The following is a 57,671-nucleotide window of genomic DNA, read 5'->3' on the forward strand; positions in this document are numbered from 1 at the left end:
AGCAGGTGTTCGTCGAGCAACGTCTCCAGCAGGTCGCCCGCCTCGTACGCGGTCAGCCCGGCGAGTGCGGCGGCCGAGTCGGCGGTGACGTCTTCACCGGGGTGGAGTCCGAGGAGGCGAAACAGACGCCTCTGGTTCTCCGGCAACGCCTGGTACGAGAGGTCGAACACGCCCCGGGTACCGAGACCGCCTCCCCGTTCGAGCCGGTCAACCAGGTCCCGCAGCGTCCACTGTGGACGGCGGGCCAGGCGTTTCGCGGCGAGCGCGACGGCGATCGGCAGGTGCCCGCACAGCTCCGCGATCCGTTCCGCGGCCTCGTGATCGGCCCGCACCCGGTCCTCACCGGCGATCCGGGAGAGCAGCGCGAGCGCCTCGCCGGGCGTGAAGACGTCGAGGAAGACCGACTTCACGCCGTCCAGCATCAGTAGCGTACGGCGGCTCGTGATCAGCACCATGCAGCTGGAACCGCCGGGCAGCAACGGCCGCACCTGGTCCTCGCCGGCGGCGTTGTCGAGCAGCACCAGGGCGCGCTTGTCCGTCAGCCGGTCGCGGTAGAGCGCCGCCCGGTCCTCCAGCGACTCCGGGATCTGCCCGCCGGGCACGCCCAGCAGCCGCAAGAAGCTCTCCAGCACGGCGGACGGGTCCGCGGGCAGCTCGTCGGCGTCGAAGCCGTGCAGGTCGGCCCACAGCTGCACGTCCGGATAACGTTCAACGAGCCGGTGGGCCGCGCGCACAGCGAGTTTCGTCTTGCCGACACCGGCCATGCCCTCGATCGCGGAGATCACGACGGTGGTCTGCGGCCCCGGCTCGCACAGCCGCTTCAGCTCGGACTCGCGCCCGGTGAACTCCGCGATGTCCATCGGCAGCTGCCGATGCGCGTTCAAAGCCGCGGGCGAGGGCACCCGGCTTTCGAGGACCACCTGCTGCAACTGGCGCAACCGCGCGCCGGGCTCGACGCCGACCTGTTCGATCACGTGCTTGCGGGCCGTTGCATAGGCCTCGAGCGCCTCACTGCGGCGGCCGGAGCGGTCCAGCGCCACCATCAGCAGCGCCCAGAGCTCCTCGCGCAACGGGTGCAGCGCCGTCTCCCGCCGCAACCGGTCGATCACGTCGTCGAACCGGCCGAGCTCCAGCGACGCCCTGGCGAACCGCTCGACGGCCGTGAGCCGGCGTTCCTGGATGCGGGTGAACTCCGCGCGCAGCAACGGTCCCGCGTTCAGCTCGGCGGTCGGGATGCCGTGCCACCTGGCCAGCGCCTGGCCGAACAGGTCGGCCGCGGCCGCCGTGTCGCCGTCCGCCAGCGCGTCCTCGCCTTCGCGCACCAGCCGGTCGAACGAGTCGAGGTCCAGCTCGCCGGGCTCGACCACGAGCTGGTAGCCGTGGCCGGCCCGGGTCATCAGCCGGTCACCGAGGACCTTGCGCAACCCGGCGACGTACGTGCGGAGGTTCGATTCGGGCGACACCGGCGGCGAGTCCCACACCGCCTCCGTCAGTTGTGCGACGCTGACGGCTTCGTTGGCGTGCAGCAGCAGCATGGTGAGCACCGCGCGCTGCCGGGGGCCGCCCAGCTCGAGCAACGTGCCCGTCCGCCGTACCGCCAGCGAGCCGAGCAGCAGGAACTCCACAGGTCGATCGCTCCTCGATGATCCAGGCGTTGGGGTGCACAGCCATCCTCGCGCACTTCCTGACGGTCTGTGCACGGCCTGGGCGAAATCTGTGCACGCCCCCTGTCATCTTTGTGTCCAGATCCGGTACCTGCGCCGCCGGGCCCGAGAACTCCCGGGAGTGGGGGTCGGCGCAGTTGCCGGGTCCGGTTCCCCCAGAACCCGGCCGGCGTGTGAAAGTCACCGCGCACGCCGGCCACCTACCGCAAGACCGGTGGCCCGGACGGGTCCCCCAGACTGAAACCGGGCCACCACCTTGCGTTCCGCTGTCAGCCCGCCCAGCGGGCTCGCAGGGTTCGGGTGAACTCCTCGAACTCCGCCGTCATCGACACCTCGTCCGGTTGGAGCAACCACTGCTGCTGCAACCCGTCGATCACCGCGATCGTCGTGCGCACCATCGAATCGACCGGGGCGCCGGCCGCGATCTCTCCTCGTTCCTGGCCTGTGCGCACGGCCTCGGTCAGCCATCGCCGCAGCCCGCTGTAGTGCTGACGCACCCACGTGTGCGCGGGATGGCCGGGTTCGGTCGCCTCGGCGGCCAGCCGTACGAATAGGCCGACCAGGTGCGGCCGCGCCGAGTTGCGCGCCACCAGGGCGGCCAGCGCGTCGAACGCCGCCCAGCCCAGCGGAGGCCCCTCGCTTCCGGCCAGGAAGTCGCCGTCCTGCCGGTCACGTTCCTCCAGCACGGCCGTCAGCAGGGCCGCCTTGCTCGGGAAGTGGTGCAGCAGGCCGGACTGCGAGAGCCCGGTCCTGGCCGCCACCGCCGCGACCGACGTTCCCTTGAAGCCCGTCAGCGCGAACAGTTCGGTCGCGACGGCCACGGCTTTGGCTCTGGACTCCTCGCCGGAGACGTCCACCCGCGACTTGGCTCGGTACCGGGGCGGGACCGACACGGCGTCACCTCACTCCTGATCAGCGGGCAGGGTAACGCGGACGTCGCCGAGCCCGCGGGCGATCAGCGCGTCGCCGCCGGTCAGAGGGTGCCAACCGGCCGCCCAGGTCCGTTGGGCCCGTGCGTCGCACGGCACCTCGACCCGCACGGTCTGCCCTGCCTCGACGTCCGCCACCGCGAACCCGACGAGACGGACCGTCTCGTCTCGCGGGCGGAGGTAGACCTGCACGACCTCGCGACCTGCCCGTTCGCCGGTGTTGGTGAGCTCCACCGAGACCGAGGCGAGCACGCCATCCACAGTGGACGCGCGCGCAGCCCCGTACTCCCAGGTCGTGTAGCCGAGACCGTGACCGAACCAGAACAACGGCTCGGCCGCGCCCCGGTAGCCGAACGCGGTGCCTTCGGAGTACACCAGCTCGCCATCGGACGGAATCAGCGGCAGGGCGTCGGCGTCGGAGCGGGGGAACGTCGTGACCAGGCGCCCGGCCGGTTCGATGTCGCCGAGCAACGCGGCCGCCACGGCGTCACCGGCCTCCTGGCCGGGTAGCCCGGCCCACAGCACGGCGTCGACCTGCGCGAGCCACGGCATGAGCACCGGCGTGGCGGCGTTCACCACGACGACCGTGCGTTGCGCGGCCGCCGCCACCGCTGCGACCAGCGCGTCCTGCTCGCCGGGCAACGCGAGCGTGGTCTTGTCGAAGCCCTCGGTCTCCTGCTCCTCGGTGAGGCCGACGACCACGACCGCCACGTCCGCCTCGCGCGCGGCCCGCACCGCGGCACCGATCGCGTCGGCGGGAGCGCGGGGGACCGGCTGGGTGATCAGGCCGACCAGCGCGCTGGCCTCGCGAACGTGGGCAGTGATCCGGTCGCCCGGCGCCAGCAGCACCTCGGCCGTCCAGTGCGGCGGCTTGAGCAGTGCTTCCTCGACGATGCCGTTCGCCCAGGCCAGGCGGGTGGCGTACGGCCGTCCGGCGACGTCGATCGTCCAGTCGCCGAAGCCGCGCACCCCGACCAGCAGCCGCGCCGGCTCGTCCAGCACGACCTCGCCGGACACCTCGATCGACGCGGCACCCTGCGCCCAGCCGCCATATGCCGCGAGCTCGGCGATCTCCATCTCGCGGGTGGCCAGCACCTGGCCGTCGGCGTCGTACGTCGTGGCACGGATGTCCTTCAGCACCCCGGCGCCGGGAGCGGCGTACCGGAGCCGGACCTCGACACCGTCCACAACGGACACCTGTTCTCCGAGTCGAGAGGTCAGGCCGTCCGCGATGCTGATGATGTGCGGCGGCCGCACGCCGGCGGAACCACCGCCCTGCGCGACGGTGTCGATCGCGTGGCGGCCGATCAGCGCGACGCGGGACTCCTTCAGTGGCAGCACACCGGAGTTCTTCAGCACGGTCATGCCGCCCGCCGCGAACCGCCGCAACTGCTCGCGGCGACCCGCACTGTCAGGCGCGGGCAGATCCTGAGGCCAGGAGCGCGGCTCGCCGAACGCCCCGGTCCGTGACGCCAGCAGCAGCAACCGGGCCAGGTGGTCGTCGATGACCGACTCCGCGACCTCGCCCGCCCGCACAGCCGCGACCAGCCTGTCCTCCCACGGACCGCCGGGGCCGGGCATGACCAGGTCGAGGCCGCCGTTCGCGCTCGCCGCGGTGGACTTCGTGGCGAACCAGTCCGACATGACCACGCCGTCGAACCCCCACTCGCCCTTCAGCACACCCTCGACGAGTTCGGTGTGCTCGGTCGCGGGGATGCCGTTGACGTTGTTGTAGGCCGCCATGACCGCCCACGGCGCGGAGTCCGCGACCACGATCTCGAACGGCATCAGGTAGACCTCGCGCAAGGTCTTCTCGTCCAGCACCATGCTCGCCGTACGCCGCTCGGTCTCGGACTCGTTGGCCACGTAGTGCTTCGGCGTCGCCGCGATACCCTTGTCCTGCAGGCCGCGCACGTAGGCGGCCGCGATGACGCCGGTGAGCAGCGGGTCCTCGCTGTAGGCCTCGAACAGCCGGCCGCCGAGCGCCGTGCGGTGCAGGTTGATCGTCGGGCCGAGCACGACGTGGACCTGTTGCGCCGCCGCCTCGTCCGCGAGCACCTCGCCGACCTCGCGCGCCAGCGCCACGTCCCAGTGCTGGGCGAGCAACGTCGCGTTCGGCAGCACGCACGCGATCGTGCCGCCCCTGAGTTCGGCGCCGCGGACACCCGTCGGGCCGTCGGACAGCTTCAGCGATGCCAGGCCGATCTCCGGCTCCGCGTGCAGCGCGAACAGGGCGGAACCGGTGAGCAGCCGGACTTTCCGTGGGAGGTCCAGGCCGGCGATCGCCTTCTTGATGTGCATGCGTTCGAGCTGACCAGACCTACCGACCGAGTGGTCGGTCGGTAGGTCTTGCCGTTACCAATCGGTTATCCCGCCGTGATGTGGTTCAGGGATGCGAACAACGGATCGGTGTGGTCCGTGATGCGAGCATGGTCTTGCGCGAGCTTCGCGTACACCGGCGCCGCGGCGGACGGTGTGAAGACATCGGCCGTGGTGACCATGGCCTTGACCGCGCTGTCCCAGTCCGGGTGCACGCCGCTGCCGACCGCCGCGCAGATCGCTGCACCCAGACCGGCGGCGTCGCTCATCCGCGTCCGCCGCACCGGCCGGCCGAACACGTCGGCGAAGATCTGCATCATCAGGTCGGACCGCGATCCGCCGCCGGACACGATCAGCTCCGGGAACTCACGTCCGAGAGCCTCCCCCATCAACGCGCTGTGGCGGCTCATGGTCAGCGCGATGCCCTCGAGGATCGACCGGTACACGTGGTAGCGGCCCTGCGTGCCATCGAACCCGAGCAGCGCGCCGCGCCGGTAGGGGTGGTCGCCGGGGGCCAGCCAGTCGAGGACGGTCATCAGCCCGCCGCAGCCCGGTTCGATGCCCGCCGCGCCGGCCTCCAGATCCCCGAGGTCGGAGCCGACCAGCTGGCGGTACCAGCTGACCGTCCACATGCCACGCCGGATCCCGTTGCTCTCGTACAGGTATTTTCCCGGTACAGAGCCGAAGTTCGACCAGAACCGCCCTTCGGGATCGACGGTGTGCCGGTCCCCGGTGGTCATCGCGGCGATGTAAGTGCCGAGCGACACGAGCAGTTCGTCCGAAAGCCCGCTGCCCAACGCCTCGACCGCCTTGTCGTTCGAGGTCGCGAACACCGGCAGACCAGCGGGCAGACCGGTGGCCCTGGCAGCCTCGCCGGTCACGTTTCCCAGCAACGCGCCGGGGTCGACGAGGTCGAACAGCTGCTCGCGGCGCATGCCGGTGTCCGCATAGGACGGTGACGAGGACGGCCAGCGCCACGTCTCGTGGTCGATCGGCCACATGCCCTCGTAGTTGCCGGCCGTGTCGCGCCGCTCACCGGTGAGGCGGAGCGTCACGTATCCCGAGGAGGCCGAGACGAGATTTCTCGTCCCGGCAGGCTGGGCGAGACGGTCGTCCATCCAGCTCAGCAACGGTTCGGTGAGCCGGCCGTCGGCGTCCATCACGGCCCGGCAGAACCGGATCGTGCACAGCCCGACGCCCGCGATCTCGCCCGGTGCGCCGGTGAACCGTTGCATCGCCTCGGTGCAGGCCTCGGCGATCGAGTCCCACACGTCGTCGTCCGGGTGCACGACCTGGCCGGGCTTCGGGTGTTCGTACGGCCGCAGCGGGCGCTGGGCCGAGGCGTGCACGCGGCCGACCTCGTCTACGATCGACACCTTCGTGCTCTGCGAGCCGTTGTCGATCGCGATCAGGTAGGTCATGACACCGGGAAGATCGTGCCGGCGTTCATGATGCCGTTCGGGTCGAAGCCGTGCTTGAGCACTTCGAGCATCCGGTAGGCGCTGCCGTGCTCATCGCGCGTCCACGGCGTGCGGTACTTGCCGATGCCGTGGTGGTGCACCATCGAACCGCCCAGCCGCAGCGACTCCTCGACGATGATCGCGTTGAGCGGGATGTGGTACTCGGTGATCTCCTGCTCCGGTGCGCAGGTGATGTCGTAGTCGTAGACGAAGTAGAGGTTCGTCCCGGTCTGGTAGCTGTGCGACGAGTGCGCGCCCAGCATCGTGAGGTCGGCGAAGCGCGGGAACTCACGGCGCACCCGGTTCATGATCGCGTCGTAGAGCGGCGTGACGTTCGACCAGTCGACGGAGACCTCGGTGGTGTAGCCGAGGTGCCGGGTCTCCAGCATCGCGCGCCTCTCCGCGTCGATCTTGTCCTGGCCCCAGTTGAGGTTGTCGAACCACTCGACGATCAGCTTCGGATCCACGGCTTCCGTGCCCGCGAACGTCTTCTCGATCGCCTCGGCGGTCGCCCGCGCGATGCCCTCGGGGCCTTCCGCGACGAGCACGACCACGTTCTTGTTGCCGGAGAAGTGGCTGAAGTGCTGGTTCGCGTCCTCGGGGGAGTAGACGCGGCACACGGACGGCCGGTAGCCGTCGGTGATCAGCGTGCGCAGCCGCTCGACGGCGTCACCGAAGTCGTCGGTCAGGAAGCCGAAGTAGTGGTTGTGCTCCGGCTGGTAGCGGAACAGCTTCACGGTGACCTCGGTGATCACGCACAGCGCGCCCTCGTTGCCGATCACGACGTGCCGGATGTCCGGACCGGCCGCGCGGCGCGGGACGTTCTTGATCCGGCTGACCGTGCCGTCCGGGAACACCGCCTCCAGGCCCACGACCATGTCCTCGATGCCGCCGTACAGCGTGGAGAACTGGCCGATCGAGCGGGTCGCGACCAGTCCGCCCATCTGCGCGAGCGGCTTGGACTGCGGCGAGTGGCCGGTCGTCAGGCCCTGCTCGCGCAACGCGTCCTCCAGCCGCTGCAACGGAACACCGCACTGCGCGGTCACCATCATGTTGACCGGGTCGATCTTCACGATCGCGTCCATTGTGGAGCCGTCGAGCACGACGGTGTTCTCCACCAGCGTCTCCAGCCCGCCCTCGGTCGCGGTCCGGCCGGTGCGCGGGACGACGTTGATCCGGTGCTCGTTCGCGAACGCCAGCACCTTGCCGACCTCTTCGGCAGACCCCGGCCTGACGATCGCGGCCGGGATCGGGCCGGTGAAGATGCCGTGCACCGAGGTGTACTTGCGGAACCTGTCGACGCTGGCTTCCTTGAGCTCTTGCTCGTCGGTGTCGACCTTCCCGGCGCCGAGCAGGTCGACCAGCCCGGCGACGATCTGCTCGCGGCTCAGGCCGGAGGCGGAGGGGACGGAGGGCGGCGGTGCAGGAAACATGGCTCTGCCTTCGAGAAGAGAGTCAGCGGACGAGATAACCGCCGTCGACCACCAGCGTGTGGCCGTTGACGTAGTCGGAGGCGCGGCAGGCGAGGAACACCAGTGCGCCCATGAGGTCGCTCGGGTCGCCCCAGCGACCGGCCGGGATGTGGTCGATCACGCGCTGGTTGGTCTCGGGATCGGCCCGGGTGGCCTCGGTGATCTTCGTGGCGAAGTAGCCCGGCGCCAGCGCGTTGACCTGGATGTTGTGCTGGGCCAGCTCGTCGCAGTAGGCCTTGGTGAACCCCGCGATGCCGTGCTTGGTCGCGGCGTAGGCGGGGGACTGGCGGCCACCGAGGAACGAGAACAGCGACGCGATGTTGATGATCTTCCCGGACCGCTGCGGGATCATGTACCTGGTCGCCTCGTGGGCCAGTTCGAACGCCGCGGTCAGGTTGACCGCGATCATCGGGTCCCACTTGGCGCGGTCGAAGCTCTCCACGTCGTCGAGCAGGCTGATGCCGGCCGAGTTGACGACGACGTCCACGGATCCGAGCTGCTCGAAGCACGCGTCCACAATGGACGCGCACGCGCCCGGTGCCGTGATGTCCGCCGTCATGCCGGCGAACCGCTGGCCTTGCGCTTCGACGAGTTTCTGTGTCTCACCGTCGTCGGAGACGAGGCTCGGCACGAACACGTCGGCCCCGGCGGCGGCCAGGCCGAGCGCGAACGCCTGGCCCAGCCCCGTGTTGCCCCCGGTGACGATCGCGTTCTTCCCCTTCAGGGAGAAGAGATCCAACCCGAAGTCCATCAGCTGCTCCCGAACGGGTCAGATACCGCGACATAAGTGGTTTCGAGGTACTCCTCGATGCCCTCGGCGCCGCCTTCACGGCCGATGCCCGAGTGCTTGACGCCACCGAACGGAGCGGCGGGGTTCGACACGATTCCCGTGTTGAGGCCGAGCATCCCGGTCTCCAGCGACTCTGCGAGCCGCAAACCCCGATTCAGATCACGGGTGTAGGCGAAGCACACCAGGCCGTACTCGGTGGCGTTGGCCAGCCGGACCGCTTCTTCCTCGGTCTCGAACGTGACGATTGGCGCCACCGGGCCGAAGATCTCCTCCGCCAGCATCCTGGCGTCGCCGGGCACGCCGGTGAGCACGGTCGCTTCGAAGAAGAAACCCTTGCCCTCCAACGCGGCGCCGCCCAAAGCGAGCTCGGCTCCACGATCGAGCGCGTCCTCGACGAGTTCGGTGACCTTCGCCCTGGTCCTGGCGTCGACCAACGGCCCGAGCGGGTAGTTCTTCATGCGCTCGGCCAGCTTCGCCGTGAACTCCTCCGCGACCGACGAGTGCACGAGGAACCGGTTGGCCGCCACGCAGGCTTCGCCGCCGTTGCGCAGCTTGGCGAGCACGGCACCGTCCGCGGCCGCGTCGACGTCCGCGTCCTCGAAGACGAGGAACGGCGCGTTGCCACCCAGTTCCATCGAGACCCGCAGCACCTGGTCGGCGGACTGCGCGATGAGCCTCTTGCCCACCGCCGTCGACCCGGTGAACGACAGCTTGCGCAGCCGCGGATCGGTGAGCAACGGGCCGGTCACCGCGCCCGGATCCGTCGTGGTGATCACGTTGAGCACGCCCGCCGGCAGCCCGGCCTCGGTCAGCACCTCGGCGAACAGCAACGCGGTCAACGGAGTGAGTTCGGCGGGCTTGAGCACCATCGTGCAGCCCGCCGCGATGGCCGGGGCGATCTTGCGCGTGGCCATCGCGAGCGGGAAGTTCCACGGCGTCACGAACAGGCACGGCCCGACCGGCCGCTTCACCGTGACCAGGCGGTTGCGGCCGTCCGGCGCGGTCGTGAACCGGCCGGAGATCCGCGGTGCCTCCTCGGAGAACCACCGCAGGAACTCCGCGCCGTAGGCGACCTCGGCCCGTGACTCGGCCAGCGGTTTGCCCATCTCCGAGGTGATCAGTCGAGCGAACTCCTCGGTCCGCCTGGTCACCAGTTCGAAGGCCCTGCGCAGGATCTCGGCCCGCGCCCGCGGTGCGGTCCTGCCCCACGCGGCCTGGGCGGCGACGGCGGCGTCCAGAGCGCGCACGCCGTCCTGAGGCGTGGCCTCGGCGACCGACGCCAGAACCTCCTCTGTGGACGGATCCAGCACCTCGAACGTGCGGCCGTCACTCGAATCGAGCCACTTGCCGTCGATGTACAACTTGGTGTGCATGGCTTGTCCCCTCACAGCCTCAGGTCGACCCGGATGAGGTCCTCGTAGAGCTTCACCGGGGTCATCTCGCCGGCCGTGTCGCCGTAGGAGGCGCGGGCGCGGCGGAAGATCTGCTCGACCAGGGCGGACAGCTCGGCGGGCACTCCGACGGACGCCGCGAGGCTGGTCGACAGGCCGAGGTCCTTGCAGGCCAGCGCGATCGCGAAGCCCTCGTCGTAGTCACCGTGGTCCAGGACGGACAGCACGTCGTGCTCGACGAAGTTGCTCCGGGCCGGGCTGTTGACGAGCGCGTTGCGCAGCACACCCAGTTCCACACCCGCCTTGACGCCGATCGCCAGCACCTCGGCCGTCGCGACCAGGTGCGAGAACCACAGCTGGTTCAGCATCAGCTTCACGGTGTAGCCCGCACCATGACCGCCGACGTGCAGGATGCGTTCCCGATCTCCCATGGCGTCAAACACCGGCCGCAGGCGCGTCACGTCGTCGAGGTCACCGCCGACGAAGATCTGCAACGTGCCGTTCGCGGCGCCCACCGACATGCCGCTCACCGGGGCGTCCAGCACGTGCAGGCCCGGGTTCTTCCTGCGGATCTCGTCCGCCACCTCGGGCACCGAGGTGGACATGTCGATCCAGGTGCCGCTGGGGACCATGCCGGCGAGCACCCCGGCCTGGCCGTTCATGACCTCGTGGACGTGCTTGGGCGTGGGCAGCATGGTGATCACGAGGTCGCTGTCGGCGGCGACCTCGGCGGGCGTGGCCGCCCACTTGGCGCCGCCGTCGACCAGTTCGTCCGCCGACTCGCGGCGGATGTCGTTGACCACCAGGGAGAACCCGGCCTTCTGCAGGTTGCGGGTCATGCCCGAACCCATGCTGCCAAGGCCGATGAAACCGACAGCCAGATCCTTCGACTGGGCACTCACGCTCTCTCCTCGGGCGTGTAGAAGGGGTTGCTCGGGGTGTCCTTCGCGGCGAGCACCGCGTCGATCGCCGGCAGGTCCTTGGCACCGTTGGCAAGTGCTGTCCGAGTGGCCTCACGGTTGTTGCGGTACACCGTGTCCGCGTCGTCGGCGCCGGGGTTGACCCAGACCGCCGCGATCAGCACGTGTGTCGAGGTGTCCGGTTCCGGGATGCTGCCGTCGGCCACCGCGTCGGCGACACCGGCGGCGACGCCGGCCTGCGCGGGACCCCAGATCAGCAGCCCGTGGTCGTCGTTCGCGGGAGCGGCCTTGGTGACGAACAACGTCATCGGCTTGACCGGCAACGAGGGCCGCAGCACGGCGACGAACGGGACGTGGCCCGCTGAAGGCGTGGCCAGAGCCGTTGCCCAAGCGGTGCCCGCCGGTCCTTCGCGATGGCCGAGCACGGTGTTGATGTGGGCGGCGTTGACGCCCTCGCCGACGAAGCTCTCTCCGATCAGCATGATCAGATCAGCCCCTGCGCGGTCAGCCACTCCTGCGCGACCTCGTCCGGTTCGTCACCGTCGACGTCGACCTTGGCGTTGAGCTTCTGCATCTCTTCGGTGGTCAGCTTGTCCGCCATCGGCTTGAGCACGTCCGCGATCTTCGGGTGGCTCTTGAGCACGTCGGCCTGCAGCGTGAACCCGCCCTGGTAGATCGGGAAGAACGCCTTGTCGTCCTGCAGCACGGTGAGCCCGAGCGCGGCGATGCGGCCGTCGGTCGCGAACACCTCGCCGAAGTTGCAGTCCTTGCCGTCCTTCGTGGCGGTGTAGATGACACCGGTGTCGAGCAGCTTCACGTTGTCCTTCGGCGCGTCGAACGCGTACTCCTTCGAGACGCCGGGCCAGCCGTCGTCCCGTGTGGAGAACTCGCTCTCGATGCAGAACGTCCGCTCGTTCGCGGGCAGCTTGGCGATGTCGCTCATCTTGGAGACGTTGAGCTCCTTCGCCTTCTCGTTGCGGATCGCGAAGGTGTAGGTGTTGTTGAACGGCGCGGGCGAGACCCACGCGATGTTCTTGGCCTCGTCGGCCTTCTTCACCGCGTCGAACTGCTCCTGTTCGGTCTTGATCGGCGCCGTCTGCTTGTTGTAGGTGATCCAGGACGTGCCGGTGTACTCCCAGTAGCCCACGAACTGCTTGTTCTCCAGGGCTTGCCGCACGTTCGCCGAGCCGACCAGCTTGGTGTTGGCCTCCAGCGTCGCGCCGTGGGCGTTGAGCAGCTTGGTCGTCAGGTGGGCGAGGATGTACTGCTCGGCGAAGTCCTTCGAACCGATCTCGCCGGACAGGCCCGCGAGATCACTGGTCTTCGCGGCGGTGTCGGCGGACGGGGAACTCGAACAGGCGGCCAGCCCGAGGGCCAGCACGCCGATGAGGGCGCGCTTGTACATGGAATGTCCTTCTGGCGGAGGAGGAGGGGTGCTTACAGACCGCGGGGGCGGACGAGGTCCTCGACGAGACCGGCTGCCCAGTCGATGAGGACGGCGATCGCGGCGACGAGCACTGCGCCGACGACGATCACGGGGTAGCGCTGGAGCTTCAGGCCGTTGACGATCATGTCGCCGAGGCCGCCTGCGTTGATGAACGTCGCGATGGTCGCGACGCCGACGGAGAACACGAGAGCGGTCCGCAGCCCGGCCAGGATCACCGGTGAGGCCAGCGGGAGCTCGATGCGCCACAGCACCTGGCGCGGGGTCATGCCCATGCCCCTGGCTGCTTCGCGGGTGGCCTGGTCGACCTGTTCGAGGCCGGTCAGGGTGTTGCGCAGCGCCGGGAGGAAGCAGTAGGCGACCAGCGAGATCAGGGCGGTGTAGAAGCCCGTCTGCCACACGATCGCCAGCAGGATCACCACACCGACCGCGGGGGTCGCCTGGCCGATGTTGCCCAGGCCGATCACGAACGCGCGGACCGCCTTCGAGCGGACCCGGTAGGCGGCGATGCCCGCCGGGATCGCGAGAAGAGCGACGAGCGCGGACGAGACGACCGTGAGCAGGACGTGTTCCTGCGTGCGGTCGAGGAGGTAGCTCGTGTTGAGCGTGCGCTGCTCGATGGAGTCGAGCGTGAGGCTGCTGAGCCAGGCGAACAACGCGACCAGCGCGACCACGACCGCGAGCGGTGTCGTGAACCGCTTGAGCCCCAGCCGCGGAGCCTGTCCGGTGTGGACGGTCATGACGCCTCCACCGGTTGCTTGACCCTGTTCAGCGCGGCCGAGATCTTCGCGTGCGTCAGCGAACCGTTCGCTCCCGACACGTTGACCCGTTCGGAACCCGTGACCATCAACAGGTCCAGCGCGTCCCGCAACGAGGCGTCGGCATCGACGGCGGGCGCACTCGCGTCCGGTGCGTCGAGCTCGACGTCGGAGATCGGGATCAGCGCGAGGCGCATGAGGCCGGCGCCGTGGCCGATGAAGCTCGACACGTAGTCGTTGGCCGGGTTGGCGAGGATGTTCGCGGGCGTGTCGAACTGCTCGATCCGGCTGCGTTCGCTCAGCACCGCGATCCGGTCGCCGAGCCGGATGGCCTCGTCGAAGTCGTGCGTGACGAAGATGATCGTCTTGCCGATGTCGGCCTGGAGCTTGAGGAACTCGGCCTGCAGCTTCTGCCGCGTGATCGGGTCGGTGGCGCCGAACGGTTCGTCCATCAGCATCACCGGCGGATCGGCTGCCAGGGCGCGGGCGACACCGACGCGTTGCTGCTGACCACCGGAGAGCTGCTTGGGGTAGCGGTGCGCGAACGTCCCAGGGTCGAGCTGGACGGTTCGCAGCAGCTCGTCGACACGGTTGCCGGTGCGCTCCTTGGACCAGCCCAGGAGCTTCGGCACGGTGGCTATGTTCTCCGCGATCGTCATGTGCGGGAACAGGCCGATCTGCTGGATGACGTACCCGATGTGGCGGCGGAGTTCGTTGGGGTCCAGCGACAGCACGTCCTGGCCGTCGATCGTGATCGACCCGCTCGACGGCTCGATGATGCGGTTGATCATCTTCATCGTCGTGGTCTTGCCGCAACCGGACGGCCCGACGAACATGACCAGCTCGCCGGGGTCGACGCTCAGCGAGAAGTCCTCGACGGCGGCCTGCTGCTGGCCCGCGTACCGCTTGGTGACGTGGCTCAGTTCGATGCCGGCTCCTGGCTCAGACACGGAGACCCCTAGAAGTGCTGTAGCGGGCGATCAGGACGAAGGCGCCGTCGAGGAGCAGGGCCAGCAGCACGACGCAGATCGTGCCGGTGAGCGTGAAGTTGAGCGCGTTGACCGAGCCGAGTGACGACAGGCCCTTGAAGATGTAGAGGCCGAGACCGGGACCGGCGACGTAGGCCGCGATCGCCGCGATGCCGACCGTGAGCTGCGCCGCGACCCTGATGCCGGTCACGATGACCGGCCACGCGAGCGGCAGCTGGATGCTCAGCAGGGTCTTCACGGGCGTCATTCCCATGCCCCTGGCCGACTCGATGAGGTGTGCGGGCACCTCGCGCAGGCCGACCACGGTGTTCCGCACGATCGGCAGCAGCGAGTAGAAGACCAGCGACACCACCGTGGGCGCCCAGCCGAGCCCGAGCACGGGGCTCAGCAGCGCGAGCAGCGCCAGCGAAGGGATGGTGATCGCGATGCCGGCGGCGGTGAGCGCCGCCGTGCGCGGGACGTTCCTGTCCCACACCAGCAAGCCGATCAGAACGCCGAGAACGGTGGCGATGGCGAGGCTCAGGGCCACCACGGCGAGGTGTTGCAGCGTCAGCATGACGAGGTCTTCCCAGCGGCGGGCCAGGAACACGTCGAGAGAACCGGACACGGGGCCTCCTTCCGGCGTCGGTGCCGATGGCCGGGAACGGTAGATTTGGCGTGGTCTTATGCACAACAGGTGTTGGCGATATGGCAACAGACCTCGTAGAGTGCCGCGCCATGCAGGGATCTCGACGCAACTCCGCAGGTCTGGCCCGTGACATCGAAGTGCTGGAGGTGCTCGGCCGGCCCGAGGCGGTGCAGTCCGGCGGCCTCGGCGTCGTCCGGATCGCCACGCTCGTCGGCCGCGACAAGACGGTCGTGTCGCGCACACTCGCGACCCTCGGCGAAAGCGGGCTCGTCGACCGAGACCCGGACACGCAGGCCTACCGGCTCGGGTCGCGCCTGTACGCGCTGGCGGCCCGGACCGCGGAGGGCGCGCTGGCCTGGAACGCGCGCGGGCACCTGAAGCACCTGGCACAGGTGACGCGCGAGACCGCGCACCTCTGCGTGCTGCGGGGCGGCAACGTGCTGACGTTGTTGAGCGAACTGAGCCCGAACCGCTTCCACACCACCGGCTGGGAGGGCGTGACGACCGCGGCGTGGCGGACGCCGTCCGGGCGCGCGCTGCTCAGCGACTGGGACGCCGGGTCGCTCGGCGTCTGGTACGCCGAGCACGGCCACGACGAGGGCGTGCTGGAGGCGGGGGAGCGAGCCGACTCGACGTTCGCGGTGCTGGAGAAGCCCTCGCCGCGGCCCAACTCGATCACCGACCTGGACACGCTGGTCGCCGAACTGCGGCGGGTGCGGGAGCGCGGTTACGCGACCTCGGACGAGGAGCTGGAACGGGGCGTGGTCGCGGCTTCGGCACCGGTGTACGACTTCACTTCGCGGGTCGTGGCGGCGCTGAACGTGTCGGCGCCCAAGGAACGGATCGGCGCGCAGCTGGACAAGCTGGGCCGGATCGTTTCCGGTGCCGCCCGGGATCTGTCGGCCGCGCTGGGCTATCCGGGCTGATCCGGGAACGTCGCGACGCTACTCGCGGTCTTCGAGGTAGCGGGTGTGGTCGGCCTGCCGTTGCGCGTCGGCCGCGTGGAACCGTTCCGCGGTCCTCCTCGCGTCGGCGTGCAGCAGGTCGAGCTGCCGCACCAGTTCCGTGCCCGAGCCCCGTGCGGCGGCGTACCACCGCGGCAGGTTGAGGTAGGTCTGCACGGACAGCGGCAGGTCGGTGCCGACGAGCCGGGTGACGGCGTGCAGGGCGTCCGGGTCGGCCCGCAGTGCGCGAGGGCGGTCGAGCATGCCGCGCAGGACCTCGGCGATCTCCGCGAGCTTCGGCGCGACCTCGTCCGGCACTCGCAGGCCTTGCACCCGTCGCACCAGCGCGTCCAACTCGGACCGCAGCGCGCCCGCCTCCTCCTCCGGGTCGGTCACCAGGGTGATCCGCTCGGGTGGCGCGGCCAGGGCGCCCACGCCGTAGAGGCCGATCACCACCACGACCCAGTACGACCCGGCGAGCCCGGCGAGGTGCAGGGCGAGGCCGAACAGCCCGCCCGCGCAGCCGGCCAGGTTCTTCCAGGAGGCGAGGTACCTACTGATAACCACGAATCTCCTTGAAGGCGGCCGAGAGCGAACGGCTGCGGGCGTCGAACACCTTGCCGCCGCTCATCTTCGCCACCTGCTCCATCTCGGTCGTGGCGCTCTCACCGAACAGCACGGGGAAGATCGGGATGCCCTTGAGGTCCGGCGACAGGCTCTGGTGGAACAGCTGGAAGTCGGTGATGCCCTCGCTGCCGGTGTTCTCGCCGTCGGTCATCAGCACGATCGACGTGAACCGGTCCGGGTCGGCGTCGATCTGCCGGCGCAGCACGTCGTAACCGCCGCGCAGACTGCTGTAGATCGCCGTGCCGCCGGACGCGTCGAGGCTCGTGGCGGTGGCGCGGATCTGGTCGAGGACGGGCCGCGGGTCGTCCTGCGGCACCTCGTACTTCAGTGGCGGCCGCGCGCTGCTGCTGAACGGCAGCAAGGTCACCTGCTCGCGGCCGTGGAACCGGCTGAACCTGCCGGCGAGCGACTCGTCGGCGCCGGTCAGCCCCGTGAGGGCCTGGCGCAGGCCGTCGATCCGGTCGCCCTGCATCGAGCCGGACGTGTCGAGCACGTAGAGCGTCCGGGACGGGCGGCGCAGCCGGTCGAAGTACGTGGTGATCAGACCGTCCACAGCGGACTGACTGCCGGGGAACGGGAGTTCCACGAGGTCCTTCGTGGCGAACTTGCCGTCCAGCCGCACCTGCGGCACGGCGGGCCGGCGGTGCGTGGTCTCCATGATCTTGCGCTGGACGTCCGCGCTCCTGAGGTGGTCGGACAGCTTCTGGTGCGCGTCACGGGCTTCCGACGACGCCGACGTGAGCAACGTGAGCGGGTAGTCGGCCGTCACCACGCCGTCGCTCGGGTAGACCAGCGTCAGCGGCTGGGGCATCGACAGCAGCACCGACTCGTAGTTGATCAGACCGTCCACTTCGGCGCCGGGGTCCTGTGCGCGCCGCTGGTAGGCCTCCGACAACCAGCCGGACGAGCCCGCCGACAGTTTCTGGGCCGAGAAGAACTCCTTGAGCTGCGGCGCGACCGCGTCGATCCGTGCCGCGTCGAGCGCCGAACCCGACCCGGACAACGCCGCCGCGACGCCGACCAGCGCGGAGAACCCGGAGTTGGAGACGGACGGATCGGTCATGCCGTAGGTGAACTTCCGCGCGCCCGCGGCTTCGGCGATCTCCGCCCAGCCGACGCGTCCGGTGTCCCAGCCCAGTTCCCGCACCTTCGCGGCGGGCAGACCCAGTACGACGGGCGAGGACATCACCTTGGCCGGCGTGCCGAGCCGCTTCTGCGCCTCCGGCACGAGTTCGAGGTAGCGGTTGGAGGAGAACCAGACCGCGTCGAAGCCCTGCTCGGCCGCGCCGCTCGCGACCTTCTCGGCACCCTCGATGGTGCCGGTGAAGCTGAACCTCACGCTGATGCCGGTGGCTTTGGCGGCCTCGTCGAGGATCGGCTGGAGGTCGGCCAGTTCGCTGCCCGCGAGGACGCGGAGGGTGCCGGGGGCGGCGTCGCCGACCGGTCTGGCCGGATCTGTCGAGTCGGAACATCCCGCCAGCAGCGCCACGACGGCGACCGCGGGAATGAGACGGCGGATCATGCTGGCTCCTGGGAGTCGCGCTGATGGCTCGTGGAAGCGGCGGGTCACGGCTGGTCCCCGGTCTCCCGCACGCGGGTCAGGTGGTCGTGAGCGCGCCGGATCTCGGTGTCCAGCGCGGAGACCGTGCTGGACATGGAGTCGGCCGCACGGGCCTTGAACGTGTCGATCGCGTCGATCGCCGCGTAGATCTGGTCGAACGAGGTCCGCACCGCCTCGATGCCGACGGCCGGAGTCGCGGCGATGCGCTGGATCTCCGCGCCCTGCAACGACATCAGCGTCGCGTTCGAGCGCAGGATCGAGTCGGTCAGGCCGCGCACGGCGTCGACCTGGTCGATCACCTCGCGCTGGCCTGCCAGCGCAGCCGCGACCGCCACGCCGATCCGTAACGCGGTGACGGTCGTGCTGACCGCCCGTTCGATGCCCTTGACCAGCTCGTCGTTGTTGCGGCGCACCACGTCCAGTGCCATGTACCCCTGCGCGCACACGGCGAGCTGGGTCAGCAGGTCCTGATGTCGTTGCCGCAGGCCGAAGAGCACGTCGGCACGCAACGCCTGGGCGCGTGCGGGTTCGGCGAGGTCGAGGATCGCCACCTGGCGCTGCACCGCCTCGTCCATCTCGGCGGCGAGGGCGGCGTCCTGTGCCAGCTTGGTCATCAGGTCCCACAGCCGTTGCCGCTCGCCCTTGATGGCCGCGTTGTCGCGCTTGAGCGCGTCCTGCCCGGACCGGAGCCTCAGCACGATGCGGTTGAGCGGCTCGTCGGCCGCGCGCAGCCGTGCCAGCAGGCCGCGGGCCGAGTTGCCGCCGGGGAGGAAGCCGAGGATCTTGCGGCCGGTCAGCTTGCTCAGGTCCTGCGGGTCGAGCTCGCGAACGGAGCGCCGCAGCTCGGTCAGGCTCGTCGAGACCTGGGCGCCGTGCGGGGACGAGACGGACGCGAGCGTGCGGTCGAGCAGCCGGCCCGCGATCTGCGCCGCCATCCGCATCTCCGCCTCGCCGAGCACCAGTGCCTCGTCGGCGATCCGGCCGAAGTCCGGTGACTGCGGGTCGACGGCGCCCAGGGCCGACACGAAGGCCTCGGCGCGCGACGACAACTCGGTCCTGTCGGCGACGGGAATGAGCCCGGCCGCGCGGTCGACCGGCACGGGCTCGACGGGATCCGGCGGTGTGAGAACGAAGTCGGTCATCGTCAGTACTGCTTCGCGATCGCCTCGAGCATCCGTTCCAGGGTTTCGTGCGCGGGCGGTTCGACCACGTCCACGATCGTCTGCGGCACGGTCAGGCTCTTCTCCTTGACGATGTCGTCGAAGTGCTTCGGATCAGCGGTGCGGAACCCGAACGTCGCGGCAAGCCTGCCCAGTTCGGCGTCGCCGAGCAGCAACTGCCCGACCCGATCGCCGGCCTCACGCAACGGCACCAGCGTGTGCTTGGACAGCACGGTCGGCGCCGGGTAGAGCAGCTTCATGTCCGGCCGGATCGACGAGTCGCCCCGCACCACCCGGTCCGCGAACTGCGCCTCGTACGCCAGCACGAGCGGCGTCTTGCCCATCCCCGCGGACAGGTAGTCCTCGAACGGTCCCTCGGTGCTGCTCTGCGTGTATCCCTGGTCCAGGAACAGCTTCGACACCGCCGGCAGCACCTTGGCCTCGGCGTCCTGAGACGACACCACCCCGCCGTTGGCGACGAACGACGTGATCGCCAGGTACATCGCCGCCGAGTTCGAGTCACGCGGATCGGTCGTCGTGACGAGGAGGTTCTTGCGCGCGGGATAGGCCGTGTTGCCCGGCAGCTGGTCCCAGCGGGTGGCCTTGGCCGCGAGCTCCAGGTACGCCTGCACGTCGAACGTCTGGTAGCCCGGCCCGGACCTGACCACGCCGGCCTTCGTCAACAGGTCGACGACCGGGTCGAACGTGGCGACCACCATCGGCGACGAGAACGGCGCGTACGTCCGCGCGGCCCTGCGGTCGCGCTGGATCTTCTCGGCGGCGGGCGCCGAGGAAGGAAAAGCGAAGTCGTACGAGTTCAGGTCCGTGGCCGTCGCGATCTGCCGCGATCCCGCCGGATCCACCTCGACCTTCAGACCGTGCTTCGCGAACACGTCCTTGACCCGCTGGTCGGCGAAGAAGGCGAGCTTCTCCGAGCCGATCACACCGCGGACGGTCTGGAGCTGGGCCCGTTCGCCGGAACCCTGGCCCAGGACGATCGCCGTCACGACGCCGACCAGCAGCACGACCGCAAGACCTATGCCGAGCGTTCTCTTCACTGTCCACCTCATGCCGAAAAGCCCTGTCAGGGAACAGATCTTTCGTCACTTCGACGCCGTTGCGGGGGCGGTCGTCGCAATCGTGAGATGAACAATCCGTGAACGCGCCGATGAGTTCCGAGTGGCTCCCCCTCGCCGGCAGACCGCTTGTGACCGTCAGCTCAGAGATCGCTGAGCAACCACGCGACGTCGCGCACCAGCGCGTGCCGCCAGCCTGCCCGGTCGTGCCCGGCGGGGGAGCGGTTCACCCGCACGGTCGCACCTGCCTGCGCCGCAAGCTCTTCCACCACCGAGCAGTGCCGGTGCATCCTCGGCTCGTGCTCACCGACGTCGAACGCGACTCGCAGCCCGGACAGATTCGGCACCGCGCGCAGACGTGCAGCGGTGTCACCGCCGGCTGGGCCGTCGAGGGAGAGTCCGTGCTCGGGCAGGTCGCGGGCGTACCAGAACGACCCGGACTGGCACGCCACCTTCGACACCAGCGAGGGGAAGTCCAGCGCCGCCTGGAACGCGCTGAGCCCGCCCAGGCTCTGCCCGGCCACCACGAACCGCGCCAGGTCCACGGTCACGCCGTTCGAGGCGAGCAACGGCAGTAGTTCGTCCCGGATCGCCTGCCACAGTCCGGAAGAGCCGTACTCGGCATCGCGATCACGAGGTGTGGGAAGGAAAACCAGCGTGGCGGGCGGCATCTCACCGTTCTTCACCGCCGACTCGAACGCGGCGACGGCGGGATGCACGTACATCCAGTCGTCGCCGTCGAGCAGCAGCACGACCGGCTCACCGCCCTGGTGCACGCGCACCGTCTTGCGTCCCAGCGAACCGTTCCACCGGATGCGGAGCGGTGGCACGTCCAGCACCTCGTCCGGTCCGACGACGGGCCAGTGCGGCTGCGGCTCCAGGTCCGGTGTGGCGAAGATCGACCGGTTCGGGCCCGCCCCGGCGGGATTCGACGGGTCGGCGTGCTCCTCGCCCTCCGCGACGAAGTGGTAGGTCACGCGCAGCCGGGCCGGCATGTCGACCTCGGCGGACCACAGGTCGTCCTTCTCGTGCGTCAGCTCGACCGGGTCCAGGACGCTCTCGAACCGCAGGGAGGCCGGGCCTCCGCGCCACTCGAACCTCGTCATCGGGCCACCGCCAGCTGGTAGGAGGTGTCGCGGCCGAGCAGTTCGCGGTGCGTGCCCTCGGACGCGACCGTGCCGCCGTCCAGCACGATCACCCGGTCGGCCACGTCGAGCAACGCCGGGCTGCTGGTGATCACGATGGTCGTCCGGCCGCGCCGCAACTCGGTCAGGTTGCGGGCGATGAGCTGCTCGGTGACCGCGTCGACGGCCGTCGTCGGGTCGTGCAGTACCAGGATCTCCGGGTTCGCGGCCAACGCACGTGCCAGCGACAACCGTTGCCGCTGCCCGCCGGACAGGTTCGCGCCCCGGTCGCGCACGGCGTAGTCGAGGCCGTCGGAGTGCAGGGCCACGACGTCGGTCAGCATCGCGGCGGACACGGCCTCGTCCACCAAAGTGCTGGTGCCGGCCGGATCGACGTTGTCCCGCAACGTTCCGGCGAACACCTCGTGGTGCGACGGGTTGACCAGCAGGTGGGTGCGCACGCTCGCGATCGTCAGTGCCGCGACCTCCTGCTTGCCCACCCGGACCACACCCGAGTACGAAGCCGGAGGCACCTCGACGGACAGCACGGCGGCCAGCTCGGCGGCGGCCTGCGGCTGGTACGCGGCGATCGCGACGAACTCACCGGGCTGCACCGAGAACGTCAGGTCCCGCAACGTTCCGTGCGTGACACCGGAGACTTCGAGCCCGCTCGCCGAAACGACCTCCTCGACACCGGGGGTCATCCGCGCGGGGGCGGCGAGGACCAGCGCCATCCGTTCGGCGGAGGCCCGCGCCATCATCACGTACTTGGGCATCTCCGAGAACAGCTTCAGCGGCTCGATCAGGAACTGCGCCAGCCCGACCACCATCACCAGCTGGCCGATGGTGATCTCGCCCCGGAACGTCAGCAGGCCCGCCCACAGCGTCACCGCCGCCGCCAGCAACGAGTTCAGCGCCAGCGCCGACCCGGCGTAGACGCCGTTGACCCGCGCCACGACGATCGACTGCTGCTTCGCCTCGGTGCTCACCCGGCGGTAGGCCTGGAAGGCCGCGTAGCTGCCGCCGAACCCGTGCAGCGGCCGCAAACCGGCGATCAGGTCGGACACCTTCGCCCCGGCCCGCGCCACCTTCGCCTGCTGCACCTGGGTGTTGCTGCCGATCCGCCGCGACATCACGCTGAGCACGCTCAGGATCGCCGCCGTGCCGGCGAACACCAGCACACCCAGCGGCACGCTGATCACCGCCAGCACGACACCCGTGATGACCACCGACACCAGCGAGCTGACCAGCAGCGGCACCACCTCGATGATGTCCGCGGTCTGGTCGGCGTCCTCGGTGGCGATGGTGAGCACCTCGCCGGACTTCAGGTCGACCTCGCGTGCCACCGGCTGCAGGCCGCGGTCCGCGACCTCGACCCGCCACCGGTGCGCCTCGGTTGTGTTCGCCTTCTGCAGGATCCGCATGCCGAACCGCCACGAGTACGACACCGTCGCCATGACGAGACCGAGCGCGAGCAGCGCCAGCCCGAGCGAGCTGAGCTGCCCGCCGCGCAGCGCGTACTCGACGATCACGCCGAGCAGGATCGGCACGGCGGTCTCGGCGGCCTGGTAGGACCCCATCAGCAGGGTCCCGGACGTCATGGCGCCGCGGTTGCGGCGCAAGGCGATCCTCAGGATCTCCTTGCCCGTCTGGACTTCAGTGTTCGTCAACTTGGCGCGCAATCGCTTCGGGGGTGGAGAGGGACAGCAGGTCGCGGATCGTGACGACCGGGCCGAACTCGCGGCGGAGCAGTCCGATGAGCCGCACCGCGAGCATCGAGTGCCCGCCCAGCTCGGTGAAGCCGCTCGCCATGCCCACCTCGTCCTCGTCGAGGTCGAGTGCCTCCGCGAACATCTCGCGGACGATCGTCTCGGTCTCGGTCAGTTCCCGGTCCTCGGCCTTGGTCATCAGGGTGCCGAGCGGACGGGCCTCGGGCAAGGCCGACGTGTCCGCCTTGCCGTTGACCGTGAGCGGGATCGCGTCCACCGCGGCGTAGTGCGACGGCCGCAGGTAGTCCGGCAGGCCGGCGCCGGCCTCCGCCGCGACCGACGGGATGTCCGCTCCGTCGGCCAGCACCAGGTAGGCCGCGAGCCGGTACGCGCCGTCGACCTGCGGGTCGGCCTGCGCGACGGCCGCGACGAACCGGACGCCCGGATGTGCCGCGAACCGTGCCTCGACCTCGCCCAGCTCGACGCGGTGGCCGCGGATCTTGACCTGCTTGTCCGTGCGGCCCAGGTAGAGCAGGTTGCCGTCCGGGCGCCGGATCACCAGGTCACCGGTCCGGTACATCCGCTCACCGGGCACCCACGGGCAGGCCACGAACCGTTCGGCGGACTGCCCCGGCTGCCCGAGGTAGCCGCGCGCGATGCCCACGCCGGACACGTAGAGCTCACCGGCGACGCCGTCCGGCACGTGCCGCAGCCACGGGTCGAGGACGTAGACGTCGGTGTTGTCGATCGCCACGCCGACCACCGGGTCGACGCAGTCGAACGTGCCGACGCCCAGCGTGTTGATCGTGTACTCCGTCGGCCCGTAGAGGTTGTAGCCGATCGTGCCGGGAGTGTCCGCGAGCTGCTGCCACAGCGTCGGTGTGACGGCCTCACCGCCCAGCAGCACGAGTGCCGGCCTGTGTTCCGCGCCCAGCAGCCCTTCGGCCACCAGTTGCTGCGCGTAGGTCGGCGTCACGTTGATGACGTCGATCTCGTGCTCCAGGCAGTACTCGACCAGCCCCGTCGCGTCGCGGCGCAGCTCCTCGTCGCAGATGTGCACCTCGTGGCCGTCGGTGAGCCAGAGCAGCTCCTCCCACGACATGTCGAAGGCGAACGACACGGTGTGCGCGATCCGGAACGTCCGGTGCCCGTGCTCGGCCAGCACCGGCTCGAAGATCCGCCGCTGGTGGTTGACGAGCATGTTGGTCAGGCCGGCGTACTCGGTCACGACGCCCTTGGGCTTGCCGGTCGAACCCGAGGTGTAGATCGTGTAGGCCGCGTGCTTGAGCCTGTTCGGGTCGTTGGGGGCGAACGTCGTCACCGGTTCGGCGTCTGGCCATGTCTCGTCCAGCACGAAGGTCTCGCCCTGGATCCGCGGCGCCACCGAACTGGTCGTGATGATCAGCGACGGTCGCGCGTCCTCGATGATCGCGGCGATCCGCTCGTCCGGGTGGTCCAGCTCCAGCGGCACGTACGCCGCGCCGCAGCGCAGGATCCCGAACAACGCCACGACCCAGTCGAGCGACCGCGGCACCGCGATGGCGACCGACGTCTCGACGCCGATCCCCTTGCCCGCCAGCACTCCGGCCAGATGGCGGCTGCGGTCCCTGAGCTCCGCGAACGTCATCGTCCTGCCGTGCGCGACGAGGGCGGTCCTGCCGGGGTCGCGGTCGGCCGCCTGGTCGAACAGGTCGACCACGGTCAGGTTGCCGAAGTCGTTGGCGGGGTTGAGCTCCGGCGCCGGTACCGTGCCGCGGATCGTGCCCAGCGGGCCTTCCGCGGCGGCGAGGTCGCCGAGGATCCGCAGGTAGTCGTCGAACAGTCTTTCAGCCGTGGCCGGGGCGGTGACCTCCGGTCGGTACTCCAGCTTGACCGTGAGCTGCCGGCCCGGCGTCACGACCCAGGTGAACGGGTAGTGCGTCGAGTCCTCCGACTCGTGGCCGACGATCCCGTTGCGCGCGTTGAGCTCGTCGAACGTGCTGTCGTCCAGGAAGTTCTGCAGCACGAACAGGTTGTCGAACAGCTGGTCGTGCCCGCTCGCCCGCTGGATCTCGCCGAGCCCGACATGCTCGTGCTCCATGGCGTCGACCCGCGAGGCCTGCACGTTCGCGAGGAACTCGGCCGCGGTGTCCTGAGGCCGTGCCGACACCCGCATCGGCACGGTGTTGAGCAGCACGCCGACGATGTTCTCGGTGCCTTCCTCCTCACGTCCGGAGACGGTGACGCCGAAGACGGCGTCGCCCCGCCCGGTCTCGCTGCCGAGCAGCAGCCCGAGCGCACCGGTGACGACCGAGTTGAGTGTGACGCCGTGCCTGCTCGCCGTCTCACGGACGCGGCTGGAGTCCTCTTCGGACAACGTCCGCACGATCTTGGTCGGCAGAGTGTCCGAAGTGGACCCGTCGCCGAGCAGCGTCGGTCCGGGCAGCTCCGCCAGGTACTGAGCCCAGAACCGTTCCGCCGCCTGCTGGTCCTTGTCCGCCAGCGCCCGGCAGTAGCTCTCGAAGCTCGGCGTCGCGGGCGTCGAGTCGACCGGCTCGCCGGCCAGCAGCGCCTGGTAGGCGCCGAACAGGTCGCGCAGCACGATCTCGCGCGACCAGCCGTCCCACAGCAGCAGGTGGTAGCTGAACAGCAGCGCGTCCCGGCCGTCCGGCAGCCGTAGCACGGTGAGCCGCACCAGCGGGGGCTGTTCGAGGTCGAAGCCGGTGCCGCGGTCCTCGATCCGCAGCGCGTCCACCGCGTCCTGGTTCAGCACGTCGACCGTGCGGACCTCGACGCCGCCACCAGGCGTGAGGACCTGGACCGGAGTGCCGTCCTCATCGGCGAAGCCCGCGCCGACGACGGGGTGCTTGGCGATGACGTGCGCCATCGCCTTGGCCAGCTTGTCGGCTTCGAGGCGGCGGTCGAACGTGAAGTAGCTCTGCGCCACGTAATGCCCGGCCGCGCTCAGTGCGGCCTGGAAGTACAGACCGCGCTGCAACGGTGACACCGGCGCGGTGCGGGTCGCGGTGACCGAGGTGTCCGCGATCCGTTCCAGCGCGAGCAGCCAGCGTGCCGCGATCTCGTCCGACACGTCCTCGGCGAGCGCGAACGTCGCCCGCAGGCTGCCGGTGCCCGTGTCGACCCAGCAGTTGACCTCGACGGCGTACGGGCTCGGCTGCGAGCCAAGGTCGAGGTGCAGCGCCTGCGACTCGCTGCCCCGGCCCAGGTAGTTGAACAGCACCTGCGGCCTCGGCAGCGCGGCCAGCACGGGCGCGGTCTGCGGGTTCAGGTACCGGAGCCGGCCATACTCGACGTGCTGCTCCTCGTCCGGCTGACGCTGCACGAGTTCGCGTGCGGCGTCGACGGGGTTGGTGTGCGGACTGAGCTTCACCGGCGCGATGGAGGTGAACCAGCCGACTGTGCGCGTGTAGTCGTGGTGCTCCAGCACCGGGACACGACCGTGGCGCTCCAACTCGACCACCAGGTCCGTGGGCGTGCCCTGGATCTCCGTCAACGCCGTGCGCAACGCACCTGCGAGCAGTTCGGTCAGGCCGATGCCGAGCGCAGTCGGCGCGGTGTGCACGACACGGCCGGTGATGTCGGCGGACAGGTTGACGGTGACCTCGCGCTGGGCGCCGATCTGCGGGGTGAGGGACGGGGTGTCGAGCACCTCGATCCACCGGCGCAGGTCGCCGCCGGACTGCGCGCTCAGGGTCAGCGCGCTGGTGTAGGCGGCGAAGGAGGTGGTCGCGGGCGCCAGGTCCTCGCCGCGCATGGCGGCGTTGATGTCGTCGAGCAGGATCAGCCAGGAGACGGCGTCCACGGCCAGGTGGTGGACCACGACGATCAGGGTGCGGCTGGGTTCGAGCCAGGTGAAGGCGGCCATCGCGCCGGCTTGGGGATCGAGGCGGCGGGCGGCCTCGTTGGCGGCGGTCTGCGGGTCGTCGGTGGTGGCGACCGCAACCTCAAGATCACCAGAACTGTCAGACCCGCTTGGGATGATTGGAGTGGGGACCCGATCCCCCCAGGGGGCCCGCGAATCGGAATCGATTCCGAACGACCACACCCCGTCCGCGACCCTCAGCCGCATCCGCAGGGCGGCGTGAGCCTTCACCACGGCGTCAGCGGCCCGTTGCGCGTCCGCCAAACTCGCGCACTCGACCTGCCGCGCCTGGGCGAACAGGTTCAGCTCCCCGCCCAGCTCCCGCTGCCGCAGCACGATCGGCGTCGGCACCACCGGTCCGTCCTGAGGCTCGGCCACCACCGGTGCCGCCACCGGCGCGACCGCGAACTTCGCCGCCAGGGCCCGAGGTGTCTTGTGCAGGAACAGGTCACGCGGCGAGATCCGCACTCCCAAAGCCCGAGCCCGGTTCACCACCCCGATCGCGATGATGCTGTCCCCGCCGGCCACGAAGAAGTCCGTGTCCGCGTCCACCACAGCCCTGGGCAGCACATCCGCGAAGATGCCGACCAGCGACTCCACCGCCGGCGAGCCGGTGACGACAGGCGTGTCCTCGACAGAGCGAGCGCGCTGTTCCAGTGCCCCGCGGTCCAGCTTGCCGTTCACCGTCAACGGCAGCGCGTCCAGGGTGATCACCCGCTGCGGCACCATGTGCACCGGCAGCTTGGTCCCGAGGAACACGGTGATGTCCGTGGCGGGCGTGCCCACCACGTGCGCGACGAGATGGTCGGCGGTGTCCGCCACCGTCACGGCGACGTCGACGACGCCCGGTACCGAGCGGATCGCCGACTCGACCTCGCCCAGCTCGATCCGGAATCCCTTGAGCTGCACCTGGTTGTCGGCGCGGCCGATGAACTCCAGCGAGCCGTCCAGCGCACGACGGGCCAGGTCGCCCGAGTTGTACATGCGCGAACCGTCAGCGGCGAAAGGGTCCGCCACGAACCGGCTGCACGTCAGATCCGGCCGGTTGTGATAGCCCAGAGCGAGCTGCGAGCCCGCCACGTAGATCGCGCCCACCTGCCCGGGAGCGACCGGCCGCAACGACGCGTCCAGCAGGTACGTGCGCAGACCGGGGATCGGGCCGCCGATCGGGCTGACCTCACGCCCTGATGCGAAGTCCACGGAGTCCAGCACCCGATGCGTCACGTGGACCGTGGTCTCGGTGATGCCGTACATGTTGACCAGTTCGGGCCGCGAGGTGCCGTAGCGCTCGACCCAGCCGCGCATCCGCGACAGTTCCAGGGCTTCGCCGCCGAAGATCACCCGGCGCAACGCGGGCAGCGGCTCGCTCAGCCGGTCGGCCTCGATGAACTGGTAGAACGCCGACGGCGTCTGGTTCAGCACGGTGACGCCACGCTGGCGAACCAGCCTGTGGAAGTCGACCGGCGAACGGGTCAGGCCGTGGTCGGGGACGAGCAGTTCGCCGCCGTGGACCAGTGCGCCCCACAGCTCCCAGACTGCGAAGTCGAACGAGTACGAGTGGAACTGCGTCCACACGTCGTCCGGACCGAAGTTCATGTCCGCCTGGGTGTTCGCCAGCAGCGACACCACGGCGGCGTGCGACACGACGACACCCTTGGGCTTACCCGTGGAGCCGGACGTGTAGATCACGTACGCCGGGTTACGCCAGTCGAACGACGGAATCCGCGCCTCGCCGGGCACTTCCTCGCCGTACACCAGCACCCGCGCCGGCACGCCGGCCGCGGAGAGCAGACGCTCGAAGCGCTCGCGATGCTCGGCCTCGACCAGAACGACCTGCGGTGCCGAGTCGGCGAGAACGTACCGAAGCCGCTCGTCCGGGTAGGCAAGATCCAAAGGCACGTACGCGCCACCCGCCGACACGATGCCGACCAGCGCGACGACCTGCTGCAACGAACGGCCGATCGCGACCGCGACCCGTTGGCGCGGACCGACTCCCGCGTTGACCAGGGTGCGAGCGAGCCGGTTCTTGGCGTCGACCAGCATCCCGTACGACAGGCCTTCGGAGCTGCCGTCGAGGTGGCACATCGTCACGGCCCGCGCGGACGGGTCACGCACCGCGGCGGCGTCGAACAGTTCCGCCAACGTGACCGGCTCAACGGGTGCCGCAGCGCGCGCGGACGAGAGCGAGACAGCGGGGATGTTCTCCTCGTGCAGCAACGAGTTCAGCGTGTCGGAGAACGCCTGCAGGATCGTGCGGGCGCCATCCGCGCGCACGATCGTCGTGTCGTAGATCAGGTTGAACCGCAGCGCGCCGTCGAGGGAACGCTCGACCACCAGCGTCAACGGGTAGTGTGGCGCGCCCTCGTTCACGACCTCGGCGATCGTGAACGGACCTTCCAACGCGGTCACGTCCGTGGCGACGTCGAAGACGACGAGCGTGTCGAACGCCGAACCGTGCGGAGCCTGCCGCCCGATCCGGGTCAGCGACACGTGCTGGTGCGGCAACACCGCGGTCTGGTGCGCTCGCACCGATTCCAGCAGCGCACGCGCGGAAGAACCAGACCAGCAGACACGCAGGGGAATCGTGTTGATGAACAGGCCGACCATCTCGGCGATGCCGGGAACGTCGGCGTCACGACCGGACACCGTCGACCCGAACACGACGTCCTGGCTGCCCAGAATGCCGCCCAGCGTCACGCCCCACGCGCTGTGCACGGCGACACTCAGCGGCACACCGGCCGCGCGCGTCGCAGCGTTCAGGTCCGGAGCCGCGTCGATCACCACGTCGTCGAACAGCTCGGACGGCGTGTGCCCCTCCGCCACCAACGAAGGCGCCGCCAGCCCGGCCAGCTCCTCGGACCAGACCCGGTCGCCCTCTTCGGCGTCCGCGTTCACCAGCCAGCGCACGTAGTCGGCGTAACTGCCGCGCGGGTGCACCGAACCCGGCGTGGAGTACTCGGCCAGCAGCGCGCGCAGCATCGGCGGCACCGACCAGCCGTCCGCGATGATGTGGTGCACCGTCTGCACCAGCACGAACCGTTGCGGTGCCACCCGGATCAGCGTGAAGCGCATCAACGGGCCGCGGGCGAGATCGAACCCGGCGACCCGGTCGCGTTCGGCGTACTCCTGGATCTCCTCATCGGTCATGCCCTGACCGTCCACAGTGGAGAACTCCGGCCGGACACCGGACTCCAGCACCGAGACGACCCGCCCGTCGGCGAGACCGGCGAACCGGGCCGCGAGGTTCGGGAACAGTTCCAGCACGCGGGCGGCAGCCGCTTCGAGCTTGCGGGCGTCCACGGGGCCGGTCAGCGTGAGCAGCTGCTGCTCGACGTACCGGTGCGCCGACTCGTCGTCGAACACCGAGTGGAAGTAGAGGCCTTCCTGCAAGGGCGTCAACGGCAGAATGTCACGCAGAACAGCGGAATCCAGTGAGTCCACATCGGACTGGGCGAGCGGCAGCAGGTCGAAGTCGCTGGGGGAGTGGCCGCCCTGCGTCAACGCGGCGAGTCCCTCCAGCGCGGCCACGAAGTACGCGCCGATCCGGGCGGTGTCCTCGTCGGTGAACACCCCGGACGGCCACGAGATCACGGTGACCAGTTCCAGTTCTCCGTCGGCACCGGGTTCGGCGGAGGCGTTGAACTCCAGGGCGCGCGGCAGCCGCATCGCCGGGTCGCGCTTCTCGCCGAGCTGCCCGGCGTTCTCCGCGAGCTGCCAGTCACCGGTCGTACCGCCGGAGAACCGGCCGAGGTAGTTGAACAGCACCTGCGGCCGGGACGCGTCGAACTCCGCACGCCCCAGGTACCTCAACGCGCCGTAGGAGACACCGTTGCTCGGCACCCGGGCCAGGTCTTCCTTGACCCGCTTCAAAGCCGCACCCAGATCATCGGCGGAACCCGGATCCACGGTCACCGGGAACAGCGTCGTGAACCAGCCGACCGTGCGCGACAGATCGGGGTCGCGCGGTACGAACCGGCCTTCCCGGCCGTGGCCCTCCAGCTCGACGTGCGCGAACGTCTGGTCCTGACCGTTGTCGCGCCGCCACCGGGCCAGCGCGACCGCGAGACCCGTCAGCAGCACGTCGTTGACCTTCGCGTGGAACAACGCCGGCACGTCGCCCAGCAACGCGGCCGTGGCGGCGGAACCAACGGTCACCGTGCGAACCTGTTCGCCCGCAACGACATCGGCCTCGGTCAGCTCACGCCGGCCGAGCAGCTGGTCCACGCCCGGCAGCGCACGCTCGTAGTACACGCGGTCGGCCGAGAACGAGGCCTGCTCCAGCAACTGGGTCCAGCGCCGGAACGACGTGCCGACGGGCCGGAGCTCCACGGCCGCACCGGACGAGACCTGCTGCCACGCCAGCGCGAGGTCGTCGAACAAGATCCGCCACGAGACACCGTCGATCACCACGTGGTGGATCACGAGCACGAGTTGCCGCGCCTGCGGCCGCCACACCGCGCGCAGCATGATGCCCGCGTCCGGGTCGAGTCCCTCGGTCGCCGTGGCGACGCACGCCTCCAGCGGCGCGTCGCTCTCCTGCCAGAGCGCAGGCCCGTCCGCGGGGATGTCGAACGACCAGCTCGAGCCCCGGACCAGCTTGGCGCGCAACATGTCGTGCCGCGCGACCACCGCGTCGAGGATCTGTGTCAACGCGTCGGCGGTGAGTTCGGCCGGGGTGTTGAGCACGACCGACTGCACGAACCCGTCGATCGCGTCCGTGGTCTCGCCGAGCCACTGCACGATCGGCAGACCCGCCACCGGGCCGGTCGGCACGTCGTCGTGGTCGACGGCCGAAGCACCGTCACGGGACGCGACGGCGGCGAGCGCGCGCGGCGTGCGGTTGACGAAGATCTGGGTGGCGGTGACGAACACGCCTTCCGCCCGCAACGCGCTGAGCAACGAGATCGCGAGGATGCTGTCGCCGCCCAGCTCGAAGAAGTCCTGGTCCGCGCCGACCTGCTCGACCCGCAGCACCGAGGCGACGGCCGCGCAGATCACGGCCTCGTCGTCGGTGGCGGCGGCGGTCACCGGGCCGGTCTCCATCACGGGCTCGGGCAGCGCGCGGCGGTCCAGCTTTCCGTTGGCGGTCAACGGGAACTCGTTCATCACCACGATATGCGTGGGCACCATGTACTCGACCAGGTTCTCGGTCGCCCACTGCTTCACGGCGTCCGAGGTCAGGCCCTCGTCCGACGGCACGACGTACCCGACGAGGTAGTTGCCGCCGGCGGAGTTCTTGCGTACCACGACACAGGTGTGGCGGACCCCGGGGTGCTCGGCGAGCGCGACCTCGACGTCCTCCAGCTCCAGCCGCATGCCGCGGATCTTGACCTGGTTGTCGACGCGGCCGAGGAAGTCGAGCGACCCGTCCGGCGCGAACCGCGCCAGGTCGCCGGTCCGGTAGAGGCGCGAACCGTCGGTGGCGAACGGGTTCGCGACGAACCGCGACGCCGTCAGCCCCGGAGCGTTCACATAACCGCGCCCCAGCAGGAATCCGCCGATGTACAGCTCGCCGCCGACACCGATCGGGCACGGCCGCAGCTCGTCGTCCAGCACGTACAGGTCGGTGTTGGGGTTGGCCTTGCCGATCGACGTCGACAGCCGCTCGGCCTCGCCGCGGTAGATCACGTGCGAGACGCCGATCGTGGCCTCGGCCGGGCCGTAGCCGTGGTACATCGGGATGTCGAGCCGCGTGCGGAACCGTTCGTACAGCTCCGGCGTGAGCACCTCGCCGCCGCACCACACGTGCCGCAGGCTGGTGAGTTCGCCGTCGCCCGCGATGTTCAGCAGCACGTCCAGCATCGACGACACCAGGTACACGAACGTCACGCGGTGGCGGTCGATCGTGTGCAGCAGGTGGTGCGGGTCGCGTTCGCCACCGGAGCGCACCACGACGGTCCGCCCGCCGCACACCAGCGGCAGGAAGATCTCGTTGATGGAGATGTCGAACGACAGCGGCGCCTTGAACAGCGACGCGTCCGAGTGTCCGAAGTGGAGGATCTGGTCCACCTGCCACAGCAGGCGTTCGCTGATCGCCTCGTGCCGGATCATCGCGCCCTTGGGGCGGCCGGTCGAGCCGGACGTGAACATCACGTACGCCAGCTGCGCCCCGCGGATCGTGACGTCGGTGGGCTCGGCGGAGTGCTCGGCGAACCCCCAGTCGTCCAGGTCGACCGCGACGGCTTCGGGCTCGTTCTCCTGACCGGCGCCCAGAAGCAGGACGACCTGCGCGTCGGTGATCACGGACTCGCGGCGGGAACCCGGCCACTGCGGGTCGAGCGGTACGAACGCGGCCCCCGCCTGCAGCACGGCGAGCAGGCTGATCACCATCTCGGCCGAGCGGGGCAGCGAGATCCCGACGACCTGTTCGGTGGTGAGACCGCGGGCGATCAGGTGGCGGGCGAGCTGGTTGGAACGGGCCAGCGCCTCGCCGTAGGTGAACGCGCGGTCGCCGTCGTTGATCGCGACGGCGTCCGGGCGCTGCCGGGCCTGCTCGCGGAACAGCTCGACGATGCTCGGCCGGTCGCGCGGGAACTCGTTGTCGTTCCAGCGGGCCAGGTCCGCGAGCCGCTCGCCGGCCGGCTGGGACGTCAGCGTGCCGATGGCGCGGTTGGGGAACTCGGCCAGGTCGTCCAGGACCCGTTGCGCCGCAGCCAGATCGACGCCGTCCGGCACGGGGATCGCCCAGCCGTCGGGCCGCTGCGCGACATCGGAGTTCTGGCCCTTGTCGGCCCACACGAGCACATCGCTGAACAACGTCGCGGGGGTGAGCTCGAACCCGTCGACCGCGAAACCGGGGATGGCCCAGTGGTTCAGGGCGACGGCACTCGCGACGGCGATGGTCCGCTGCGGGTACTCACCGGCACGGCGCCGAACGGAGGCGATCCGGGCGGTCGAAAGAAGTACGTCGTGCTCGGCCATCTGTTCCATCGACGACTCAGCCATCCCTTCACGATCGGTGAAGGAAGCCTAACCTAAGTACTTGAGGTTCCGAATCGCCAAGCGGCCCAAAGGGCAGCGTAACGCCCGTCACGCGCGACGAGTTCTTCGTGAGTTCCGTGTTCCAGCACGCGACCCGCGTCGAGAACGGCGATCCGGTCCGCCGCGATGGCCTGGGTCAGGCGGTGTGCGACCAGGAGTGTGGTGCGGCCCCGGCAGGCCGCGAGCGCGGCTCGTTCCAGCGCGGCGGCACCCTGGCTGCCGGCCTCGGCCGTCGACTCGTCCAGCACGACGACGGGGGAGCGGCCGAGCACCAGGCGGGCCAGCGCGATCTGGGCGACCTTGGTCACGTCGAGTCGTTCGCCGCCCTCGCCGACATCGGTTTGCAGGCCCTGCGGCAACGCTTCGACCCACGAATCCGCGCCTACGGTCCGCAGCGCGTCCATCAGCTCGTCGTCGGTCGCATCCGGTGCGGCCAAACGGAGATCCTCGGCCAGTGGGCCGGCGAACACGTGCGCTTCCTGGGTCAGGATGCTGACGAGCGCGCGGGCTCCCGCCTCGTCCAGGCCTGCCAGGTCGGACTCGCCGATGTGCACGGATCCGGTCAGCGGCGTGCCGGTTCCGGCGACCAGCGCCGCCAGCGTCGTCTTGCCCGCGCCGGTCGCGCCGACGAGCGCCAGCGACGTTCCGGCCGGGATCTCCAGGTCGACGTCCCGCAGCACGTCGTGCTCGGATTCGGGGTAGCGGAACGAAAGCCCGCGCACCGACACCGGAAGTGGCCGTGCGTCGGGATCGACGGCCACCGCGCTGCGCACGAGTTCGTCGCCGTCGGATTCGGTGGTCACGCCGACCAGTCGGGTCAGCCCCGCGCCGGACTTCTGCGCCTCGTCGAAGAAGGCCATGATCAGGCCGAGCGGTACGAACAACTTGTGGAACAACAGCGCCGCGACGGAAACCTGGCCCAGCGACGACTGCCCGTTGGTCACCAGGAAGTAGCCGACGACGATGATCAGCCCGAGCCCGATGAACTCGGCGCGGTTCTCCCGTCCGATGAACCGGCCGAAGAACCGGAAGACGTCGATGCCGATGTTGCGCACCCGCCACGATTCCGCGGTCACCTTGTCCCGGAACGCGTTCTCCAGGCGGTAGGCACGCACGGTCGCAATGCCGTCCAGGCCGCTGATCAACGCCTGCGCGCGATCGGCCTGGGCCTCGGAACGGGCGCGGTAGAGCGGCTGCGACCGCGGCAGGTACCACCGCAACGCCAGCCAGTAGGCGGGCAGCGCGCAGGCGCCGGCGAGACCGAGCCGCCAGTCGAGCCCGAACATGCCGCCGGTGGCGATGACGACCAGGACCACCGCGGAGAAGATCGTCGGGATCGCCGTGCGGAAACCCTTGGAGATGACGGCGACGTCGTCACCCACGCGGGAGAGCACGTCACCGCGGCCGACTTCCTCGATGCGCGCGCTGGGCATCCCGAGCACCGCGCGGACCGCGCCTTCCCGCAGGCGCGCCAGCATGTCCGCGCCCACCCGGCCGACGAGGTAGGTCGACACCGCGGTCATGGCCGCGCCGGCCAGCGCCGAGACGACCGTCGCGATGCCGATCGTCCAGAGGATCGACGCGTCGCGGCCCTGCACGACCCCGTCCACGACGGTGCCCAGCAGGAACACGGGAACGATCTGCAGCACCGCCCCGGCCACCGTCGCCAGCATGGTGGCGATCGGCAGACCGGGGGCGGAACGGCAGTGGTCGTACACCCAGCGAGAAGCCTCCCGCCCGGACGCCGTGCGCAGGATCTTCGCCGGCGCGCCGGAGACGCTCGTGGTCACGGGGGGAGGCCTTTCGCTGGATCTTGGTGCTGTGAAAGGAAGATCAGCCGACGGACTTGGCGGCCTTCACGAGCTCGTCCACCGCGTACGGCATGGACGCGAGGGTCGCCTGCGAGATCGCGGCACCGATGGCCGGGCCCTCGCTGTCGAGGATGTAGTGGACCTTGCCGGCCTTGACCGCGGGCAGGTTGTTGAAGAGCTCGAAACCCTTGAGCGCCTTCAGGTCCGCCTCGTCGTTGATGATGAAGATGCGGTCGACGTTCATCACGTCGATGCGCTCGGGGGACAGCGACACGTAGAACTTGCCGGCCGCGAGCTCGTCGACCTTCGTGTTGCCCTTGAAACCAATGCCGGAGAGGACCTGTCCGCGCACGTCGGTCGTCGCGAACGGTCCGATGGCGTCCTTGTACCAGGACGCGACGACCGCGGTCTCGTTCGCCCAGGCCGGGTTCGCCTTCTTGGCTTCGGCGAGCTTGTCGTCGATCGCCTTGATCGCCTTGGCGCCCTCGTCACCCTTGCCGATCGCCTTCGCGACCTGCAGCGCGTTGTCCTGCCACTTGGCGGAGAAGGGCTCCTTCTCGTCCTTGGTGCGGCCGACCGTCGGGGCGATCTTCGTGAGCTTGTCGTACCACTCCTGGGTCGCCTCGGAGTAGACGGCGACGATCAGGTCCGGGCGGAGCTCGGCGATCTTCTCGAAGTTCGGCTCGGTGTCACCGTTCTTCATGATGACCTCGGGCGTGGTCGAACCCCACTTGTCCTTCACCCACGGCCACTGGGTGTTGATGTCGGGCTTCTTGCCCTCGGGGTTCGGGTACTGGTCGACCATGCCGACCGGGACGACGCCCAGCGCGAGCAGCGTCTGTTCGTCGGTGTAGCCGAGGGAGACGACGCGCTTGGGCGCTTCCTTGATCTCCGTCGTGCCGAAGAAGTGCTCGACCTTGGTCGGGAACGTGCCACCGGAGGCGTTGCCCGCGTCCGGGGTCGTGGCAGGCGTGGAGGAACCGCACCCGGCGAGGACGCTGGCACCGACCACCACGGCTGCTGCCACAGCGGTCAGTCGCTTCCAGGTCATGGTCGTTCTCTGGCCCATTCGGCACCTCGTTCTTCGCTGCCCACGCGGCGGGGGGAAATTAGGACAGGCGAACCTTATCACCCGGTTAGGGCAGGCTAACTTAGGTCTTGGTCACTCTTCGATACCACGTGTGTCCGGCCGATAGGGACGATCAATGGACGTTCGCTGACCGGATCGTCGATGACTTTCGCCTGCAGACCGAACGTGTCCAGCAACAACTCGCTCGTGATCACTTCGCTCGGATGCCCCTGCGCGACAATTGATCCCGACTTCATCACGATCAGGTTGTCGCTGTAACGAACGGCCAGGTTCAGATCGTGCAGGACCATGACGATCGTGCAGCCGCCCTCGTGGAGGTCGTCGACGAGGTCGATCACGTCGATCGCGTGCGCGAGGTCGAGATAGGTCGTCGGTTCGTCCAGCAGCAGCAGATCGGTGCCCTGCGCGAGCGTCATGGAGATCCACACCCGCTGCCGCTGGCCGCCCGAGAGCGAGTCGACCGGGCGGTGGGCGAGATCGGCCACCCCGGTCATGTGCAACGCCCTGGCGACGACGTCCGCGTCGTCGCTCGACCACTGGCGCACCCAGCTCTGGTGCGGGTGCCGGCCGCGGGCGACCAGGTCGGCGACCGTGAGTCCCTCCGGCGCGATCGGGGTCTGCGGGAGCAGGCCCATCCGCTTCGCGACGTCCTTGGTCTTGAGCCGCGCGATGTCGCCGCCGTCGAGCAGCACCGTGCCCTGGCGCGGTTTGAGCAACCGGGACAGCGTCCGCAGCAACGTCGACTTGCCGCACCCGTTGGGTCCGATGACCGTGGTGATCACCCCGGTCGGGATGGCGACGTCCAGGTTGTCGAGCACGACCCGGTCGGCGTACCCGACCGTGACGCCCTCGGCCCCCAGTCGGGCGGCATCGTTGCGCAGCGCGGTCATAGGTCAACCTTACTTAATGAAGGCTTACCTCAGGCGGCGCGTCGGAGGTTCGAGCGCACCAGCAGGTAGACGAGGAACGGACCACCGATGATCGCCGTGACGACGCCGACGGGCAGGTCGTTGGGCAGCAGGGTCCGCGCGATCAGGTCCGACCCGATCAGCAGCAGCGCGCCGAAGAGCCCCGACGCCATCACCGGCGGCACGGGGGAGCGCAACAGCCGCATGGTGATCTGCGGTGCGACCAGTGCCACGAACGGCACCGGACCTGCGGCGGAGACCGCGACACCGGCCAGCAGCACCGCGCAAAGGAGGAGCACCGCGCGCACGGCCGAGTAGCGCACACCGAGACCCGCGGCGACGTCGTCACCGAAGTGCATGGGCTGCATCTGGAACGCGACGACCAGCACGACGACGACCAGCGCGGCCATGATCCAGAGCGACGCCCACACCTCGGTCCACGACCGCGAGTCGAGCGATCCGACGAGCCACCGCTGCGCGCGGGCCACGTCACGGATGTCGGCGAGCACCAGCAGCCACGTCGTGAGCGCCTGCATGACCGCGTTGACCGAGACGCCGATGAGGATCAGCCGGAACCCGTCGATGCCCTTCTTCCACGCCATGAAGTAGACGAGGAAGCCGGTCAGCAGCCCGCCGGTGAGCGCGGCCGTGGAAAGCCCGACGGCGCCGCCGATCGCCGCGCCGCCGCCGGCCGTCACGATGAAGACCGCCGTGGCGCTGGCGCCGCCGGTGATGCCGAGCACGTCGGGGCTGGCCAGCGCATTGCGAGCGATCGACTGGGTCAGCGCGCCGGAGATGCCGAGCGCGACCCCGGCGATGAGACCGACGAGGGACCGCGGCATCCGCAGGTCCATGATCACGAACTCGTCGACCCGCTCGCCCTGCCCGATGAGCGTCCTGAACACGGCGGGCAGTTCGATGGTGAAGTCGCCGACCGCGATCGACACGCAGAAGATCAGGAACGTCAGCGCGGCCAGCACGACCGTGACGAGCACCGGCCACGGCCGCCAGACCCAGGACCAGCCGCCGACGCGCAGGCCGCGGTGCATTTCGGGAGTTTCCGGTGCGATGGTCATGTCTGCCTGAACTTCCCGAGCCAGACCAGCACCGCGAAGAACGGGGCGCCGATGAGTGCGATGACGATGCCGGCCTGCAGTTCGGCGGGACGCACGACGAGCCGGCCCGCGATGTCGCCGAGCAGCAGCACGGCCGCGCCGAGCAACCCCGCGTACGGCACCAGCCAGCGGTAGTCCGGCCCGGTGAACCACCGCGCGACGTGCGCGACCATCAGGCCGAGGAACGCGATCGGCCCGCAAGCCGCCGTGGCCGCGCCCGCGAGCAGCGTGACGGCCAGCACGCCGACGGTGCGGCCGGCCGCGATGTTCACGCCGAGGCCGCGCGCGACGTCGTCACCGAGGTTGAGCAGGTTGATCACCGGCAGGTTGACCATCGCCAGCATGAGGCCGACACCGATGAAGATCGCCGCGACCGTGATCACGTCGAACCCGACGCCCTGCACCGAACCCGCGTTCCAGAACCGCAGCACGTCGAGCGTCTGCTTGTCGCCCAGCGCGACCGCGGTCGTCATCGCGGCCAGGAAGACCGTGACGCCCTGCCCGGCCAGCGCGAGCGTGAGGGGGTTGCCCGCGCCCCGCCCGAGGCTCGAGAGCCCGAACACCACCACGCCCGCCACGCCGGCCCCGAGGAACGCGAACCACATGTACTGGACCGGGTTCTGCAGGCCGAACAGGTAGACCGAGAGCACCACGGCGAACGACGCCCCGGAGTTGACGCCGAGCAGCCCGGTGTCCGCGATGGGGTTACGGGTGTGCCCCTGGATCAACGCGCCCGCGACACCGAGCCCGATGCCCGCCACGATCGCGAGCACCGTCCGCGGCACGCGCAGCGTCTGCACGATCAGCGTGATCTCGACGAGCCGCTGGTCGTCGCCGGGATCGCCGAACAACCCCTGCCACACCTCGGCCGGGGTGAGCGACCGCGCGCCGATCACCAGCGACAGCACCGCCGCCCCGGCGAGCAACACCAGCAGACCCGCCAGCCCGAGCCGGCGCCGCCGGTGCGGACTCTCCCCTGGCGCGGCCTCGGGCACGCGTTGCTCCACGACCATGCTCACGACGGGTTACGTTAGCTCCCGCCCGGCCTGCTCGGTCAGGGCACCCTTACCTCGATCGTTCGCACGGTCTTCTCCAGCGCCCCGGCGATCCACTGCTCGATGTCGTGGCGTGCCGTCCGGGCGATCGTCGTGTCGCGGTTGGTGAAGCCGTGCCGGGACTCCGGGTAGACCCGCAGGTCCACCTCGCCCACCGCCGCCACCCGTGCCGCCATGGCCAGGTTGTCCTCCAATAGGACGTCCAGGGCTCCGACGACCATCAGCAGCGGCGGTAGACCGCGCAGGTCGCCGTAGACCGGTGAGATGTCCGGGACGGTGCGGTCGGGCGCCTGTCCCGCGTAGGCCTTGATGAAGTACTCGTCCGCGATCAGCCGCCCGGCCGGGGTGAGGCCGCTCAGGTCGTACGTGCCGAACTGGAGTGCCGCGCCGGCGAACGGGTGGTCGCGCAGCCGGAGCAGCGTCGTCACGGCAAGGGTGGCGCCTGCCGAGAAGCCGCCGATGACCATCCGGCGGGTGCCGAAGCGTTCCTCGGCGTGCTCGATCAGCCAGCGCGCCGCGGTCTCGGCGTCGTCGGGCGCGGCCGGCCACGGGTGCTCCGGAGCGAGCCGGTACTCGACGCCGATCACCACGACGCCGAGCGCGTCCGCGAGCCGCCGGTCGCGTTCGTCGTCCTGCGCCGTGACACCCAGGTAGAAGCCGCCGCCGTGGAAGTGGAGGTAGACGCCGTTCGGACGGCCTGCCGGCTCGTGGATCCTGACGGGCACCCGCCGGCCGTTCGCCTCGACCGTCGTCGAACCGCCGAGCGTGGCGAGCCTCATCTCCCGGAGCTCATCGGCGTTGGCCGGGCCCCTTCTGGTTCCCCTGCGGGTGTTCTCGGTCCGGGCCTCCTCGACGTGCGGTGCCAGTTCCGGGTCCATGAAGTCGGTCAACCTCAGTCGCACTGGGCATCTCCTTGTCGTGTGCGGTGATCACTCCGCGTACTCTTGTGATCTCTCAGCGTTATCTGTAAGGTTGATGTCCTGGGAGCGCTCCCAATCCGCCGCTGCTGTTTGAACGTCGATCATCGGAGATCGGAGGCTCATTCATGCGCAAGCGCAGCACCTTCGGGTCGCTCACCAGACGGCGGGGCTTGGTCGCGCTCGTCATCAGCGCGCTGGTCTGCACGTTCCTCTGGACGCCCACGGCGTCGGCCCACGGCACGATCGTCGGGCCGGCCACCCGCGCCTACCAGTGCTGGCAGACGTGGGGCAGCCAGCACACGAATCCGGCCATGCAGCAACAGGATCCCATGTGCTGGCAGGCCTTCCAGGCCAACGCCGACACGATGTGGAACTGGATGAGCGCGCTGCGGGACGGCCTCCGCGGGAACTTCCAGGCGGCCACTCCGGACGGACAGCTCTGCAGCAACGCCCTGGCGCGCAACAACTCCCTGAACACGCCCGGCCGGTGGAAGACCACCAACCTGGGCAGCAGCTTCTCGATGCACCTGTACGACCAGGCCAGTCACGGAGCTGACTACCTGCGCGTCTACATCAGCAAGAACGGGTTCGACCCGACCACCCAGAGACTGGGCTGGGGCAACCTCGACTTCATCACGCAGACCGGCAGGTTCGCTCCGGCCAAGGACATCAGGTTCAACGTCCAGACCTCCGGCGCGTACCGCGGCCACCACGTGGTGTTCACGATCTGGCAGGCCTCACACCTGGACCAGGCGTACATGTGGTGCAGTGACGTGAACTTCGGCTGAGAACCGACGTGGTGCGTGTCTGCGGAAACCACCGGGGACACGCACCACGCGTTTCAGTTCGCGACCAGGCGCCAGCGGTTGTCCGCGGTGCCGTTGTCCGAGTCCTGCACGACCTGCGCGCCGGCGGTGGTGGAGCCGTTGAGGACGCCGAGCAGCTTGCCGCTGTGGGCGTTGCGGATCTTGTAGGTGCCGTCGCCGCCGGGGACGAACGTCCACCTGTGGTCGGCGGTCCCGTTGTCGGACCACTGCAGGACGCGGGCGTTGTCGGCCGTGGACATGTTCTCCACGCCGAGGACCTTGCCGCTGTGGACGTTGCGCAGTCGCATGTCCGACCCGTCGGTGACGAGCTGCCAGTCGTGGTCGGCGGTTCCGCTGTCGTGCCACTGCACGGCGAGGCCACCATCCACTGTGGACATGTGCTGGATGCCCAGCACCATGCCGGTGGCCGCGTTGACCAGCCGGTGGCTCGCGGTGGCGCCGCCGGTGTTCCAGTAGACGTTGTAGTTGAAGCCGTGGGCGTCGTGGAACGGCCCGAGGTTGATCCGCGTTCCGTTCGCCGTCGCGGTGAACGCCAGCGTCGAGGTGCTGGTGCGTGTAACGGAGCCGACGTCCAGTGACGGCAGCCCGGAGGGCTTGGTGTCGCCGTAGTTGCCCGCGAGCACCGCCGGGCCGTAGGTCAGCGCGACGACACCGGGGTTGTCGTTGGCGGGCTGGGCGATCACGCGCATCGGCAGCCGCAGCGTCACCACGTCGCCGGACGTCCATGAGCGCGTCAGGGTCGCGTAGGTGCCGGGCGTCGTGGTCACGTTCTGCGCCACGCCGTTGACGCTGACGGTCGCGCCCGTGGTCCAGGCGGGGATGCGCAACCGCATCGTCCACGAGCCGGCCGCGTTGCCGGTGACGGTGAGCGTCGTGGTGTCGCTCGCCGGGTAGCTCGTGGTCTGGGTGACGGTGATGCGCCGGGACGACCACGTCAGCACCGACGGCGCGTACAGGTTCACGGTGAGGGTGCTGCCGCTGAAGAAGTAGATCGAGTCGGCGAGCTTGGTGTTGGTCTCCAGTCCGGTGCCCTGGCAGCACCAGAACGTGCTGTAGTCCGTGCTCCAGTGGCCGCCGCCCCACGCAGGGCCGGTGTCACCGCGCCGGTGCCCGGGGTTGAGCCCGGTGAAGTAGCAGGTGTGGCCGTGGGGGTCCGCCGGGTTCTGCTGGCCGATCAGGTGGTTGAGCAGGGCGCGCTCGTAGTAGTCGAAGTAGGCCGCCCGGCCGGGGTCGGTCAGCCACAGTTCGCGCGTCAGCCTGAGCATGTTGTAGGTGTTGCACGCCTCGCACGTGTCGGTGCTCAGGTAGGCGGCGATGGCGTTCGGTGCGCGGAAGTGCTCTGCCTGGCTGTTGCCGCCGATGGCGTAGGTGTGCGCGCCGATGGTGATGTTCCACGCGTTGAGGGCGATGTCGCGGTAGCGGGTGGTCCCCGTCGCCTTGTACTCGCGTGCCGCGCCGATCCACTTCGGCACCTGGGTGTTGGCGTGCAGGCCGTTGAGGCGGTCCTGGCCGGCCGCGAGCGGGTCGAACACGGCGGCGTGGTCGAACCGCTGGGCCGCTGTCAGCCAGCGTGAGTCGCCCGTCTGCTGGTAGAGATCGGCGAGCACGGCGTTCATGCCGCCGAACTCGGTGCCCAGAACGGACTGCATCCGGCTGTAGGACAGCCGGGCCGTGCGCCAGTCGACCCATCCGGCGAAGCGCAGCAGCACGTCGCGCGCCTGGGTGTTGCCGATGTGGCGCCACACGTCCAGCAGCCCGGCGAGGGTCTTGTGCAGCGAGTAGTACGAGACGGACTTGGGGGAGCCGTTCTCCAGCGCGTCGAAGTCCGACTCGGGGAAGCCTGACAGGTATCCGGTGTTGAAGCCGGCTGCCGCGTTGTTCGCCTGGCACTTGGCCAGTTCCGCGACCATGTGGTTCGCCCTGTCCCGGCACGTCGTGTCGCCCAGGACCGCCCAGGCTTGCGCCCACGCGGTGAGGAAGTGCCCCTGGCTGTGCGTGCGGAAGGGGAAGTCCGGCGCCTCCCAGCCGCCCAGCGCGGCGGCGCCGTTCGTGGACAGCCGGTGGTTGGCGCGGAAGTTGTAGAGCAGCCGGTCGACGTCGACGAAACGCAGGTAGGACAGCGTCCGGTTCTGGTTGTCCAGCCACCGGCCCTGGGTCAGCCGGACCTCGGACAGGTCGAACGGGTGGGCCGACACGCCGGCGTCGGCGCGCACCGGCGGTACCGAGGCCGCCTGCGCCGGCCCCGCCACCAGGGACGGCGCCGTGGTCGCGATGGCGGCCACGCCCGCGGCTTGGAAGAGCCTGCGTCGACTCAACGATGAGGACATGAGGATGCTCCAGTCGCTCGGCGAAACTGCGGTCGCGGCGCTGCAACGGAATGTAGCCACGAGGTTGCCGAGAGGTCAACGCTCAATGTGAGCGTTAACTTTGCGTGATTGCACGACCGGGAGCATCTCTCATGCCGTGTTCGGCCCAGATCTGTTAGCGTTCACAAAGGCTGATCCTCGGGGCGCCCGATCGTCAGGTCGGATGCCTGCGTGCGGGGATGACGACCTCGTGCGCTCAGGGCCGAACGTGTCCTAAGTGGACGCGGATGCCGTCGTGCCGCGCACGAGGTAGTGGGCGGTTGGCGACCAGCGCGGCGTGACCGGGCCGCCGTCGATCCGTTCCAGCACCGACTCCGCCACCGACACGCCGAACTGGTGGACGTCGACGCTCATGGTCGTGAGGGCGGGGGAGGCGAGCCGGCACAGCGTCGAGTCGTCCCACGCCACCAGGCTGAGGTGGTCCGGCACCGCGACACCGAGCTCGGCGGCCGCGGCGAGTCCCGCCACGGCCATCACGTCGTTGTCGTAGAGGATCGCGGTGGGTGGCTCCGGCCCGCTCAGGAGCGCGGTGGTGAGCTTGGCGCCCGCCTCCTCGGAGTAGTCGCCCTCGACGATCACCGGGTCGACGCCCGCCCGTGCGCAGCCGGCCAGCAGCGCGTCCGTGCGGGCCTGGGTGTGCAGCAACGCCGAGGGGCCGGTGACCCTGGCGATCCGCCGGTGTCCCAGGTCGAGCAGGTGCCCGAGCGCCTCGGTGACCGGCCCGGCGTGGTCGGTGCGGACCGAGGGCAGCCGGGGATCGTCGCCGACGACCACCGCGGGCAGCGCGATCTCCGCGAGCACGGCCGGGCGCGGGTCGTCCGCCACCGGGTTCACCACGACGACGGCGTCCACCAGGCCGCGGCTCGCCCAGCGGCGGTAGGCGGCGATCTCGGCCTCGTGGTCCGCCACGATGTGCAGCAGCACGGACAGGTCGCGCTCGGCGAGCCGTTCCTCGATGCCCGCGATGAACTCCATGAAGAACGGCTCGACCCCGAGCAGGCGTGCGGGCCTCGCGAGCACCAGGCCCACGGCGCCCGTCGGTTCACCGGACATCGGGCACCGCACGGAGGTCGTTGGCACAGCGCAGGACCAGCGGATCGGTGAAGGCCGCCGGGTCGACGACGGCGTCCGTGCGGATGTGGAACACGCGCACCTCTCCGGCCAGCAACGGCACAAGCGAGTCGTCCACGACCGCGTCCGGCGCCACCCGGTCGGCCAGGACGGCGACGTCCCGCGCGAACGAGCCGGCCCGCACCTCGACCTCGTACCCGCCGCGCACGGCTTGTGCCTGCGCGGCAAGGGGACTCGGGTCGTACGAGAGCTCGACATCCTCCCGGAACGGGAGGATCGCGCGGGCTTCGGCGGTGGTCGCCACGATCACCTCCGCATCGTCGTTCGCCGGCTGCAACAGCGCGTCCTCCAGGTCCAGGCAGAGGACCGAGCGGGGTGGCACCGTCCGGCGCAGTCTAGTCAGGTGCAGCGTGACACCCCGGAACGTCTGCCGATCAAGGGTGAGGTGCGCGTCCCACGGCTCGTCGTGGTCGTTGACGGCGACGAGCACGAGCCGGTCACCGCGCGGCTGGAAGGTGAGCAGCCGGGGCGCGTAGGCGTGCCGAAGCCCGTACCACAGCGGTTTGAGCCGTTCCTCGCTGTCGATCGCCGCCCAGGACGTGACCGGCCAGCAGTCGTTGAGCTGCCACACGATCGCACCGGCCGTGCGCGGCCACCACGAGCGGAAGTGCTCGATGCCGAAGCCCACCGCCCGCGCCTGGTTGAGCTGCGTCGCCCAGTGCCAGTCCTCGAACCGCGCCGGCAGGGGCAGGCGTGCCGCCAGTCCGCGCGCGAGCTTCCCGTTGCCGTCCTCGGCCTTCTGGTGCGCCAGGAAGCTCGGCGCGTCCGGGGCCAGCGGCCGGTCGTGGATCCAGCGGGTGAGCGTGGCCCACGCCGGCGGGCCCTGGAAGCCGAACTCCGAGCAGAACCGCGGCACGTGGTCGCGGTAGTGCTCGTAGCCGGCCTCGTTCCAGACGTGCCAGTCGTGACGCGTGCCATGGTCCTCGTCGTTGGGATGCAAGCCGTCCACCGGGCTGTACGGGCTGCCGGGGCAGTAGAACCGGGTCGGGTCCAGCTCGGCCACGATCCCGGGCAGCAGTTCGTCGTAGTAGCGCGAACCCCATGTCCGGCCGTCCAGCTGCTCGGGCCAGCCCCAGTCGGCGAACCCCCAGAGGTTCTCGTTGCCGCCGTTCCACAACGCCAGCGAGGCGTGGGACATCAGGCGCGCGACGTTCTCGCGGGCCTCGGCCTCCAGCTCGCCGCGGATCGGCTCCTCCTCCGGGTACGCGGCGCACGCGAGCGGGAAGTCCTGCCACACCAGGACTCCGCGTTCGTCGCAGACGTCGTAGAAGTCGTCGGACTCGTAGATCCCGCCGCCCCACACCCGCAGCAGGTTGACGTGCGCGGCCACGGCCTGGTCCACCCGCCGTACCAGCCGCTCACGGGTGATCCTGGTGAGGAAGTGGTCGTCGGGGATCCAGTTGGCGCCCTTGACGAAGAGCGGCCGGTCGTTCACGACGACGGTGAACGGGGTGCCGTGCTCGTCCGGGGTCGTGTCGACGGTGATCGTGCGGAACCCGATCCGCCTGGCCGTGCTGTCGAGCCGCTCGGACTCGCCGCGCAGCACGACGTCCAGGTTGTAGAGCGGCTGTCCGCCGTGTCCGGCCGGCCACCAGAGCTCGGCGCCGGGCACGTCCACGCGGGCGACCACGGTCGTCTGCCCGGCCGGGACGGTGACGGTGCGCTTGTGCGCGCCCACGGTGATCAGCAGTGTCAGGTTCTCGGCGGCGTCCGGCGTCCACTCGACGTCGACGTGCAGCTCGACCTGGCCGGTCCCGTCCGCGGAGACGGTGACGATCGGACGAACCTGCGCCAGGCGCGCGGTGTGCCAGCGCTCCAGCCGCACCGGCCGCCAGATGCCCGCGGTCTGCAGGTCCGGGCCCCAGTCCCAGCCGAAGCTGCACGCCATCTTGCGGACCATGTTGAACGGGTGCGCGTTGACGTGCGGCCGGCTGCCGAGAGCGGCCTCGACCTTCTCGGCGTGCGCCAGCGCCGACGAGAACGACACCGTCAGGTCGTTGCCGCCGTCCACCAGGAACTCGCGGACGTCGAACCGGTAGCCGCGGTGCATGTTCGCCGTCTGCCCGACCATGTGCCCGTTCAGCTCGACGGTGGCGATGGTGTCGAGGCCGTCGAACACGAGGTCGGCCCGTTGCCCCGGCCTGGCCGTGGCAGCGAGGAAGGTGGTGCTGTAGCGCCAGTCCGCACGGTGCATCCAGGCGAGCTCCTCCTCCGCCCGGTCGAGGAACGGGTCGGTGATCAGCCCGGACGCGAGCAGGTCGAGGTGGGTGCTGCCGGGCACCGCGGCGGGCACCGTGCGGCCCCGGATGTTGTCCGGCACCTCGTTCGTGGCCGCGGTCAGCTGCCAGCCGTCGTGCAGGTACTGGCGGATCAAGGCTGTCCTCCTTGTCGGAAAGCTTGTCGGAAACGGGCTTCCGGATCGGGCGCGGCGGCGGCGAGCTGCCGGGTGTACGGGTCCTGCGGACGCAGGAGCACGTCGTCGCCGGGTCCTCGTTCGACGATGCGGCCCCGGTGCATCACCAGGACCTCGTCGGAGAAGTGCCGGGCGGTGGCCAGGTCGTGCGTGATGTAGAGGACCGCGAGGTCCTCCTCGCGTTGCAGCCGGTCGAGCAGCTTGAGCACGCCGAGCCGGATCGAGACGTCCAGCATGGACACCGGTTCGTCGGCGATGATCACCTTCGCGCCCGGTGCGAGTGCGCGGGCTATCGCCACCCGTTGCCGCTGTCCGCCGGACAGCTCGTGCGGCCGGCGGCCGGCGAGGTCCGGGGTGAGGCTCACGCGCTCCAGCAGGTGGGGCACCTCCGCACGCGAACGGCCATGCAGCAGCAGTGGCCGGGCGAGGTGATGTTCGACGGTGTGGAACGGGTTGAGCGAGGCGAACGGGTCCTGGAAGATCATCTGCACGTGGTCGCGGTACGCCCGCCGCGCCACGGGTTCGCCGCCCTGGCCGGTCAGCGTGATCTCACCGGAGGTGGGACGGATCAGGCGGGCGATCATCCTCGCGATCGTCGACTTGCCCGACCCGGACTCGCCGACCAGCGCGACGGTCCGGCCGGCGGTGAGCGTGAAGGAGACACCGTCGACCGCGCGGTGCCGGTGGAAAGTCCTGGTGAGGTCGCGAACTTCGAGCGTGGTCATCGGATCAGGGCTCCTCGCTCGCCGGTCAGGCTGGGGAACGACGCGAGCAGCTGCCGCGTGTAGGGATGCTGTGGCCGCAGGTACATCTCCTCGGCCGTCGCGTACTCGACGACCTCGCCACCGCGCATCACCGCGATCCGGTCGCTCAGCTCCAGCAGCAACGGCAGGTCGTGCGTGATGAACACGACCGCGAACCGCAGCTCGTCGCGCAGGCGCTTGATCTCGTTGAGGATCTCGCGCTGCACCAGCACGTCCAGAGCGGTGGTGGGCTCGTCCATGATCATGACCTGCGGTTCGAGCAGCAACGCCATGGCGATCATCACGCGTTGCCGCATGCCGCCGGACAGCTCGTGCGGGTAGGAGCCGAGCCTGGCCGGGTCGACGCCGACGAGCCGGAGCACCTCCGCACACCGTGCTTCCCGGTCCGAAGTGGACATCGACGGGCGGTGCGTGCGCAGGACGTCCTGCAGTTGCGCGCGGATCGGGGTGACCGGGTTCAGGGAGTTCATGGCGCCCTGGAAGACCATGGACAGCCTGACCCACCGGAACGCGCGGAGCTCCTCCGGGCCCAGCGCCAGCACGTCGACGCCGTCGAGCACGACCGACCCCGAGGTGACCTCGGCCGGCGGCCGGTGCAGGCGGTTGATCGCGTAGGCGAGCGTGGTCTTGCCGCAGCCGGACTCGCCCGCCAGCCCGAGGATCTCGCCGCGCCGCAACGTGAGCGACACGTTCTTGACGGCGTGCACGGGTGTGGCGCCCTGGTAGACGACGTTGAGGTCGCTGACCGTCAGCACCACGTCCTCGTCCACAGGCGCTGCCACGGGTGTGGTGGCCACGACGTCACGCCGGCGCCGGACCCGGTCGCGCAGCGCGGGGTTGATGATCTCGTCGATGCTGAAGTTGACGAGGGCGAGCGCGCCACCGAACAGGGCGATGATCAACCCCGGCGGGACGAACCACCACCACGCTTCACGTTGCAGCGCGAAGCCGTTCTGCGCGTAGTAGAGCATCGTGCCGAGCGTTGAGGAGTCGGCCGCCCCGAGCCCGAGGAACGACAGGCCCGCCTCGCTCAGGATCGCGAGGACGACGGCGAACACGAACTGGGAGGCCAGAATCGGCAACAGGTTCGGCAGGATCTCCATGCAGATCACCCGCCACGTCTTCTCGCCGGACACCCGTGCGGCGGCCACGTAGTCCCTGTTGCGCAACGACAACGTCTGCGCGCGCAGCACTCGGGCGGCTGCCGCCCACCCGGTGATCGCGAGCACCAGCGAGATCGTCCACGTACCGCGCTGGTCGGCGGGCACGAACCCGGCGACGACGATCACCAGCGGCAGGCCGGGGATCACCAGCATCACGTTGGAGAACAACGAGAACGCCTCGTCCACGACACCGCCCGCGTACGCGCCGACGATGCCGAAGACACCGGACAGCACCGTTGCCATGACCCCGACGAGCACGCCGATCCACAACGACCCGCGGGTGGCGTGGGTGAGCTGGGCGAGCACGTCCTGGCCGGTGATCGTGGTGCCCAGCAGGTGCCCGTCGCCGGGCGGGGTGAGCCCGATGTCCCTGATCGTGGCGGGATCACCGGTGAGCAGCGGACCGAGAAGTCCGAAGAGGACGATCAGACCCGCAAGGCCGAGCCCTGCGGCGAGTTTTCCCGACCAGGTCATGACACCGTGCTCCGATCCCTCGTGCGGGCGTCGATCAGCCCGTACAGCAGGTCGACGACCAGGTTCGCGCCGAGCACCGCGATCGTGATCACCAGGAAGATCCCCTGCATGAGCGCGTAGTCGTTGTTCTGCACGGCCTGCAGCAGCTTCGAGCCGATGCCGGGGTAGGAGAAGACCTGCTCGGTGACGATCGACCCGGACACGACGAACCCGAGTGAGATCGCGAACCCGGCGACGGAGGGCAGCACGGCGTTGCGCGCCGCGTACCGGACCATGACCCGGCTGCCGGTCAGGCCCTTGGCCCGTGCGGTCAGCACGTAGTCCTCCGACATGGCCGACACCATCATGTTGCGCATGCCGAGCAACCAGCCGCCGACCGAGGAGAGCACGATCGTCAGCGCGGGCAGCGTGCCGTGGTAGAGCGCCGAACCGAGGAACTCCGGGCTCCAGCCGGGATCGAGGACCACGTCGTAGCCGCCGTTGAGCGGGAACCAGCCGAGCCCCGACGAGAGCAGCGCGACCAGGATCAGCGCCAGCCAGAAGTACGGCACCGCGGACAGCATCGTGGTCGCGGGCACCAGCGAGTCGAGCCAGGTGCCGCGCTTCCAGCCGACGAGCGCGCCGAGCCCGACCCCGAGCACGAACGAGATCAGCGTAGCGAGCCCGACGAGCACGATCGTCCACGGCAGCGAGTCGCCGATCACGTCGGTGACCTTCGCCGGGAACGCGCTGACCGACACCCCGAGGTCCCCGCGCAGCAGGTTCCCCAGGTACGCCAGGTACTCCTGGGCGAACGAGTCGCGCCCGCCGGTGCCGAGCAACGTCTCGTAGGCCTGGCGGGCGGCGGGGTCGACGGACCCGCCGCGCTGCTGGAGCTTGGCCATCAGGATGTCCACCGGGTTGCCCGGCAGCAGCCGCGGGATGACGAAGTTCAGCGTCACCGCCGCCCACAGCGCCACCAGGTAGAAGGCGACCTTGCGCAGGTGGTAGCCCATCGTCAGGATCCGGCGGGCGTGAGCTTCGCGTACACCTGCGAGGCGTCCGGCCGCTTCCACACGGCGGGGAACGCGTAGAGGTCGTCCTTCGTCGGCCAGCCGGTGAACGCCTTGTCGTTGTACACGTTCGGCACACCGCCGGTCAGCACCGGGATGTATGGCATGGACTTCTCGAGCTCGACCTGGATGGTGTCGTAGTGCGCCTGCCGTGCGGGGTCGCCGCGGTCGGTCTTCTTGAGCTCGGCCAGCGCCGCGTCCACGGCCGGGTTGCTGAACCGGGCGAAGTTCGGGTTGGCGGCCTGCCCGACCGGCGCGGTGGTGGCGGTCGAGAAGAAGTAGCTGTAGGTGTAGTACGGGTCCGGCGCCGGGCCCTGCTCGACCGAGTCGATCAGCAGCTCGAACTGGCCGCGGCCACGCGCGTCGGCCCACTCGTTCCACGACAGCTGCTGCGGGGTGATCTTGACGCCGATCTGGAGCAGCTGCTGGCTCAGGGTCTCCAGCGCGGTGATGTAGTCGGTCCAGCCGGCGACCACCTTCACGGTCAGTGCCAGCGGTTTCCCGTCCTTGGCGTAGATGCCGTCCGCACCCTTGACGTACCCGGCGGACGTGAGCAGTTCGGTGGCCTTGGCGACGTCGGCGTTCATCGGTGCCATGCGGTCGGTCAGCTTGTCCGACAGCAACGCCGTGTCGCGCGGCTGGAGCGTGAAGCCGGGGGACATCTCGCTGCCGGTGTTCTGGAAGGCCAGCGAGTTGATCTGGGTGCGGTTCATCCCGTGGTAGATCGCCCTGCGCACGGCCGGATCGGTCTGCGGTCCCTGGCAGCCGAGCCGCGCGTCGGAGCACGTGAACAGCGCGACCTGGTTGAGTGGCAACGTGACGATTTTGTAGCCGGGGTAGTTCTTCTCGACGTCCTTGACGTCCGGGACCGGGCCGGTCTGCCAGTCGATCGAACCGGCCTTGAGCGCGTCGACGCCCGCCTGGTTGCCCGACAGCGACAGGTAGCGGACCTGCTTCACGGCCGGCTCGCCGCCCCAGTACTTCGGGTTCGCCTTGAGGGTGAACGACTGCGCCTTGAACTCGCCGAGCTGGAACGGACCGGTGCCGACCGGGTTCGCGTTCACCTCGGTCGCGGGCGTGGGGTAGTTCTTCCAGACGTGCTCGGGCATGATCCACAGCTGGCCCAGCACCTGCGGTCCGTCCATGTAGGACGGTTCAGGGAACTTGATGACCACGTGCGTGTCGTCGACGGCGGTTGTCGTCCCCTTGAAGCCGGTCTTGTTGACGGCCGGGGTCTTCGCGACCATGTCGAACGTGAACTTGACGTCCTCGGCGGTGAACTTCTCGCCGTCGGACCAGGTCACGTCGTCTCTCAGGGTGACGGACAGCTCCGTGCCGTCCGTGTTCCACCCGAACTCGGTGCCGAGCACGGGCTTCGGCGGTCCGTCCTTCGCGATGTTGAAGAAGAACAGCGGTTCGTAGATCGTTCCGGGCCCCTCGATCTGGGTGGGGGCGTACGGGTTGAAGTTCAGCTGGAAGTCGCCGGCCTGCCCGGTGTAGACGACGAGCGTGTCGCGTGGCCGGCCCGCGCCACTGGAGCCGGAGCAGGCAGCAGTGGCCGCGACGAGGACCGCGAGACCTAATGCGCAGAGCCGCTTGTGCAGGAACATCGTTGATCCTCCCGAGGCTGGGTGGTTCGCCGCGAGGATTCTTCAGTTACTAAACAAAGAAAGTCAACGCCTCGGGATGCTTTACTGATCCCGAGGTTGTCGATGGATCAAGTTCGTCGTTCGACGGAGGAGTGCTGTGAGCGGACCGGCGCGGGTAACCCACGCCAGCACCAGGGCGGCCGTGCTGGACCTGGTCAGGGCGGCGGGCGTGATCAGCCGCGTCGGCCTCGTCAACGCCACCGGCCTGACCGGCGGCACGATCTCCACCGTCGTGCGCGGCCTGATCGACGAGGGACTGGTGGCCGAGACCGGGCACGCCGAGTCGACCGGCGGCAAGCGCCGGGTCATGTTGCAGCTCAACCACTTCGCGCGCTACGCCGTCGGCGTGCACCTCGACGACGCGCGGATCACCTACGTACTCACCAACCTCGGCGGAGCGGTCGTCGCCAGGATCTCGCGCGCGGGCGCGGCCGCCGACGAGCCGGCGGCCGTGGTCGCCAGGGTGGCTCGCGAGGTCGGCGCGCTGATCGACAGCGTCGGCGTCGAACGCGATCGAATCCTCGGGCTGGGACTCGTGGCGGCACGTCCGTCGGAGCACCACGAGTTCGGCCGTGCGCTCGAGCGGGCGACGGGCCTGCCGGTGGTGCTCGACAACGACGCGACGGCGGCGGCGATCGGCGAGCACTGGTCCGGCGGCGTCGGCGCGACGTCGACGTTCGCCGCGCTGTTCATGGGAACGGACGTCGGCGCGGGCGTCGTGCTCGGCGGCGCCACCTACCGGGGCCCGAGCGGTCACACCGGCGAGATCGGCCACACCTGCCTCGACATCGACGGCCCGTGGTGCCGGTGCGGCGCGCGTGGGTGCCTGGAGGTGCTGGCCGGTCCCGCCGCGGTCGTGGAGCAGGCACGGGCCGACCGGGCACTGAGCCGCGCGGCGGGCCTGGTCGGAGGCCGGACCCGCGCGGTCACGCCGATCGCGGCGGACTTCGCGGCGATCAGCAGGGCGGCCCGGCAGGGCAACACCCGCGCGGTCGCGTTGCTCGAACGGTCCGCCAGGTACTTCGCGGCCGCCGCGCGCACGCTGGCGAACGTGCTGGACCTGGAGGTGCTGGTGCTCACCGGCCCGAGCTTCGCGATCGCCGGCTCGGTCTACCTGCCGGTGCTGCGCGCCGAGCTCGACAGCGCGTTCATCGCGCGCGACGCCCACCCGATCTCCGTGCGGCTGTCGCCGTCGGCGGCGTCGGCGCCCGCGATCGGCGCCGCGGCGATCGTGCTGCAGTCGGAGCTGGTGCCGCGGCGTCAGGGCCTGCGGCTGCCGGACGACCTGGCGGCCGAGGAGCCGCCCGTGTTCGGGCAACTGGTCCGCTGAGTGGGATCCAGTGGTGTGGCCCGGAACGTTGCCGGGGGAGTTCGGGGTCAGACGGGTGCGTCGTGGTGTCGGCCCCACGTCCACGTACTGGTTGTACGGGGGCGTGGAGGCGCCCTGCTGAGCGCGGATTACCTCGCCGACGTTCCGGGCCGCGCCACTAGGGTGTGCGCATGAGCCGGGGCAGGGCAGCGGTGGTGCTGCGCAGGAAGTTCGACAGCACCTTCAGCTGGATCGTGACGCTGGGCGCGCTCGGCACGAGCACGTACGTGCTGCTCAACCCGTTCCCCGGCAACGGGTTCGGGCACCAGCTGGAGTTCATCGCGATCATGGCGCCGCTCACGTGGTTCATGTGGATGGTCGGCGCGCACTCGGTGGTGGAGATCCACGACTCGGGGGTGCTGGTGGTGAACTGGTTCCGCCGGTACTGGGTGCCGTGGGCCGAGCTCGCGTCGGTCGAGGCCACGCGGGAGGTCGCCCTCGTCACGACCTCGGGGCAGCGGATCAACGTCGCCGTCGGCGCCTTCTCCGCGGCCAGCTCGTTGCGGGGCAGCCGGGTGCAGTCCCGGATCCGGGAGGCCATCGAGCAGCACCGGCCGCACCCGGCGCCGTCCGATGGCGGTGGTGTGCGCAAGAGTCTCGACCTGGCGCCGTGGCATTTCGCGGGCATGGTGGCGTTCCTGCTCGTCGTCGCCTGGATCGGGCTGTGGCGCGGGTGAGTACTGTCGTCCACACGAGACAGCCTGTCAGGGGAGAATGACGGTGGCGCGCAAGCACCTGCTGGTGATGTTGTTGCTGCTCACGGGCGCGTGCTCGGCGGAACCCGCGGCACCGTCGCCGTCGCCCCGGTCCCCGCTGAAACCGCCGACGCTGGTCAACGAGGTGGTGCCGCCGCAGGACGTGCTCACCGTCGTGCGGGACGTGATCGATGCTCGGACCGTCGAGTTCGCCGACGGCACTAAAGTCCGCGTCGCGTCGCTGGCGGAACCGAAGGCGTGCTTCGCGGAGGCCTCGCTCTCCTTCGCCAGGTCGACGCTGCTGGCGAGCTCCGTCAGGTTCACCGGGCTGGAGATCGGCGTGGTGGACCTGGAACTGGAGAACGGCACCGACTACGCCGTGCTCGCCGTGCAGCAGGGTGCACTGAAGCCCGAGGGTGTCGAGAGCGGGCCGCTGATCAACGCCCGGGACGAGGCGGCCGCGGCCAGGCGAGGGCTGTGGGGCCCGCCCTGCGAAGGGTCCGACACCTCCAAACCCGCCCCCACCACAACGACCACGACTTCCGCGCCTCCACCACCGCCTCCGACGACCACGACCACGACCCCGCCGCCTCCGGCGAAGGCCTGCGCCGCCTCCTACCGGATCACCGGCCAGTGGCAGGGCGGGTTCCAGGCGAGCGTGACCGTGCGCAACACCGGTACCGCCGCGGTGAACGGCTGGTCCCTGCAGTGGGCCTTCTCGAACGGCGAGAGCGTCCGTGAGATGTGGGACGCCTCCGGCAGGCAGTACGGGTCGAGCGTCAGCGCCGCGAACATGAGCTACAACCGGCAGATCGCGGCGGGCAAGTCGGTGCAGTTCGGCTTCAACGGCAACTCCCGCGGTCGTCCGGTCCCGCCGGGCGCGTTCTCGCTCAACGGCGTGAAGTGCGCGGTGGAGTAGGGACTCGCTGGTGAGGCTTTGCGCTGGGGCGCAACAGCTTCAGCGGCAGCAGTGGGACGGCGTCACAACTGCGGCCATGGTTTCGAAACCTGGTTCGACGCCGTTCGACCGGTCGTTCGACGGCATTCGACAGCTCGCTTGACGCTCATCTGGCACCGATGCAGACTCCGGAAAGCGTTTTCCACACGGCGAGGTCGGGGGTCGATGAGCGCTCTAGACGAACTGCGTCAACTGCGCCGGGGTGGCGTCCAGGTACGGAAAAGCGACAACAGAGCCGCGTTCTGGTTCCTCGCGCCCTGGTTCGCCGGGCTGCTCCTGGTCACGATCGGACCGGTGATCGCGTCCTTCGCGCTGGGCTTCACGAAGTACAACCTGATCCAGCCGCCGAGGTTCATCGGATTCGACAACTTCCTGCGCATCCTCAGCGACTCCCGGCTGCACAACGCCCTGCGGGTCACGTTCACCTACGTGCTCGTGTCCGTGCCCCTGCAGCTGGCGTGCGCACTGGGCGTCGCGCTGCTGCTCAACCGCGGGCTGCGCGGGCTCGCGTTCTACCGCTCGGCGTTCTATCTGCCGTCACTGCTCGGGTCGAGCGTGGCGATCGCGGTGCTGTGGACGCAGGTGTTCGGCACCGACGGACTGGTGAACCGCGTGCTGGGGTTCTTCGGCGTCGAGGGCAGGGGCTGGATCTCCGACCCGGACACCGCGCTGTCGACGCTGATCGTGCTGAACGTGTGGACGTTCGGCTCGCCGATGATCATCTTCCTGGCCGGGCTGAGGCAGATCCCGGAGGTCTACTACGAGGCCGCCGCGATCGACGGGGCGAGCAGGCGGTCGCAGTTCCGGCGGATCACCCTGCCGCTGCTCTCGCCGATCCTGTTCTTCAACCTGGTGCTGCAGATCATCCACGCGTTCCAGTCGTTCACGCAGGCGTTCGTCGTCTCCGGCGGCACCGGCGGGCCGTCCGACTCGACCATGTTCTACACGCTCTACCTGTACCAGCAGGGTTTCAGCCGGTTCGACATGGGATACGCGTCGGCGCTGGCGTGGTTCCTGCTGCTGATCATCGCGGCGTTCACCGCGATCAACTTCTGGGCGGCGAAGTACTGGGTGTTCTATGACGACTAGAAGGCTCGCCACCCCCGTCAAGCACCTCGGCCTGGTCCTGATCGGGTTCGTGATGCTGTACCCGGTGCTGTGGATGATCGCGAGCTCGTTGCGGCCGGGCGACGAGATCTTCCGCAGTCCCGGCCTGATCATCGACAGCCTGCACGCCGAGAACTACACCGAGGGCTGGTACGCGCTCAGCCCGTCGTTCGGGACGTACCTGCTCAACTCGGCCGTCCTGGTGCTGGGCTGCATCGTCGGCAACCTCGTGTCGTGCTCGATGGCGGCCTACGCGTTCGCCCGGCTGAACTTCAGCGGCAAGCGGTGGTGGTTCGGCATCATGCTCGGCACGATCATGCTGCCGATCCACGTGATCATCGTGCCGCAGTACGTGCTGTTCTCGAACATCGGCTGGGTCAACACGTTCCTGCCGCTGATCGTGCCGAAGATCCTCGCCACCGACGCGTTCTTCGTCTTCCTGATGGTCCAGTTCATCCGGGGGCTGCCGAAGGAGCTGGACGAGGCGGCGCGCATCGACGGCTGCGGTCACCCGCGCATCTTCGCGCAGATCATCCTGCCGCTGATGAAGCCGGCGCTCGCCACCACGACGATCTTCACGTTCATCTGGACCTGGAACGACTTCTTCACCCAGCTGATCTATCTGACGGACCCGGACATGTACACGGTGCCCGTCGCCCTGCGCTCGTTCGTCGACTCGACGGTCGCCACGTCGTGGGGCTCCCAGTTCGCGATGAGCGTCGTGTCGATCATCCCGATCTTCCTCGCCTTCCTCATCGGCCAGCGGTACCTCGTCAAGGGAATCGCCACGACCGGTGGCAAGTAGCCGAAAGGAACGGACATGCTCAGAGGACTCCGCCGCCGTACCGCGTTGACGGTCCTGCTGTCGCTGACCGCGTCGTTGCTCGCGGCCTGCGGCTCCGGTTCCGAAGCCGGTGGGGAGCTGACCGCGGAACCGGTGACGCTGCGCTTCACCTGGTGGGGCGCGGACGACCGGCACAAGCGGACCCAGCAGGT

The 57,671-nt window shown here is 69.6% G+C and carries 41 protein-coding genes (2 of these 41 running past the window's edge); 8 read left to right on the forward strand and 33 right to left on the reverse strand.

The window, feature by feature from the left end:
• The 13 genes from BLR21_RS00265 to BLR21_RS00325 form a co-directional block, all read right to left on the reverse strand.
• Positions 1–1,625, reverse strand: the 5' portion of a protein-coding gene (locus BLR21_RS00265) for an AfsR/SARP family transcriptional regulator (RefSeq protein ID WP_090003617.1). The gene continues 1,060 nt to the left of window position 1, outside the view; only the first 1,625 of its 2,685 coding nucleotides appear in the window; the start codon lies at positions 1,623–1,625; its stop codon lies off the left edge, out of view.
• Positions 1,626–1,933: 308 nt separating this feature from the next.
• Positions 1,934–2,557 (reverse strand): TetR/AcrR family transcriptional regulator, encoded by a 624-nt coding sequence (locus BLR21_RS00270; RefSeq protein WP_090003618.1) that lies wholly within the window; start codon positions 2,555–2,557, stop codon positions 1,934–1,936.
• 9 nt (positions 2,558–2,566) lie between these two features.
• The gene (locus BLR21_RS00275; protein WP_090003619.1) at positions 2,567–4,894 is read right to left on the reverse strand and encodes a glycoside hydrolase family 3 protein; all 2,328 of its coding nucleotides are present in this window, start codon (positions 4,892–4,894) and stop codon (positions 2,567–2,569) included.
• A 65-nt stretch (positions 4,895–4,959) separates the two neighbouring features.
• Positions 4,960–6,333 carry an FGGY-family carbohydrate kinase gene (locus BLR21_RS00280; protein WP_090003620.1) on the reverse strand — a complete coding sequence of 458 codons (1,374 nt, stop codon included), beginning with the start codon at positions 6,331–6,333 and terminating at the stop codon, positions 4,960–4,962.
• Positions 6,330–7,805: an FAD-binding oxidoreductase gene (locus BLR21_RS00285; protein ID WP_090003621.1), complete on the reverse strand. Its 1,476-nt coding sequence runs from the start codon at positions 7,803–7,805 to the stop codon at positions 6,330–6,332. Before BLR21_RS00285 ends, BLR21_RS00280 begins: the two co-directional genes overlap by 4 nt.
• Positions 7,806–7,827: 22 nt before the next feature.
• Positions 7,828–8,595 (reverse strand): SDR family oxidoreductase, encoded by a 768-nt coding sequence (locus BLR21_RS00290; protein WP_090003622.1) that lies wholly within the window; start codon positions 8,593–8,595, stop codon positions 7,828–7,830.
• Positions 8,595–10,007, reverse strand: coding sequence for an NAD-dependent succinate-semialdehyde dehydrogenase (locus BLR21_RS00295; RefSeq protein WP_090003623.1), 1,413 nt, complete (start codon positions 10,005–10,007; stop codon positions 8,595–8,597). The genes BLR21_RS00290 and BLR21_RS00295 overlap by 1 nt, the downstream gene beginning before the upstream one ends.
• An 11-nt stretch (positions 10,008–10,018) precedes the next feature.
• Entirely contained in the window at positions 10,019–10,927 is a 909-nt protein-coding gene (locus tag BLR21_RS00300) for an NAD(P)-dependent oxidoreductase (RefSeq protein ID WP_256334346.1), read from the reverse strand.
• A complete protein-coding gene (gene fae / locus BLR21_RS00305; protein ID WP_090003624.1) occupies positions 10,924–11,427 on the reverse strand; it encodes a formaldehyde-activating enzyme in 504 nt (167 codons plus the stop codon). Before fae ends, BLR21_RS00300 begins: the two co-directional genes overlap by 4 nt.
• Positions 11,428–11,429: 2 nt before the next feature.
• On the reverse strand, positions 11,430–12,350 hold the full coding sequence (locus BLR21_RS00310; RefSeq protein WP_090003625.1) for a glycine betaine ABC transporter substrate-binding protein: 921 nt from the start codon (positions 12,348–12,350) through the stop codon (positions 11,430–11,432).
• 32 nt (positions 12,351–12,382) lie between these two features.
• Positions 12,383–13,129 carry an ABC transporter permease gene (locus BLR21_RS00315; protein WP_090003626.1) on the reverse strand — a complete coding sequence of 249 codons (747 nt, stop codon included), beginning with the start codon at positions 13,127–13,129 and terminating at the stop codon, positions 12,383–12,385.
• Positions 13,126–14,097 (reverse strand): ABC transporter ATP-binding protein, encoded by a 972-nt coding sequence (locus BLR21_RS00320; RefSeq protein ID WP_090003627.1) that lies wholly within the window; start codon positions 14,095–14,097, stop codon positions 13,126–13,128. Before BLR21_RS00320 ends, BLR21_RS00315 begins: the two co-directional genes overlap by 4 nt.
• A complete protein-coding gene (locus tag BLR21_RS00325) occupies positions 14,090–14,743 on the reverse strand; it encodes an ABC transporter permease (protein WP_256334347.1) in 654 nt (217 codons plus the stop codon). The genes BLR21_RS00320 and BLR21_RS00325 overlap by 8 nt, the downstream gene beginning before the upstream one ends.
• A 110-nt stretch (positions 14,744–14,853) precedes the next feature.
• Between BLR21_RS00325 and BLR21_RS00330 the strand changes: the two genes are divergently transcribed.
• Complete coding sequence (locus tag BLR21_RS00330) at positions 14,854–15,690, forward strand: IclR family transcriptional regulator (protein WP_090003628.1); 837 nt, start codon at positions 14,854–14,856, stop codon at positions 15,688–15,690.
• 18 nt (positions 15,691–15,708) lie between these two features.
• Here the strand turns inward: BLR21_RS00330 and BLR21_RS00335 are convergent, their stop codons facing one another.
• The 13 genes from BLR21_RS00335 to BLR21_RS00395 form a co-directional block, all read right to left on the reverse strand.
• Positions 15,709–16,275, reverse strand: coding sequence for a hypothetical protein (locus BLR21_RS00335; protein WP_338061020.1), 567 nt, complete (start codon positions 16,273–16,275; stop codon positions 15,709–15,711).
• Positions 16,262–17,857 (reverse strand): substrate-binding domain-containing protein, encoded by a 1,596-nt coding sequence (locus tag BLR21_RS00340; protein ID WP_090003629.1) that lies wholly within the window; start codon positions 17,855–17,857, stop codon positions 16,262–16,264. Before BLR21_RS00340 ends, BLR21_RS00335 begins: the two co-directional genes overlap by 14 nt.
• 44 nt (positions 17,858–17,901) lie before the next feature.
• Positions 17,902–19,038 carry a toxic anion resistance protein gene (locus BLR21_RS00345; RefSeq protein ID WP_090003630.1) on the reverse strand — a complete coding sequence of 379 codons (1,137 nt, stop codon included), beginning with the start codon at positions 19,036–19,038 and terminating at the stop codon, positions 17,902–17,904.
• 2 nt (positions 19,039–19,040) lie between these two features.
• The gene (locus BLR21_RS00350) at positions 19,041–20,114 is read right to left on the reverse strand and encodes a hypothetical protein (RefSeq protein WP_090003631.1); all 1,074 of its coding nucleotides are present in this window, start codon (positions 20,112–20,114) and stop codon (positions 19,041–19,043) included.
• A 161-nt stretch (positions 20,115–20,275) separates the two neighbouring features.
• Positions 20,276–21,238 (reverse strand): alpha/beta hydrolase-fold protein, encoded by a 963-nt coding sequence (locus BLR21_RS00355; protein WP_090003632.1) that lies wholly within the window; start codon positions 21,236–21,238, stop codon positions 20,276–20,278.
• Entirely contained in the window at positions 21,235–22,926 is a 1,692-nt protein-coding gene (locus tag BLR21_RS00360) for an ABC transporter ATP-binding protein (protein WP_218130690.1), read from the reverse strand. Before BLR21_RS00360 ends, BLR21_RS00355 begins: the two co-directional genes overlap by 4 nt.
• A complete protein-coding gene (locus BLR21_RS00365; RefSeq protein WP_218130691.1) occupies positions 22,913–33,772 on the reverse strand; it encodes a non-ribosomal peptide synthetase in 10,860 nt (3,619 codons plus the stop codon). Before BLR21_RS00365 ends, BLR21_RS00360 begins: the two co-directional genes overlap by 14 nt.
• Before the next feature lie 29 nt (positions 33,773–33,801).
• The gene (locus BLR21_RS00370; RefSeq protein ID WP_090003633.1) at positions 33,802–35,598 is read right to left on the reverse strand and encodes an ABC transporter ATP-binding protein; all 1,797 of its coding nucleotides are present in this window, start codon (positions 35,596–35,598) and stop codon (positions 33,802–33,804) included.
• A gap of 43 nt (positions 35,599–35,641) precedes the next feature.
• A complete protein-coding gene (locus BLR21_RS00375) occupies positions 35,642–36,670 on the reverse strand; it encodes an iron-siderophore ABC transporter substrate-binding protein (RefSeq protein ID WP_218130692.1) in 1,029 nt (342 codons plus the stop codon).
• A gap of 95 nt (positions 36,671–36,765) precedes the next feature.
• On the reverse strand, positions 36,766–37,599 hold the full coding sequence (locus BLR21_RS00380; protein WP_090003635.1) for an ABC transporter ATP-binding protein: 834 nt from the start codon (positions 37,597–37,599) through the stop codon (positions 36,766–36,768).
• Positions 37,600–37,628: 29 nt separating this feature from the next.
• Positions 37,629–38,693, reverse strand: a complete 1,065-nt coding sequence (locus BLR21_RS00385; protein WP_218130693.1) for a FecCD family ABC transporter permease — start codon at positions 38,691–38,693, stop codon at positions 37,629–37,631.
• Positions 38,690–39,745 carry a FecCD family ABC transporter permease gene (locus BLR21_RS00390; protein WP_090003636.1) on the reverse strand — a complete coding sequence of 352 codons (1,056 nt, stop codon included), beginning with the start codon at positions 39,743–39,745 and terminating at the stop codon, positions 38,690–38,692. The genes BLR21_RS00385 and BLR21_RS00390 overlap by 4 nt, the downstream gene beginning before the upstream one ends.
• 41 nt (positions 39,746–39,786) lie before the next feature.
• Positions 39,787–40,689 carry an alpha/beta hydrolase gene (locus BLR21_RS00395; RefSeq protein WP_256334348.1) on the reverse strand — a complete coding sequence of 301 codons (903 nt, stop codon included), beginning with the start codon at positions 40,687–40,689 and terminating at the stop codon, positions 39,787–39,789.
• Between the two features lie 143 nt (positions 40,690–40,832).
• Here BLR21_RS00395 and BLR21_RS00400 point away from each other — a divergent pair, with 143 nt between their 5' ends.
• The gene (locus tag BLR21_RS00400; RefSeq protein WP_090003637.1) at positions 40,833–41,495 is read left to right on the forward strand and encodes a lytic polysaccharide monooxygenase auxiliary activity family 9 protein; all 663 of its coding nucleotides are present in this window, start codon (positions 40,833–40,835) and stop codon (positions 41,493–41,495) included.
• A 53-nt stretch (positions 41,496–41,548) separates the two neighbouring features.
• Here the strand turns inward: BLR21_RS00400 and BLR21_RS00405 are convergent, their stop codons facing one another.
• The 7 genes from BLR21_RS00405 to BLR21_RS00435 form a co-directional block, all read right to left on the reverse strand.
• The gene (locus BLR21_RS00405; protein ID WP_090003638.1) at positions 41,549–43,861 is read right to left on the reverse strand and encodes a beta-L-arabinofuranosidase domain-containing protein; all 2,313 of its coding nucleotides are present in this window, start codon (positions 43,859–43,861) and stop codon (positions 41,549–41,551) included.
• Between the two features lie 252 nt (positions 43,862–44,113).
• Positions 44,114–44,953 carry a LacI family DNA-binding transcriptional regulator gene (locus BLR21_RS00410; protein ID WP_090004396.1) on the reverse strand — a complete coding sequence of 280 codons (840 nt, stop codon included), beginning with the start codon at positions 44,951–44,953 and terminating at the stop codon, positions 44,114–44,116.
• The gene (locus BLR21_RS00415; protein ID WP_090003639.1) at positions 44,943–47,405 is read right to left on the reverse strand and encodes a glycoside hydrolase family 2 protein; all 2,463 of its coding nucleotides are present in this window, start codon (positions 47,403–47,405) and stop codon (positions 44,943–44,945) included. Before BLR21_RS00415 ends, BLR21_RS00410 begins: the two co-directional genes overlap by 11 nt.
• Positions 47,402–48,169: an ABC transporter ATP-binding protein gene (locus tag BLR21_RS00420; RefSeq protein ID WP_090003640.1), complete on the reverse strand. Its 768-nt coding sequence runs from the start codon at positions 48,167–48,169 to the stop codon at positions 47,402–47,404. Before BLR21_RS00420 ends, BLR21_RS00415 begins: the two co-directional genes overlap by 4 nt.
• Entirely contained in the window at positions 48,166–49,845 is a 1,680-nt protein-coding gene (locus tag BLR21_RS00425) for a dipeptide/oligopeptide/nickel ABC transporter permease/ATP-binding protein (protein WP_090003641.1), read from the reverse strand. The genes BLR21_RS00420 and BLR21_RS00425 overlap by 4 nt, the downstream gene beginning before the upstream one ends.
• Positions 49,842–50,840, reverse strand: coding sequence for an ABC transporter permease (locus tag BLR21_RS00430; RefSeq protein ID WP_090004397.1), 999 nt, complete (start codon positions 50,838–50,840; stop codon positions 49,842–49,844). Before BLR21_RS00430 ends, BLR21_RS00425 begins: the two co-directional genes overlap by 4 nt.
• A 2-nt stretch (positions 50,841–50,842) precedes the next feature.
• Positions 50,843–52,507: an ABC transporter substrate-binding protein gene (locus tag BLR21_RS00435; RefSeq protein ID WP_090003642.1), complete on the reverse strand. Its 1,665-nt coding sequence runs from the start codon at positions 52,505–52,507 to the stop codon at positions 50,843–50,845.
• Between the two features lie 136 nt (positions 52,508–52,643).
• On the opposite strand from BLR21_RS00435, the gene BLR21_RS00440 reads away from it, so the two are divergent.
• The 6 genes from BLR21_RS00440 to BLR21_RS00465 all read left to right on the forward strand — a co-directional run.
• Entirely contained in the window at positions 52,644–53,876 is a 1,233-nt protein-coding gene (locus tag BLR21_RS00440; RefSeq protein ID WP_090003643.1) for an ROK family protein, read from the forward strand.
• Positions 53,877–54,046: 170 nt separating this feature from the next.
• Positions 54,047–54,592: a PH domain-containing protein gene (locus tag BLR21_RS00445; RefSeq protein ID WP_090003644.1), complete on the forward strand. Its 546-nt coding sequence runs from the start codon at positions 54,047–54,049 to the stop codon at positions 54,590–54,592.
• Positions 54,593–54,635: 43 nt separating this feature from the next.
• Entirely contained in the window at positions 54,636–55,529 is an 894-nt protein-coding gene (locus BLR21_RS00450; protein ID WP_176929389.1) for a cellulose-binding domain-containing protein, read from the forward strand.
• Positions 55,530–55,733: 204 nt separating this feature from the next.
• On the forward strand, positions 55,734–56,657 hold the full coding sequence (locus tag BLR21_RS00455) for a carbohydrate ABC transporter permease (protein ID WP_090003646.1): 924 nt from the start codon (positions 55,734–55,736) through the stop codon (positions 56,655–56,657).
• Positions 56,647–57,480: a carbohydrate ABC transporter permease gene (locus BLR21_RS00460; RefSeq protein WP_090003647.1), complete on the forward strand. Its 834-nt coding sequence runs from the start codon at positions 56,647–56,649 to the stop codon at positions 57,478–57,480. Before BLR21_RS00455 ends, BLR21_RS00460 begins: the two co-directional genes overlap by 11 nt.
• Positions 57,481–57,495: 15 nt before the next feature.
• On the forward strand, positions 57,496–57,671 hold the 5' portion of the coding sequence (locus BLR21_RS00465) for an ABC transporter substrate-binding protein (protein WP_090003648.1). Its footprint extends 1,135 nt past the window's final position; 176 of the gene's 1,311 nt are visible here — the first part of the coding sequence; the start codon lies at positions 57,496–57,498; its stop codon lies off the right edge, out of view.

Source organism: Lentzea albidocapillata subsp. violacea (assembly GCF_900100275.1).
GTDB classification, from domain to species: domain Bacteria; phylum Actinomycetota; class Actinomycetes; order Mycobacteriales; family Pseudonocardiaceae; genus Lentzea; species Lentzea violacea.

Bases quoted from the DNA above. Each gene is read 5' to 3' on its own strand.
- BLR21_RS00430 (WP_090004397.1), bottom strand. From the start codon at position 50,840: ATGGGCTACCACCTGCGCAAGGTCGCCTTCTACCTGGTGGCGCTGTGG.
- BLR21_RS00405 (WP_090003638.1), bottom strand. From the start codon at position 43,861: ATGTCCTCATCGTTGAGTCGACGCAGGCTCTTCCAAGCCGCGGGCGTG.
- BLR21_RS00420 (WP_090003640.1), bottom strand. From the start codon at position 48,169: ATGACCACGCTCGAAGTTCGCGACCTCACCAGGACTTTCCACCGGCAC.
- BLR21_RS00345 (WP_090003630.1), bottom strand. From the start codon at position 19,038: ATGACCGACTTCGTTCTCACACCGCCGGATCCCGTCGAGCCCGTGCCG.
- BLR21_RS00285 (WP_090003621.1), bottom strand. From the start codon at position 7,805: ATGTTTCCTGCACCGCCGCCCTCCGTCCCCTCCGCCTCCGGCCTGAGC.
- BLR21_RS00315 (WP_090003626.1), bottom strand. From the start codon at position 13,129: ATGACCGTCCACACCGGACAGGCTCCGCGGCTGGGGCTCAAGCGGTTC.
- BLR21_RS00355 (WP_090003632.1), bottom strand. From the start codon at position 21,238: ATGACGAGGTTCGAGTGGCGCGGAGGCCCGGCCTCCCTGCGGTTCGAG.
- BLR21_RS00375 (WP_218130692.1), bottom strand. From the start codon at position 36,670: ATGACCTGGAAGCGACTGACCGCTGTGGCAGCAGCCGTGGTGGTCGGT.
- BLR21_RS00435 (WP_090003642.1), bottom strand. From the start codon at position 52,507: ATGTTCCTGCACAAGCGGCTCTGCGCATTAGGTCTCGCGGTCCTCGTC.
- BLR21_RS00280 (WP_090003620.1), bottom strand. From the start codon at position 6,333: ATGACCTACCTGATCGCGATCGACAACGGCTCGCAGAGCACGAAGGTG.
- BLR21_RS00295 (WP_090003623.1), bottom strand. From the start codon at position 10,007: ATGCACACCAAGTTGTACATCGACGGCAAGTGGCTCGATTCGAGTGAC.
- BLR21_RS00290 (WP_090003622.1), bottom strand. From the start codon at position 8,595: ATGGACTTCGGGTTGGATCTCTTCTCCCTGAAGGGGAAGAACGCGATC.
- fae (WP_090003624.1), bottom strand. From the start codon at position 11,427: ATGCTGATCGGAGAGAGCTTCGTCGGCGAGGGCGTCAACGCCGCCCAC.
- BLR21_RS00365 (WP_218130691.1), bottom strand. From the start codon at position 33,772: ATGGCTGAGTCGTCGATGGAACAGATGGCCGAGCACGACGTACTTCTT.
- BLR21_RS00275 (WP_090003619.1), bottom strand. From the start codon at position 4,894: ATGCACATCAAGAAGGCGATCGCCGGCCTGGACCTCCCACGGAAAGTC.
- BLR21_RS00445 (WP_090003644.1), top strand. From the start codon at position 54,047: ATGAGCCGGGGCAGGGCAGCGGTGGTGCTGCGCAGGAAGTTCGACAGC.
- BLR21_RS00310 (WP_090003625.1), bottom strand. From the start codon at position 12,350: ATGTACAAGCGCGCCCTCATCGGCGTGCTGGCCCTCGGGCTGGCCGCC.
- BLR21_RS00380 (WP_090003635.1), bottom strand. From the start codon at position 37,599: ATGACCGCGCTGCGCAACGATGCCGCCCGACTGGGGGCCGAGGGCGTC.
- BLR21_RS00425 (WP_090003641.1), bottom strand. From the start codon at position 49,845: ATGACCTGGTCGGGAAAACTCGCCGCAGGGCTCGGCCTTGCGGGTCTG.
- BLR21_RS00460 (WP_090003647.1), top strand. From the start codon at position 56,647: ATGACGACTAGAAGGCTCGCCACCCCCGTCAAGCACCTCGGCCTGGTC.
- BLR21_RS00400 (WP_090003637.1), top strand. From the start codon at position 40,833: ATGCGCAAGCGCAGCACCTTCGGGTCGCTCACCAGACGGCGGGGCTTG.
- BLR21_RS00410 (WP_090004396.1), bottom strand. From the start codon at position 44,953: ATGTCCGGTGAACCGACGGGCGCCGTGGGCCTGGTGCTCGCGAGGCCC.
- BLR21_RS00330 (WP_090003628.1), top strand. From the start codon at position 14,854: ATGCAGGGATCTCGACGCAACTCCGCAGGTCTGGCCCGTGACATCGAA.
- BLR21_RS00390 (WP_090003636.1), bottom strand. From the start codon at position 39,745: ATGGTCGTGGAGCAACGCGTGCCCGAGGCCGCGCCAGGGGAGAGTCCG.
- BLR21_RS00385 (WP_218130693.1), bottom strand. From the start codon at position 38,693: ATGACCATCGCACCGGAAACTCCCGAAATGCACCGCGGCCTGCGCGTC.
- BLR21_RS00455 (WP_090003646.1), top strand. From the start codon at position 55,734: ATGAGCGCTCTAGACGAACTGCGTCAACTGCGCCGGGGTGGCGTCCAG.
- BLR21_RS00340 (WP_090003629.1), bottom strand. From the start codon at position 17,857: ATGATCCGCCGTCTCATTCCCGCGGTCGCCGTCGTGGCGCTGCTGGCG.